General features: G+C 72.0%; 43 protein-coding genes and 1 tRNA gene (1 of these 44 running past the window's edge). 29 read left to right on the forward strand and 15 right to left on the reverse strand.

What is annotated here, in order from left to right:
- The first annotated feature begins 160 nt into the window (after positions 1 to 160).
- Positions 161 to 838 (forward strand): DegT/DnrJ/EryC1/StrS family aminotransferase, encoded by a 678-nt coding sequence (locus IE265_RS20825; RefSeq protein ID WP_190037158.1) that lies wholly within the window; start codon positions 161 to 163, stop codon positions 836 to 838.
- A gap of 81 nt (positions 839 to 919) precedes the next feature.
- A tRNA-Thr gene (locus tag IE265_RS20830) sits at positions 920 to 992 on the forward strand.
- A gap of 64 nt (positions 993 to 1,056) precedes the next feature.
- Here IE265_RS20830 and IE265_RS20835 read toward each other — a convergent pair.
- Positions 1,057 to 3,804: a SpoIIE family protein phosphatase gene (locus IE265_RS20835; protein WP_190037159.1), complete on the reverse strand. Its 2,748-nt coding sequence runs from the start codon at positions 3,802 to 3,804 to the stop codon at positions 1,057 to 1,059.
- A 316-nt stretch (positions 3,805 to 4,120) separates the two neighbouring features.
- Here IE265_RS20835 and IE265_RS20840 point away from each other — a divergent pair, with 316 nt between their 5' ends.
- The 10 genes from IE265_RS20840 (at position 4,121) to IE265_RS38510 (ending at position 20,194) form a co-directional block, all read left to right on the forward strand.
- On the forward strand, positions 4,121 to 9,604 hold the full coding sequence (locus tag IE265_RS20840; protein WP_190037160.1) for a HAMP domain-containing protein: 5,484 nt from the start codon (positions 4,121 to 4,123) through the stop codon (positions 9,602 to 9,604).
- A 343-nt stretch (positions 9,605 to 9,947) separates the two neighbouring features.
- Entirely contained in the window at positions 9,948 to 10,631 is a 684-nt protein-coding gene (locus IE265_RS20845; RefSeq protein ID WP_190037161.1) for a response regulator, read from the forward strand.
- 486 nt (positions 10,632 to 11,117) lie between these two features.
- On the forward strand, positions 11,118 to 13,886 hold the full coding sequence (locus tag IE265_RS20850) for a DNA translocase FtsK (protein WP_190037162.1): 2,769 nt from the start codon (positions 11,118 to 11,120) through the stop codon (positions 13,884 to 13,886).
- 302 nt (positions 13,887 to 14,188) lie between these two features.
- Positions 14,189 to 15,040, forward strand: coding sequence for a helix-turn-helix domain-containing protein (locus IE265_RS20855; RefSeq protein ID WP_190037163.1), 852 nt, complete (start codon positions 14,189 to 14,191; stop codon positions 15,038 to 15,040).
- Between the two features lie 286 nt (positions 15,041 to 15,326).
- Positions 15,327 to 16,808, forward strand: coding sequence for a 30S ribosomal protein S12 methylthiotransferase RimO (gene rimO / locus IE265_RS20860; RefSeq protein ID WP_190037164.1), 1,482 nt, complete (start codon positions 15,327 to 15,329; stop codon positions 16,806 to 16,808).
- Positions 16,805 to 17,713, forward strand: coding sequence for a CDP-diacylglycerol--glycerol-3-phosphate 3-phosphatidyltransferase (gene pgsA, locus IE265_RS20865; protein ID WP_190037165.1), 909 nt, complete (start codon positions 16,805 to 16,807; stop codon positions 17,711 to 17,713). Before rimO ends, pgsA begins: the two co-directional genes overlap by 4 nt.
- On the forward strand, positions 17,710 to 18,255 hold the full coding sequence (locus IE265_RS20870) for a CinA family protein (protein ID WP_190037166.1): 546 nt from the start codon (positions 17,710 to 17,712) through the stop codon (positions 18,253 to 18,255). Before pgsA ends, IE265_RS20870 begins: the two co-directional genes overlap by 4 nt.
- 109 nt (positions 18,256 to 18,364) lie before the next feature.
- The gene (locus IE265_RS20875) at positions 18,365 to 18,739 is read left to right on the forward strand and encodes a helix-turn-helix domain-containing protein (RefSeq protein WP_190037167.1); all 375 of its coding nucleotides are present in this window, start codon (positions 18,365 to 18,367) and stop codon (positions 18,737 to 18,739) included.
- A 475-nt stretch (positions 18,740 to 19,214) separates the two neighbouring features.
- Positions 19,215 to 19,685 (forward strand): Dps family protein, encoded by a 471-nt coding sequence (locus tag IE265_RS20880; RefSeq protein ID WP_190037168.1) that lies wholly within the window; start codon positions 19,215 to 19,217, stop codon positions 19,683 to 19,685.
- A gap of 230 nt (positions 19,686 to 19,915) precedes the next feature.
- Positions 19,916 to 20,194, forward strand: coding sequence for a hypothetical protein (locus IE265_RS38510; RefSeq protein ID WP_229916356.1), 279 nt, complete (start codon positions 19,916 to 19,918; stop codon positions 20,192 to 20,194).
- 287 nt (positions 20,195 to 20,481) lie between these two features.
- Here IE265_RS38510 and IE265_RS20885 read toward each other — a convergent pair whose 3' ends face one another.
- The 3 genes from IE265_RS20885 to IE265_RS20895 all read right to left on the reverse strand — a co-directional run bounded on the left by IE265_RS20885 (position 20,482) and on the right by IE265_RS20895 (position 27,431).
- Positions 20,482 to 21,246, reverse strand: coding sequence for an SDR family NAD(P)-dependent oxidoreductase (locus tag IE265_RS20885; RefSeq protein ID WP_190037169.1), 765 nt, complete (start codon positions 21,244 to 21,246; stop codon positions 20,482 to 20,484).
- Positions 21,247 to 21,334: 88 nt separating this feature from the next.
- Complete coding sequence (locus tag IE265_RS20890) at positions 21,335 to 22,147, reverse strand: Fpg/Nei family DNA glycosylase (RefSeq protein WP_190037170.1); 813 nt, start codon at positions 22,145 to 22,147, stop codon at positions 21,335 to 21,337.
- Between the two features lie 331 nt (positions 22,148 to 22,478).
- Positions 22,479 to 27,431 (reverse strand): ATP-dependent helicase, encoded by a 4,953-nt coding sequence (locus IE265_RS20895; protein ID WP_190037171.1) that lies wholly within the window; start codon positions 27,429 to 27,431, stop codon positions 22,479 to 22,481.
- Positions 27,432 to 27,611: 180 nt separating this feature from the next.
- On the opposite strand from IE265_RS20895, the gene IE265_RS20900 reads away from it, so the two are divergent.
- Genes IE265_RS20900 through IE265_RS20910 form a run of 3 tightly spaced genes read left to right on the forward strand, consistent with a single transcriptional unit; the run spans position 27,612 to position 29,541 of the window.
- A complete protein-coding gene (locus IE265_RS20900; RefSeq protein ID WP_229916358.1) occupies positions 27,612 to 28,604 on the forward strand; it encodes an AraC family transcriptional regulator in 993 nt (330 codons plus the stop codon).
- Complete coding sequence (locus IE265_RS20905; RefSeq protein WP_229916360.1) at positions 28,568 to 29,236, forward strand: AzlC family ABC transporter permease; 669 nt, start codon at positions 28,568 to 28,570, stop codon at positions 29,234 to 29,236. Before IE265_RS20900 ends, IE265_RS20905 begins: the two co-directional genes overlap by 37 nt.
- Entirely contained in the window at positions 29,233 to 29,541 is a 309-nt protein-coding gene (locus tag IE265_RS20910; protein WP_190037173.1) for an AzlD domain-containing protein, read from the forward strand. The genes IE265_RS20905 and IE265_RS20910 overlap by 4 nt, the downstream gene beginning before the upstream one ends.
- A gap of 306 nt (positions 29,542 to 29,847) precedes the next feature.
- Here the strand turns inward: IE265_RS20910 and IE265_RS20915 are convergent, their stop codons facing one another.
- Positions 29,848 to 30,792, reverse strand: a complete 945-nt coding sequence (locus IE265_RS20915) for a hypothetical protein (RefSeq protein ID WP_190037174.1) — start codon at positions 30,790 to 30,792, stop codon at positions 29,848 to 29,850.
- Between the two features lie 80 nt (positions 30,793 to 30,872).
- Here IE265_RS20915 and IE265_RS20920 point away from each other — a divergent pair, with 80 nt between their 5' ends.
- The 4 genes from IE265_RS20920 (at position 30,873) to recX (ending at position 34,794) form a co-directional block, all read left to right on the forward strand.
- Positions 30,873 to 31,067: a DUF3046 domain-containing protein gene (locus IE265_RS20920; RefSeq protein ID WP_190037175.1), complete on the forward strand. Its 195-nt coding sequence runs from the start codon at positions 30,873 to 30,875 to the stop codon at positions 31,065 to 31,067.
- A gap of 60 nt (positions 31,068 to 31,127) precedes the next feature.
- On the forward strand, positions 31,128 to 32,387 hold the full coding sequence (locus tag IE265_RS20925; protein ID WP_190037176.1) for an AI-2E family transporter: 1,260 nt from the start codon (positions 31,128 to 31,130) through the stop codon (positions 32,385 to 32,387).
- A gap of 370 nt (positions 32,388 to 32,757) precedes the next feature.
- The gene (gene recA / locus IE265_RS20930; RefSeq protein WP_190037177.1) at positions 32,758 to 33,879 is read left to right on the forward strand and encodes a recombinase RecA; all 1,122 of its coding nucleotides are present in this window, start codon (positions 32,758 to 32,760) and stop codon (positions 33,877 to 33,879) included.
- 3 nt (positions 33,880 to 33,882) lie between these two features.
- Positions 33,883 to 34,794 carry a recombination regulator RecX gene (gene recX / locus IE265_RS20935; RefSeq protein ID WP_190037178.1) on the forward strand — a complete coding sequence of 304 codons (912 nt, stop codon included), beginning with the start codon at positions 33,883 to 33,885 and terminating at the stop codon, positions 34,792 to 34,794.
- 806 nt (positions 34,795 to 35,600) lie between these two features.
- Here the strand turns inward: recX and IE265_RS20940 are convergent.
- From IE265_RS20940 to IE265_RS20970, 8 genes are all read right to left on the reverse strand, one after another.
- Positions 35,601 to 36,002: a rhodanese-like domain-containing protein gene (locus IE265_RS20940; RefSeq protein ID WP_190037297.1), complete on the reverse strand. Its 402-nt coding sequence runs from the start codon at positions 36,000 to 36,002 to the stop codon at positions 35,601 to 35,603.
- Positions 35,993 to 36,520, reverse strand: coding sequence for a cupin domain-containing protein (locus IE265_RS20945; protein WP_190037179.1), 528 nt, complete (start codon positions 36,518 to 36,520; stop codon positions 35,993 to 35,995). The genes IE265_RS20940 and IE265_RS20945 overlap by 10 nt, the downstream gene beginning before the upstream one ends.
- 77 nt (positions 36,521 to 36,597) lie before the next feature.
- On the reverse strand, positions 36,598 to 36,645 hold the full coding sequence (locus IE265_RS39345; protein ID WP_309506048.1) for a hypothetical protein: 48 nt from the start codon (positions 36,643 to 36,645) through the stop codon (positions 36,598 to 36,600).
- Positions 36,646 to 36,751: 106 nt separating this feature from the next.
- Positions 36,752 to 38,347, reverse strand: a complete 1,596-nt coding sequence (locus IE265_RS20950) for an FAD-dependent monooxygenase (RefSeq protein WP_190037180.1) — start codon at positions 38,345 to 38,347, stop codon at positions 36,752 to 36,754.
- Positions 38,348 to 38,590: 243 nt separating this feature from the next.
- The gene (locus IE265_RS20955) at positions 38,591 to 39,499 is read right to left on the reverse strand and encodes an amino acid ABC transporter permease (RefSeq protein WP_190037181.1); all 909 of its coding nucleotides are present in this window, start codon (positions 39,497 to 39,499) and stop codon (positions 38,591 to 38,593) included.
- Positions 39,496 to 40,164 (reverse strand): amino acid ABC transporter permease, encoded by a 669-nt coding sequence (locus tag IE265_RS20960; RefSeq protein ID WP_190037182.1) that lies wholly within the window; start codon positions 40,162 to 40,164, stop codon positions 39,496 to 39,498. The genes IE265_RS20955 and IE265_RS20960 overlap by 4 nt, the downstream gene beginning before the upstream one ends.
- A gap of 93 nt (positions 40,165 to 40,257) precedes the next feature.
- Positions 40,258 to 41,115 carry a glutamate ABC transporter substrate-binding protein gene (locus tag IE265_RS20965; protein ID WP_190037183.1) on the reverse strand — a complete coding sequence of 286 codons (858 nt, stop codon included), beginning with the start codon at positions 41,113 to 41,115 and terminating at the stop codon, positions 40,258 to 40,260.
- 82 nt (positions 41,116 to 41,197) lie between these two features.
- On the reverse strand, positions 41,198 to 41,974 hold the full coding sequence (locus IE265_RS20970; RefSeq protein ID WP_190037184.1) for an amino acid ABC transporter ATP-binding protein: 777 nt from the start codon (positions 41,972 to 41,974) through the stop codon (positions 41,198 to 41,200).
- A gap of 282 nt (positions 41,975 to 42,256) precedes the next feature.
- On the opposite strand from IE265_RS20970, the gene IE265_RS20975 reads away from it, so the two are divergent.
- Both IE265_RS20975 and IE265_RS20980 read left to right on the forward strand, forming a co-directional pair.
- Complete coding sequence (locus IE265_RS20975) at positions 42,257 to 42,943, forward strand: response regulator transcription factor (protein WP_190037185.1); 687 nt, start codon at positions 42,257 to 42,259, stop codon at positions 42,941 to 42,943.
- Positions 42,944 to 42,952: 9 nt separating this feature from the next.
- Positions 42,953 to 44,359, forward strand: a complete 1,407-nt coding sequence (locus IE265_RS20980) for a sensor histidine kinase (RefSeq protein WP_190037186.1) — start codon at positions 42,953 to 42,955, stop codon at positions 44,357 to 44,359.
- A 150-nt stretch (positions 44,360 to 44,509) separates the two neighbouring features.
- On the opposite strand, the gene IE265_RS20985 is transcribed toward IE265_RS20980, so the two are convergent.
- Positions 44,510 to 45,508: a TAXI family TRAP transporter solute-binding subunit gene (locus IE265_RS20985; protein WP_190037187.1), complete on the reverse strand. Its 999-nt coding sequence runs from the start codon at positions 45,506 to 45,508 to the stop codon at positions 44,510 to 44,512.
- Positions 45,509 to 46,164: 656 nt separating this feature from the next.
- Here IE265_RS20985 and miaB point away from each other — a divergent pair.
- Together miaB and IE265_RS20995 are read left to right on the forward strand one after the other, a co-directional pair.
- Positions 46,165 to 47,685, forward strand: coding sequence for a tRNA (N6-isopentenyl adenosine(37)-C2)-methylthiotransferase MiaB (gene miaB, locus IE265_RS20990; RefSeq protein ID WP_190037188.1), 1,521 nt, complete (start codon positions 46,165 to 46,167; stop codon positions 47,683 to 47,685).
- A 201-nt stretch (positions 47,686 to 47,886) separates the two neighbouring features.
- Positions 47,887 to 48,636 (forward strand): class III extradiol dioxygenase subunit B-like domain-containing protein, encoded by a 750-nt coding sequence (locus tag IE265_RS20995; protein ID WP_190037189.1) that lies wholly within the window; start codon positions 47,887 to 47,889, stop codon positions 48,634 to 48,636.
- A gap of 248 nt (positions 48,637 to 48,884) precedes the next feature.
- Here IE265_RS20995 and IE265_RS21000 read toward each other — a convergent pair whose 3' ends face one another.
- A complete protein-coding gene (locus IE265_RS21000) occupies positions 48,885 to 49,400 on the reverse strand; it encodes a hypothetical protein (protein ID WP_229916361.1) in 516 nt (171 codons plus the stop codon).
- 182 nt (positions 49,401 to 49,582) lie between these two features.
- On the opposite strand from IE265_RS21000, the gene miaA reads away from it, so the two are divergent.
- The 6 genes from miaA to hflX all read left to right on the forward strand — a co-directional run.
- A complete protein-coding gene (gene miaA / locus IE265_RS21005) occupies positions 49,583 to 50,521 on the forward strand; it encodes a tRNA (adenosine(37)-N6)-dimethylallyltransferase MiaA (protein WP_190037191.1) in 939 nt (312 codons plus the stop codon).
- 107 nt (positions 50,522 to 50,628) lie between these two features.
- Positions 50,629 to 51,150 (forward strand): hypothetical protein, encoded by a 522-nt coding sequence (locus tag IE265_RS21010; protein WP_190037298.1) that lies wholly within the window; start codon positions 50,629 to 50,631, stop codon positions 51,148 to 51,150.
- A gap of 91 nt (positions 51,151 to 51,241) precedes the next feature.
- Positions 51,242 to 52,111 (forward strand): diaminopimelate epimerase, encoded by an 870-nt coding sequence (gene dapF, locus IE265_RS21015; RefSeq protein WP_190037192.1) that lies wholly within the window; start codon positions 51,242 to 51,244, stop codon positions 52,109 to 52,111.
- Positions 52,112 to 52,280: 169 nt separating this feature from the next.
- Complete coding sequence (locus IE265_RS21020; protein WP_190037193.1) at positions 52,281 to 54,413, forward strand: RelA/SpoT family protein; 2,133 nt, start codon at positions 52,281 to 52,283, stop codon at positions 54,411 to 54,413.
- A 219-nt stretch (positions 54,414 to 54,632) separates the two neighbouring features.
- The gene (locus IE265_RS21025) at positions 54,633 to 56,183 is read left to right on the forward strand and encodes a M1 family metallopeptidase (protein ID WP_190037194.1); all 1,551 of its coding nucleotides are present in this window, start codon (positions 54,633 to 54,635) and stop codon (positions 56,181 to 56,183) included.
- A gap of 172 nt (positions 56,184 to 56,355) precedes the next feature.
- Positions 56,356 to 57,671, forward strand: the 5' portion of a protein-coding gene (gene hflX, locus IE265_RS21030) for a GTPase HflX (RefSeq protein ID WP_190037195.1). Its footprint extends 178 nt past the window's final position; only the first 1,316 of its 1,494 coding nucleotides appear in the window; its start codon is at positions 56,356 to 56,358; the stop codon falls past the right edge of the window.

Genomic DNA, 57,671 nt, shown 5'->3' on the forward strand with positions numbered 1-57,671 from the left:
CTCACAGCGCCGATGGTACTGCAGGGGGGACCCTGTGGGAGAGTAGGACGCCGCCGAACTAATCTTGATAAAGAGCTGGTCCCCGAACTTCGGTTCGGGGACCAGCTCTTTTTTGTTGTGCGTCACTTCGCGTTCACGTTGCACGGCGAGCATCCGCAGTATGCGTACTGCTGCAATGCTCAGGGCCGCCGGTGTGGGTGCCGGTGACGAGGTAGTCGTGCCGGCGTTCGGCAATGCCGAGGTCGCCGAAGCCGTCGTCCAGGCGGGTGCGACACCGGTGTTCGCGGACATAGACGGTTCGACCTACTGCCTCGACGCCGCAGAGGTGAACGCGGTCGTCGGACCGCGTACGGCCGCTGTCGTCGTCGTGCACCGCTTCGGCCGGCCGGCCGACATGACGGGGCTGTGGGAGGTCGGACAACGGCACGGGCTCCTCGTGCTGGAACAGGGCGAGTCGGAGACCCCGAACGGGGAGCTCGACGAGCGCAGGGCGCAAGCCGCGTTCCTCGACAGGCGGTTGAGGGGGGTGCGGACGCCGGAGAGCGGTGCCGGGCACACGTACCAGCAGTACGTCGTGCGGGTGCCGGGGAACGGGCGGCCGGACCGGGACGCGTTCGCGCGGGCCGTGCGCAGCAGGGGAGTCGACTGCCGGGTGCCGGTGAAGACCCCGGTGCACCGGATACCGCTGTTCCGGCGGGACGTCTGCCTGCCGGAGACGGAGCGGGCCGCGGACGAGACGCTGGCGCTGCCGGTCGGCGGCTTGTCGAGCAAGCGCGAGATGCAGCGGATGGTGTCCGCCTGCAATGCGCTGGGAGGGCTTCTGCAGCCCGCCTTCTAGGGCGTCGAACGCGGTTGGGAGCACGCTGCTGTTCGGGGTATGATCTATTCCGTTGCCGCGGGGGAGACCTCGACGCAACAGGCCCCTATAGCTCAGTCGGTAGAGCGTCTCCATGGTAAGGAGAAGGTCAACGGTTCGATTCCGTTTGGGGGCTCAGACTCGAAAGGCCTCCGCCCATTGGGCGGAGGCCTTTCGCATGTCCGGGGCCGGGTCCCGGCTCAGTCCTTGTGGAGGCCGGGGACGCGCATCGCGAGGATCGCCATGTCGTCGGACGGGGCGTCGGAGGCGAATCGTTCGACCGCGCGCATGATGCGGGCGGCCACCGCTCCGGCCGTCAGGCCCGTGCAGGTGGTGAGGACGTCCGCGAGGCCGTCGTCGCCCAGCATGCGGGTGCCCTCGCGGCGTTCGGTGACGCCGTCGGTCACGCACAGCAGGACGTCTCCCGGGTCCAGGGTGACCGTCTGCTCGTAAAGCTCCAGGTCCTCCATGACGCCGAGCAGCGGCTGGGGTTCGGCGGCCGGTTCGACGGTGCCGTCCTGGCGGAGCCGCAGGGGCAGCGGGTGGCCCGCGCAGACGACCTTGAGGAGCGCGGAGCCGTCCTCCTGCGGCCACAACTCCCCGTACAGGAGGGTCAGGAAGCGGCTGCGGGCGCCCTCGTCGAGGATGGCGGAGTTGAGGCGCTCCAGGACCGCGGGGCCGCCGAAGCCCTCGCGGGCGAGCAGGCGCAGCGCGTGGCGGGCGAGGCCGGTGACCGCGGCCGCCTCGGGGCCCGTGCCGCAGACGTCCCCGATCGCGAAGCCGTAGGCGCCGTCGCGGATGGGGAAGAGGTCGTAGAAGTCGCCCCCGACCTCGTTGCCCTCGCCGGCCGCGCGGTAGATGACCTCGACCTCCACGCCCTCGACGAGGGGGAGTTCCGGGGGCAGGAGGCTGCGCTGGAGGGACTGGCTGATGGCCGTGCGCTCCGAGTACAGGCGTGCGTTGTCGAGGGCGAGGGCGGCCCTGCGGCTCAAGTCCTCGGCCAGTTCCAGGATTTCCTGTCGGAAGTGCTCGTCGGACGGCTTGCCGAGCGTCAGCATGCCGATGACGCGGTTGCGTGCCACGAGGGGGAGTACGACCGTCTCGCCGCCGACGGCCGCGGCCGTCGCGAGGGTCGTGCCGATGCCGGAGTCGGAGTTCGGGGGTTCGCCGAGGCCCAGGCTGCGCATGGAGGTGCGCAGGGCGGCCTGGTGGGCGGCCTCCGCCGGGGCGGCCCACACACGGGCGCCCGGGGTCGGCACGGGGTCGGGCGGGGCGATCTTAGACAGGAGGGCCTTGAGGCCGTCGATGCGGTCCTCGTCCTCGTGCAGGACGTACGAGAGGTACGGGTCCGAGGCCTGGTCGGCGATCGTGTAGACCGCGCACCAGGTGGCCAGGGTGGGGACGGTCATCTGGGCCATGAGGGCGAGTGTCTGGTCGCGGTCCAGGGTGCCGGCGAGGAGGTCGGAGGCCTCCACGAGGAAGGAGAGGGAGCCTCGGCGCAGGCGTTCCAGCTCGCCCAGGCGGGCCGATTCGACGGCCAGGGCGATGCGGTCGGCGGCGAACTGGAGGCGCAGGGCCTCCTCGTTGGTGTACCTCCCGGGCGCTTCCGCCGCGACGCCGAGGGAGCCGGTGAGGCGGCCCTCGACCTTGAGGGGCACGGTGACGACCGAGCGCATCCCGGTGCCGCCCAGCAGGGGCACGGCCCCGGGGACGACCATGAGGTCCTCGTGGACGGCCGGCATACGGGCGGAGCCGTACCGTCCGGGGCCCGCCTCCACGGGGACGCGGGCGAAGCGCTGGCGGGCGGAGGGCAGGCCCGTGGAGGCGCGCACCTCCAACTCGGTCTCGTCGTCGGTCGCGAGGAGGAGGAAGGCGGAGTCGCCGTCGAGCATGTCGCGGGCGCGCTCCACGGTTCGCTGGAGGAGGCCGTCGAGGTCGTCGGGGGCCGGGGAGCCGATGAAGACCTCGAACGGGTCCGAGGCCTGGCCCTCGGAGCTGGTGGTGGTGTCGGTGGCCGAGGCGCGCAACGGGGTCTGGAGGACGGCGCGTTCGTGGTCGCGGACGAGCAGGCAGACCGTCGAGGGTTCGCCGCCGGTGTCGCGTACGCGCAGGTGTGAGGCGTAGACGGGGGTGACGCGGCCGTTGGCGCCGCGGAAGCCGTAGCTGCCCTCCCAGCGCGAGAGGCGGAGGGCCTCGACGATTCCGGTGCTCGTGCCGGGGGTGTGCGGCCAGGCGGCGAGATCGGTGAACGGTTTGCCGACGACCTTCTCGGCCGGGTGGCCGAAGAGCTCCTCGGCGTCCTCGCTCCAGGCGTTGATCGCGCCGGAGCGGTCGATCTGGACGACGGCGACGCGGACGCGGCCGTCGGCGAGGGGGAGCAGGTGGGTCGGGAGGGAGGGGCCCGCCGCCCGGGTGCCGACGGGGCGGTCCGGCAGTTCGAGCTGGAACCAGACCTGCTTGTGGGTCGGTGTGTACTCGACGCCCCAGCGGTCGGCCAGGGCCGCGCAGAGCTGGAGGCCGCGGCCGCCCTCCCGGTCGGGGCTGCCCATGTTGACGGCCGTCCCCTGGAGTGGGATCTCTCGTTCTGGGTAGCGGTCGGCCACCTCGATCCGTACACCGTCGTCGCTGCGCAGGCACAGGACGTCCGCGGACGTGCCGGCGTGTACCACGGCGTTGGTGACCAGTTCGCTGGTGAGGACCACGGCGTCGTCGACGATGTCGGCGAAGCCCCAGCCCTGGAGGGTGTCACGGACGAAGGAACGAGCGGTCGCGACGGACCGCCCGACGGGGTCGAAGCTGGCGGCCGCGCGCGCGGTGATCACAGAACTCCTTGTCCGGTTGTCGGCGGGCTGGGCTCCGTGGTCGGCCCGCTCCTGCCGGGGCAGGGGCTCGCTTCCCGTGGGCCTGGGATCCTGGGGTTGTCCCCCAGGATGCAGTCCGGTGGTCATGGTGCGGTGCCCTCCGATGCCTGCCCGCTCGTGATCGTGCCACCGCCCAGGCCGGAAGGACCGGCGCTGCTGGACAGCCGCATGCAAGGTTACTTACCTTCGCCGTCCACGCGGATGCCGGTCGCGCGTTTCCGCCCGCAGCGTGTGTGTGCGGACGATGTGCGAAGCTGCCGAACTGTTATGGCCTGGTTCAGGCAGGGTGAAACACTGGGCAGGCTTCAAGGGACGGTCCGGGCAGGCGAGTGCCTTCCGGTCGTCGAGCAGCAGTACCCGAGTACGCCGAGCAGTAATGGTCGACCCTTGCGGGAGGGACACAGTGGAGTCTGGCGCAGCGACGCGGGGCACGAAGACGCGCGCGAAAGGCGGACAGTCCCTGGGCAGTGAGCGCAAACCGCGCAATGGCACCACCGAGGTGGACACGGCGGCCCTGAACCGGCTGCTGACCGCCCTGGTGTCGATGCGGGACGGCAACTTCCGCAAGCGGCTCACGGTCACCGGTGACGGGGTCATGGCGGAGATCTCGGCCGTCTTCAACGAGGTGGCCGACCGGAACCTGCATCTGACGGGTGAGCTGTCGCGTGTGCGGCGCGTGGTCGGACGTGAGGGAAAGCTCACGGAACGCCTGGAGGCGGGTGCCTGCGAGGGTTCCTGGGCCTCGGCGATCGACGCGTCGAACGCGCTCGTGGACGACCTCGTACGGCCCGTGTCCGAGGTCGGCCGGGTGCTCTCCGCGGTGGCGGAGGGCGACCTGTCGCCCCGGATGGAGTTGCGGGCGCAGGCGGCCGACGGCAACGGCCATCCGCTGCGCGGCGAGTTCCTGAAGGTCGGCCGGACGGTCAACAACCTGGTCGACCAGTTGTCCACGTTCACCGACGAGGTCACGCGCGTGGCCAGCGAGGTGGGCACCGAGGGCAAGCTCGGCGGGCAGGCGCGGGTGCGCGGCATGTCCGGTTCGTGGAAGGACCTCACGGACTCGGTCAACACCATGGCCTACCGGCTGACGGCGCAGGTGCGGGACATCGCGCTCGTGACGACGGCGGTGGCCAAGGGTGATCTGTCCCGGAAGGTCACGGTTCACGTGGCCGGCGAGATGCTTGAGCTGAAGAACACCGTCAACACGATGGTGGACCAGCTCTCGTCCTTCTCGTCCGAGGTCACGCGAGTCGCCCGCGAGGTGGGCACGGAGGGCGAACTCGGCGGCCAGGCGCAGGTGCCTGGTGTGGCGGGCGTGTGGAAGGACCTCACCGATTCGGTGAACCTGATGGCCGGCAACCTGACGGCCCAGGTGCGGGGGATCGCACAGGTGACGACGGCGGTGGCCAACGGCGACCTGTCGCAGAAGGTGACCGTGTCGGCACGCGGCGAGGTCGCGCAGCTCGCCGAGACGATCAACCAGATGACGGAGACCCTGCGGACGTTCGCGGACGAGGTCACCCGGGTCGCCAACGAGGTCGGCGGCGAGGGGCGGCTCGGCGGGCAGGCGAACGTGCCGGGTGCGGCGGGTACGTGGAAGGACCTCACCGATTCGGTGAACACGGTCTTCCGGAACCTCACCACGCAGGTGCGGGACATCGCCGCGGTGACGACGGCGGTGGCCAACGGCGACCTGTCGCAGAAGGTCAGCGTCGAGGTCGCCGGCGAGATGCTGGAGCTGAAGAACACCGTCAACACGATGGTCGACCAGCTCTCCAGCTTCGGCGCCGAGGTGACCCGGGTGGCGCGGGAGATCGGCGTCGAGGGCGAGCTGGGCGGTCAGGCGCAGGTGCCGGGCGCGGCCGGTACGTGGAAGGACCTCACGGACTCCGTCAACACGGCGTTCCGCAACCTCACCGGACAGGTGCGCAACATCGCGCAGGTGACGACCGCGGTGGCCAACGGCGACCTGTCGCAGAAGGTCACCGTGGACGTCTCCGGCGAGATGCTCCAGCTGAAGAACACCGTGAACACGATGGTGGACCAGCTGTCGTCGTTCGCCGACCAGGTGACGCGGATGGCGCGCGACGTGGGCACCGAGGGCCGGCTCGGCGGCCAAGCCCGCGTGGACGGCGTGTCCGGCACCTGGAAGGACCTCACCGACTCCGTCAACTTCATGGCGGGCAACCTCACTTCCCAGGTGCGGCAGATCGCGCAGGTGACGACGGCGGTGGCCCGGGGCGACCTGTCGCAGAAGATCGAGGTCGACGCGCGGGGCGAGATCCTGGAGCTGAAGAACACCATCAACACGATGGTCGACCAGCTCAGCGCCTTCGCCGAGCAGGTGACGCGGGTGGCCCGCGACGTGGGTACCGAGGGCCGGCTGGGCGGGCAGGCACAGGTGCCGGGCGTCGCCGGCGTGTGGCGCGACCTGACGGACTCCGTGAACGGCATGGCGGGCAACCTCACCGCCCAGGTGCGCAACATCGCGCAGGTCGCGACGGCGGTGGCCCGCGGTGACCTGTCGCAGAAGATCGACGTGGACGCGCGGGGCGAGATCCTGGAGCTGAAGAACACCCTCAACACGATGGTGGACCAGCTCTCCAACTTCGCCGAGCAGGTGACGCGGGTGGCCCGCGAGGTGGGCACCGAGGGCATCCTCGGCGGGCAGGCCGAGGTCCAGGGTGTCTCCGGCACCTGGAAGGACCTCACGCAGTCCGTGAACTTCATGGCGAACAACCTGACCATCCAGGTGCGCAACATCGCCGAGGTCACGACCGCCGTCACGATGGGCGACCTGTCGAAGAAGATCACCGTCGACGCCAAGGGGGAGATCCTCGAACTGGTCACGACCGTCAACACGATGGTCGACCAGCTGTCGTCGTTCGCCGAGCAGGTCACCAGGGTGGCCCGCGAGGTGGGTACCGAGGGCCAACTGGGCGGCCAGGCGCGGGTGCCCGGCGTCACGGGCATCTGGAAGGACCTCAGCGACAACGTCAACCTGATGGCCTACAACCTGACCATGCAGGTGCGGAACATCTCGCAGGTCGCGGCGGCCGTCGCCAACGGCGACCTGACGCGGACGGTGACGATCGAGGCCCGCGGCGAGGTCGCGCAGCTCGCCGACACCTTCAACACGATGGTGAAGACGCTGAGTTCGTTCGCCGACCAGGTCACCAAGGTGGCCCGCGAGGTGGGCACGGACGGCATCCTCGGCGGCCAGGCGCGGGTGCCGGGCGTGTCGGGTACGTGGAAGGACCTCACCGAGTCGGTGAACGGCATGGCGTCGAACCTGACCGGCCAGGTCCGCAACATCGCGATGGTCACCACGGCCATCGCGAAGGGCGACCTGACCAAGAAGATCGACATCGACGCGCGCGGCGAGATCCTGGAGCTCAAGACCACCATCAACACGATGGTCGACCAGCTCTCCTCGTTCGCCGAGGAGGTCACCAGGGTGGCCCGCGAGGTGGGCACCGAGGGGCAGTTGGGCGGCCAGGCGCGGGTGCGTGACGTCGACGGCACCTGGCGCGACCTCACCGAGTCGGTGAACGAGATGGCCGGGAACCTGACCCGGCAGGTGCGTGCCATCGCGCGCGTGGCGACCGCGGTGACGCGCGGCGACCTCAACCTGAAGATCGACGTGGACGCCTCGGGCGAGATCCAGGAGCTTCAGGACTACATCAACAAGATGATCGCCAACCTCCGCGACACCACCATCGCCAACAAGGAGCAGGACTGGCTGAAGGGCAACCTCGCCCGGATCTCCGGTCTGATGCAGGGCCGCAGGGACCTGGCGGACGTGGCCTCGCTGATCATGAGCGAGCTGACCCCGGTGGTGTCGGCGCAGCACGGCGCGTTCTTCCTGGCGATGCCGCTGGACGACGGCAAGGACGTGGGCGCCGCCCACGACGACTCGTACGAACTGCGGATGCTGGGGTCCTACGGGTACTCGATGGGCTCCATGCCGACGTCGTTCCGGCCCGGCGAGACGCTCATCGGGACCGCGGCGAAGGAGAAGCGCACGATCCTGGTGGAGAACGTGCCGCCGGGGTACCTGAAGATCGCCTCGGGGCTGGGCGAGGCGCCTCCGGCGCACGTCATCGTGCTGCCGGTGCTCTTCGAGGCGACCGTGCTCGGAGTGATCGAGCTGGCCTCGTTCCAGCCGTTCACGCACATCCAGAAGGACTTCCTCAGCCAGATCGCCGAGATGATCGCGACGAGCGTCAACACGATCGCGGTCAACACGAAGACCGAGGTGCTGCTCAAGCAGTCCCAGGAGCTGACCGAGCAGCTCCGGGAGCGCTCGGCCGAGCTGGAGAACCGGCAGAAGGCCCTCCAGGCGTCCAACGCCGAGCTGGAGGAGAAGGCCGAACTGCTGGCCCAGCAGAACCGCGACATCGAGGTGAAGAACACCGAGATCGAGGAGGCGCGGCAGGTCCTGGAGGAGCGGGCCGAGCAACTCGCCGTCTCCATGCGGTACAAGAGCGAGTTCCTCGCCAACATGTCGCACGAGCTGCGGACACCGCTCAACTCGCTGCTCATCCTGGCCAAGCTGCTCGCCGACAACGCCGACTCCAACCTGACGCCGAAGCAGGTCGAGTTCGCGGAGACGATCCACGGGGCGGGTTCCGACCTCCTCCAGCTCATCAACGACATCCTCGACCTGTCGAAGGTCGAGGCGGGCAAGATGGACGTGTCGCCGACCCGGATCGCGCTGGTGCAGCTCGTCGACTACGTCGAGGCCACCTTCCGTCCGCTGACCGCGGAGAAGGGCCTCGACTTCTCCGTACGGGTGTCCCCGGAGCTGCCGGCCACGCTGCACACGGACGAGCAGCGGCTCCTCCAGGTGCTGCGCAATCTGCTGTCCAACGCGGTGAAGTTCACCGATTCCGGAGCGGTCGAACTGGTCATCAGGCCCGCGGGCGCGGAAGTTCCGGTCGCCATCAGGGAACAGCTCCTGGAGGCGGGGTCGCTGCGGGACGCGGACGCCGACCTGATCGCGTTCTCCGTGACCGACACGGGCATCGGGATCGCCGCGAGCAAGATGCGGGTGATCTTCGAGGCGTTCAAGCAGGCCGACGGCACCACGAGCCGCAAGTACGGCGGTACGGGACTGGGGCTGTCCATCTCGCGGGAGATCGCGCGGCTGCTGGGCGGCGAGATCCACGCGCAGAGCGAGCCGGGACGCGGATCGACGTTCACGCTGTACTTGCCGCTGCACCCCAGCGAACTGCCGCCGCAGGGCTATCCGCAGCTCGCCCCCTCCATGGAGAACGGCGAACTCGTCGGGGCCGGGGAGGACGGGGGCCATGTGGAGACCCCCGCCGAGGTCAAGTCCTACCAGGAGACGCAGAACGGGGCCGCGGCGCTCTTCAGGCGGCGCCGCCGGGCCCTGCCCGCGGGTGAGCAGCGGGGGGCGGGCACGGGGCAGCACACGCAGCCTCAGGAGTCCTGGGTCACGCGCGCCGAGGAGCGGGCGGCCGTGCAGTCGCGCGCGGTCTTCCACTTCGAGGGCGAGAAGGTGCTGATCGTCGACGACGACATCCGCAACGTGTTCGCTCTGACCAGCGTCCTGGAGCAGCACGGCCTGTCGGTCCTGTACGCCGAGAACGGCCGGGAGGGCATCGAGGTCCTGGAGCAGCACGACGACGTGACCGTCGTGCTGATGGACATCATGATGCCCGAGATGGACGGGTACGCGACCACGACGGCGATTCGCCGGATGCCCCAGTTCGCGGGCCTGCCGATCATCGCCCTCACGGCCAAGGCCATGAAGGGCGACCGGGAGAAGGCCATCGAATCGGGTGCCTCCGACTACGTCACCAAGCCGGTCGATCCCGACCACCTGCTCACGGTGATGGAGCAGTGGATGCGCGGGCAGTGACCGCTCGGCCGCGGTGCCGCGATCGGCGGACCGGGCGCGCGGGGCGCGCCCGGCCGGCCGGACCGCCGCGTCGCGTGAGCGGAATGTGCCGGGCAATGCTGACTGACTGTGCCCGGGGCCGTGTAGAGAGCCGGGATTCGGGGAACCTTCTGGTCTCCCGCTGCGTTTCTGCTACGTGCACAGTGACATCGCGGTGACAGGGTGTGGCGACAGGCGGGGTGCGGCTACCATGACCGGCACAAGGACGGGCGGCGCAAGGGAGTCGTCCCCTGGGATGGCGCCGGGTGCCACCCAAGGTCCTGTGGACAGGGGAGGCCCCATGCCGGGGCGAGGAGGGCGGGCCATGGTGCAGAAGGCCAAGATCCTCCTGGTCGATGACCGGCCGGAGAATCTGCTGGCGCTGGAGGCCATCCTCTCCGCGCTCGATCAGACACTGGTCCGGGCATCGTCCGGGGAGGAAGCGCTCAAAGCACTGCTCACGGACGACTTCGCGGTCATTCTGCTGGATGTCCAGATGCCGGGCATGGACGGTTTCGAGACCGCGGCGCACATCAAGCGGCGGGAACGGACCCGGGACATCCCGATCATCTTCCTCACGGCGATCAACCACGGCCCGCACCACACCTTCCGCGGATACGCGGCGGGTGCGGTCGACTACATCTCGAAGCCGTTCGATCCGTGGGTGCTGCGCGCGAAGGTCTCGGTGTTCGTCGAGCTGTACATGAAGAACTGCCAACTGCGGGAGCAGGCGGCCCTGCTGCGCCTCCAGTTGGAGGGCAACGGCGGCAAGGCGGTCGGCGAGGTGAAGGAGCCCGCGGGGCTGCTCGCCGAACTCTCCGCACGGCTCGCGGCTGTCGAGGAGCAGGCGGAGGCGCTCTCCAAGCAGCTCGACGACGACTCCGCGGACGCGGCGGCGGTCGCGACGGCGGCCCATCTCGAACGCAAACTCACGGGCTTGCGGCGGGCGCTGGACGCGCTGGAGCCGGGCACGGGGAGTGGGGCGGCTTCGCTGCCCTCGCAGAACTGACACGACTGTTCAGGGCCGGGCGCCGTGCGCCCGCCCACTACGCCGGTCGCTCCGGTACCCACCGCGTGGCGGTGGCCCCTCGCGGGGCCGACCATGACGTGGGCCGCGCGACCGGCGTTTGCGCGTGCGGTTGCGGCTTGCGGCTTGGGGTTGAGGCTTCTGGCTCCGAGGCCTGATGGCTCGGTGCTCGGTGCCAGTGCTCCGGTGGGGCGCTTTCCGTGAGGGTTCGTGGAGGCGCTTCCCTTGGAGGGCGTGACCGGAGCGCCGGAACGGGGGCGTCCGGGTGCAACTCCGGTGCCGGACGCGGGGATCGGGGCCCGTCGGCCGACTCCGAGGTCGAGCGGGGGCGGGACCGGGGACGCCCGGTGGCCCGTACGGCTTCCGTGCGTGACGTGCCGTCAGCCTGGCGCCCCGCACGGGCGACACGAACGGGTGAAGCAGTAGGCACACGTGTCCGCAGTGGTCTCCACCGGTAACCTCACACCCATGGCCTCACGTCAGTCCGCAGCCAAGAAGTCGCCCGCGAAGAAGGCGGCCGCTCCGACGAAGGCTCCGGCGAAGAAGGCCCCCGCGAAGAAAGCCGCCGCGAAAAGGGTGCCTGCGAAGAAGGCCGCAGCCAGGAAAGCCGCGCCCCCGAAGCCGGCGCCCAGCCCCACCGGGGGCGTGTACCGGCTCGTCCGTGCCCTGTGGCTCGGCATCGCGCACGCCGTCGGCGCGGTGTTCCGCGGCATAGGGCAGGGCGCCAAGGGGCTCGACCCGGCGCACCGCAAGGACGGCCTCGCCCTGCTGCTCCTCGGTCTCGCGCTGATCGTCGCCGCCGGGACCTGGTCCAACCTCCAGGGTCCGGTGGGCGATCTCGTCGAGATGCTCGTGACCGGCGCCTTCGGACGCATCGACCTGCTCGTGCCGATCCTCTTCGCGGTCGTCGCGGTCCGGCTCATCCGGCACCCCGAGCAGCCCGACGCCAACGGGCGCATCGTCATCGGCCTGTCCGCGCTCGTCGTCGGAGTGCTCGGGCAGGTCCACATCGCCTGCGGCTCGCCCGCCCGCGTCGACGGCATGCAGGCCATAAGGGACGCAGGCGGGCTCATCGGCTGGAGCGCGGCCACCCCGCTGTCGTACACGATGGGCGACGTGCTCGCCGTGCCGCTGCTGGTGCTGCTCACCGTCTTCGGGCTGCTGGTCGTCACCGCCACGCCCGTCAACGCCATCCCGCAGCGGCTGCGCCAACTCGGTGCCAGGCTCGGCCTCGTACAGCCGCCGGTGACCGACGAGCCCTTCGGCGAGGACGACGAGCGCTACGACGAGCAGTGGCGCGGAGGGCTGCCCGCGGGCGCTCGCAGGCGCGGTCCCACGCCGCAGGACTACGACCCGGACGGCGCGGAGCAGGAGGCGCTCTCCGAGCGCCGCAGCCGCCGCAGGCGGCCCGCCGTGCAGCAGCCCTCCCTGGACCGGCCCATGGACGCGGTGGACGTGGCCGCGGCCGCCGCGGCGGCGCTCGACGGCGCCGTCATGCACGGGATGCCGCCGTCGCCCCTGGTGGCCGACCTGACGCAGGGCGTGGGTGCAGACAGAGCGGACAGAGGGGACAGGGCAGACAGGGGCGACCGGCAGGACACCGGGCGCCGCGAGGACACCACGCCGGTGCCCGCCGCGCGCGCGAAGGCGGTCAAGCCCAAGCAGGAGATGCTGAAGGCGGGCGTCGCCGACCTCACCAAGCCGGCTCCGGAGACGCCGCGCGACCTGCCGCCGCGTGCCGAGCAGCTGCAGCTCTCGGGCGACATCACGTACTCCCTGCCCTCGCTCGACCTCCTGGAGCGCGGCGGCCCCGGCAAGGCGCGCAGCGCCGCGAACGACGCCGTCGTCGACTCGCTGACCACCGTCTTCACGGAGTTCAAGGTCGACGCCGCCGTCACCGGCTTCACCCGCGGTCCGACGGTCACGCGGTACGAGGTCGAACTGGGCCCCGCCGTGAAGGTGGAGCGCATCACCGCCCTCACCAAGAACATCGCGTACGCCGTGGCGAGTCCCGACGTGCGGATCATCAGCCCGATCCCCGGCAAGTCCGCGGTCGGCATCGAGATCCCCAACACCGACCGGGAGATGGTCAACCTCGGTGACGTGCTCCGCCTCGCGGCCGCCGCCGAGGACGAGCACCCGATGCTGGTGGCGCTCGGCAAGGACGTCGAGGGCGGCTACGTGATGGCCAACCTCGCGAAGATGCCGCACGTGCTCGTGGCCGGAGCGACCGGCTCGGGCAAGTCCTCGTGCATCAACTGCCTGATCACGTCCGTCATGGTGCGCGCGACCCCCGAGGACGTACGCATGGTCCTCGTCGACCCCAAGCGCGTCGAACTCACCGCGTACGAAGGCATTCCGCACCTGATCACACCGATCATCACCAACCCGAAGCGGGCCGCCGAGGCGCTCCAGTGGGTCGTGCGCGAGATGGACCTGCGCTACGACGACCTCGCGGCGTTCGGCTACCGGCACATCGACGACTTCAACGACGCCATCCGCAAGGGGAAGGTCAAGCTGCCGGAGGGCAGCGAGCGGGAGCTCTCCCCGTACCCGTACCTGCTGGTGATCGTGGACGAGCTGGCCGACCTGATGATGGTCGCCCCGCGGGACGTCGAGGACGCGATCGTGCGCATCACGCAGCTCGCGCGTGCCGCCGGCATCCACCTGGTGCTCGCCACCCAGCGGCCCTCGGTGGACGTCGTGACCGGTCTGATCAAGGCGAACGTCCCCTCCCGGCTCGCCTTCGCGACCTCCTCCCTCGCCGACAGCCGGGTCATCCTCGACCAGCCCGGCGCCGAGAAGCTGATCGGCAAGGGCGACGGACTGTTCCTGCCGATGGGGGCGAACAAGCCGACCCGTATGCAGGGCGCCTTCGTCACCGAGGACGAGGTCGCCGCCGTCGTGCAGCACTGCAAGGACCAGATGGCGCCCGTCTTCCGTGAGGACGTCACCGTGGGCACCAAGCAGAAGAAGGAGATCGACGAGGACATCGGCGACGACCTGGACCTGCTGTGCCAGGCGGCCGAACTCGTCGTCTCCACGCAGTTCGGGTCGACCTCGATGCTCCAGCGCAAGCTGCGCGTCGGCTTCGCCAAGGCGGGCCGGCTGATGGATCTGATGGAGTCCCGGAACATCGTCGGACCGAGCGAAGGTTCGAAGGCACGTGATGTTCTTGTGAAGGCTGACGAGCTGGACGGAGTGCTTGCGGTGATCCGGGGGGAGGCTCAACCGTAAGGAGACGAAGCGGTCCGGTTCCGCCACCGGTGGGTCAGGGCCACACGGGTGAACGGGCGCGGGTGACCGGGCCCGAAGCACCCGGGTGATCCGAACGTGACTCAGCCGTAAGGAAACGGTGAGCAACCGTTTCCCTTCGTCGCACGTCAAGTTGAGGGAGGGTGAGAGCCCGCCTTCCGCCACCGGGATGCCGGGCCATTCCGATGGCGTACAAAGTCATACCGCCCGGTTGCCCCACCCTTTCGTACCCCCCCTAGACTGAACCTCCAGCACAGGTGGCTACACGCTCGAAAGGCCCCCCCGTGTCCATCGGCAACTCCCCTGACGACAACTCCCCTCAGGACGAGCGTCCCTTCGAATTCGAGAAGGACGATCGTCCCTCGATCGGCCGTGCCCTCCAGCAGGCTCGTATCGCGGCGGGGCTGACCGTCGACGACGTCAGTAACGCCACCCGGGTCCGCATCGCCATCGTGCACGCGATCGAACAGGACGACTTCGGACCCTGCGGCGGTGACGTGTACGCGCGCGGTCACCTCAAAACCCTGGCGCGCGCCGTCCAGCTCGATCCGACCGAACTGCTCGCCCGCTACGACGACGAGCACGGCGGGCGGCCCGCGCCGACGGCGGCGGCACCCATGTTCGAGGCGGAGCGGATCCGTCCGGAGCGCCGCGGCCCCAACTGGACCGCGGCCATGGTCGCCGCGATCGTCGCCGTGGTCGGCTTCGTCGGCTTCACGATGTTCGGCGACGACGACGAGGACGGCCGGTCGACGCAGGTGGCCGAGGGTTCCACGCCGACCACCAGCAAGCCGGCCAAGACCACCCCCTCCCCGTCCAAGTCCGCCGACCCCAAGTCCGACCCGTCGGACAGCGCCATCGCGGCCGCGCCGCAGGACAAGGTGACCGTCCGCGTGACGGCTCCCGACGGGCGCAGCTGGATCTCGGCCAAGGACCACAACGGCCGGCTGCTCTTCGACGGCTTCCTGAAGCAGGGCGACTCCAAGACCTTCCAGGACAAGGAGAAGATCGACCTCGTCCTCGGTGACGCGGGCGCGCTCCAGCTCTACGTGAACGGCAAGAAGATCGAGGACGAGTTCGCACCCGGCCAGGTCGAGCGACTCACGTACACGAAGGGCGACCCCGAGGTCGGCTGAGTCCGCCTCCGGCCCCGGTCCCGTACCGCAGGGCCCGCTCCCGTACTCCGGGGGGCGGGCCCTGCGGCGTTCTCGGCGGCGGTCCGCCACGGCGGCGGCCGCCGGACCGCCGTGGCGACGGGAGCCCGTCGGCGCGTGATTTCGCGTGTTCGTGTCTCCCGACACACACCGATTCCGGTGGATTCACGGGTTCGGCCGGGGTTTCCGGGCCGGCGGCACCGAGCCGACCATGATCGGCCAACCCCGTCGACGTGGGCCGTCAGTGGGACGAAGTAGTCTTGAGTCCATGCCTGAACGCCGTACCGTCGCACTTGTCACTCTTGGCTGCGCCCGTAACGAGGTGGACTCGGAGGAGCTCGCAGGCCGTTTGGAGGCGGACGGCTGGCACCTCGTGGAGGACGCCGAGAACGCGGACGTCGCCGTCGTCAACACCTGCGGCTTCGTCGAGGCCGCCAAGAAGGACTCCGTCGACGCCCTGCTGGAGGCCAACGACCTCAAGGGCCACGGCAGAACCCAGGCGGTCGTGGCCGTCGGCTGCATGGCCGAGCGGTACGGCAAGGAGCTGGCCGAGGCCCTCCCCGAGGCGGACGGCGTGCTCGGCTTCGACGACTACGCCGACATCTCCGACCGGCTCCAGACCATCCTGAACGGCGGCATCCACGCCGCCCACACCCCGCGCGACCGCCGCAAGCTGCTGCCGATCAGCCCGGCGGAGCGGCAGAGCGCCGGCGCGGAGGTCGCCCTTCCCGGGCACGGCCCCGCCGACCTTCCCGAGGGCGTCGCCCCCGAGTCGGGCCCCCGTGCGCCGCTGCGCCGCCGGCTCGACGGCTCCCCGGTCGCCTCGGTCAAGCTGGCCTCGGGCTGCGACCGGCGGTGCTCCTTCTGCGCCATCCCCTCCTTCCGCGGCTCCTTCATCTCGCGCCGCCCGAGCGACGTACTGGGCGAGACGCGCTGGCTGGCCGAGCAGGGCGTGAAGGAGGTCATGCTGGTCTCCGAGAACAACACCTCGTACGGCAAGGACCTCGGCGACATCCGCCTCCTGGAGACGCTGCTGCCCGAACTGGCCGAGGTGGACGGCATCGAGCGGGTGCGGGTCAGCTACCTCCAGCCCGCCGAGATGCGCCCCGGACTCATCGACGTGCTGACCTCCACGCCGAAGGTCGCGCCCTACTTCGACCTGTCGTTCCAGCACTCCGCCCCGGGCGTGCTGCGCGCGATGCGGCGCTTCGGGAGCACCGACCAGTTCCTGGAGCTGCTCGACAGGATCCGCTCCAAGGCGCCGCAGGCCGGTGTCCGGTCCAACTTCATCGTGGGCTTCCCCGGCGAGACCGCCGAGGACCTGGCCGAGCTGGAGCGCTTCCTCACCGCGGCGCGCCTCGACGCCATCGGAGTCTTCGGCTACTCCGACGAGGACGGCACCGAGGCCGCGACGTACGAGGACAAGCTGGCCGAGGACGTCGTCGCCGAGCGTCTCGCGCGGGTGTCCCGGCTCGCGGAGGAACTGGTCTCGCAGCGTGCCGAGGAGCGCGTCGGCGAGACGCTGAACGTACTCGTCGAGTCCCTCGGTTCCGCCGACGAGGACGAGCCCGCGTACGGCCGCGCCGAACACCAGGCGCCCGAGACCGACGGACAGGTGCTGTTCACGAGCGGCGCGGGTCTGGTCGTCGGCCGTATGGTCGAGGCGAAGGTGGTCGGTACGGAAGGTGTCGACCTGGTGGCCGAGCCGCTCCCGGGCTCGACGGTGTGTCCTGAGGAGGCGGCCAGATGACCGGAGTCCCGGCATCAGCGGCGGGCGGCCCCGGCGCGCACGGTACGGCCGGCGCCTCCGCCACGGGAACGACCGGTACGGACGCGCCCCCCGCGGGCACGTCGGCCACGGGAACCACCGGCACGGACACGGCCGCAGCGGGCTCCGCCCGCACGGAGACTCCCGGTCTCACCGGGCCCGGCCCCTCCGGGATCACGGACCCGGAGGCCCTGCGGGCCACCGCACCCGAGGGTTTCGGCGTCACCGGCACGGATGCCTCCGGGGTGCAGGGCTCCAAGCAGCCGCGTGGCGGGAAGCTCGGCGCCGCGGCCGTCAACCAGGCCAGCCTCTGGAACGTCGCCAATCTGCTCACGATGCTGCGGCTCGTGCTCGTGCCCGGCTTCGTGGCACTGATGCTGGCGGACGGCGGATACGACCCCGTGTTGCGCGCCTGGGCCTGGGCCGCCTTCGCGGTCGCCATGATCACGGACGTCTTCGACGGGCATCTGGCGCGTACGTACAACCTCGTCACCGACTTCGGGAAGATCGCCGACCCGATCGCCGACAAGGCGATCATGGGTGCCGCGCTGATCTGCCTCTCCTACCTCGGTGACCTGCCGTGGTGGGTGACCGGCGTGATCCTCGGCCGCGAGCTGGGCGTCACCGTCATCCGCTTCGTGGTGATCCGCTACGGGGTGATCCCCGCCAGCCGCGGCGGCAAGCTCAAGACGCTCGCCCAGGGCATGGCCGTGGGGATGTACATCCTCGCGCTGGTCGGGCCGCTGGCCACCCTCAGGTGGTGGGTGATGGCCGTCGCCGTGATCCTGACCGTCGTCACCGGACTCGACTACGTACGGCAGGCCGTCGTGCTGAGGCGCCAGGGACTGGCCGAGCGGAAGGCCGCCGCCCGGGAGGCGCGCGCGTGACCCATCCGGCCGCCGAGGTGCTGCGACTACTCACGGTGAGGGGCGAGACGCTCGCCGTCGCCGAGTCGCTGACCGGTGGCCTGGTGGCCGCCGAACTCGCGGCGGTGCCCGGGGCCTCCAAGGCCTTCCGCGGCTCGGTGACCGCTTACGCCACCGACCTCAAGCGCGACGTCCTCCACGTCGACGCCGCACTGCTGGAGCGTCGCGGAGCGGTGGATCCGCAGGTTGCGGCCCAGATGGCGGCCGGTGTGCGCCGGGCGCTCGGCGCGGACTGGGGGATCGCGACGACCGGCGTGGCCGGGCCCGACCCTCAGGACGGACAGCCGGTGGGCACGGTTTTCGTCGCCGTGGACGGACCCTTCGGCGCGGCCGGAGAGGCGTCCGGCGGCGGGAAAGTGGCGGCGCTGCGGTTGAACGGCTCCCGTACGGAAATCCGTATGGAGAGTGTACGGAGCGTGGTCGCACTGCTTCTGGAGCAGCTTGTGGGCGAACGCACTGGGAATGAGCGGGCACAGGATACGGAACAGAACGGGGGGTTTTGATGTTTGCAGCCCTGAGTGAACACGACATCGCTCCCCGCACGGCCGCAGCGCTAGGCGGTACGGTGGGGCGAGAAGGATGCGGCTACGCGGTCCGAGGAGGGAGCCACCGATGATTCTGCTCCGTCGCCTGCTTGGTGACGTGCTGCGTCGGCAGCGCCAGCGCCAGGGCCGTACTCTGCGCGAAGTCTCCTCCTCCGCCCGAGTCTCACTCGGCTATCTTTCCGAGGTGGAGCGGGGGCAGAAGGAGGCATCCTCCGAACTGCTCTCCGCGATCTGCGACGCGTTGGACGTACGGATGTCCGAGCTCATGCGGGAAGTGAGCGACGAGCTCGCCCTCGCCGAACTGGCCCAGTCGGCAACAGTTACCGAGCCTGTACGCACGCCGGTACGCCCCATGCTCAATTCCGTATCGGTGACCGGTGTGCCGCCGGAACGGGTGACCATCAAGGCGCCTGCGGAGGCGGTCGACGTCGTCGCCGCCTGAGGCGTGAGGTGCGGCCCTCGCGGGCCGTTCCGTGAAAAGTGTGGGAGAGCCCCGGCCGGGGCCCCTCCGGAGAGATCCGGAGGAGTGCGGTCGGGGCTCTCGCATGTGCGGGTGGGGTGCCCGCGCGTGCGTGCGCCGCTGGGCCCGGTGGGGTGGGCGTCACGGGCGAGTGGGCGGGGAGGAGAGAGTGCCGCTCCGGTGCGAGACGGGCCGGGAGCCCGGGTGCGGTGGCTCGGCGGTCGCGGGACGGCGGTCGGGGCGTCGTGGTGGGGGTGCGGGGGCGGGTCACGGCGGGTCGCGGGGCCCCGGGTCCGGGGTTGCGGGTGGGGCGGGCGCGTGGCATCCGCCGCGGCCGCGGCGGGCGTGTACGCGGTGTGCACGAGCGTTTGCCGGTCCGGCCCGGTGCGGCCATGGTGGAGGAGGCGGGGCGAAGGCCGGGGGGCGTTGTCAACGCGGTGCCAACCGGAGGAACCCGATGTACGTCGTGAAGAGCCCGTTGTCCGATGCCGATCTGAAGACCGTCTCCGAGGCGCTTCAGGGCGCGCTGGTCGACCTCGTGGACCTGTCGCTCGTGGCGAAGCAGATCCACTGGAACGTCGTCGGGCCACGCTTCCGGTCCGTCCACCTCCAGCTCGACGAGGTCGTCGACACCGCGCGGCTGCACTCCGACACCGTGGCCGAACGCGCCTCCACGCTCGGCGTTCCGCCGGACGGCCGATCCGCGACCGTCGCCGGCACCAGCGGCATCGGACCCGTACCCGACGGATGGGTCAAGGACACCGACGCGGTGGGTGCCCTGGTGGACGCGCTCGGCGCGGTGATCGGGCGCATGCGGGAGCGCGTCCAGGCGACGGGCGACCCGGACCCGGTGAGCCAGGACATCTTCATCGGCATCACCGCGGACCTGGAGAAGCACCACTGGATGTTCCAGGCGGAGAACGGGTGATCGCCGGGCCCGGGCGGAGAACGGGTGACCGAGCCGGCCGGGCGGAGAACGGTGAGCGCGTGCTCCGGGCGGGGACGGGTGACCGCGCTGCGCACCGCCGGACCGTCCCACGGTTCGGGTGCGAGGTGGTGAAACGGGAGGGGTCGGCGCGCCGGGCGCGCCCCGTGCGTGCCGGTGCGCCCTGTTGCGGGTCGGACACGGCGATCTAGCGTCGGGCCGGAGGCGGTGCCATGGCAGGGCGATGGGGGCGAACAGGGCGGTGGACGCTGGCTGTGGGGCTCGGAACGCTGTGGTGGTGGGCGGTGCTACGCCTCGCCTTCGCCCCCGGCTCCGGAGTGCTGGAGGGTGCCGTCGCGGCGGGCGGCTGGGGACTGAGCCTGCTTCCGGTGCACTGCGTGTCGAAGGCCCGGGCCGCGGGGGCGACCGGGTCGGACCAGTGGATGCGACGGTTCAGGGAGGCCTGGCGGCGCAGGAGGGGGCCGCGTCTGGGGCCCACGTCCGGGGCATGAGGGGTTCGCTCGAGGTGCCCGGCGTGACCTGCGAGGTGAGGTGAGGGTCGTGACCTGCGAGGTGCGGTGAGGGGCGACGGGGTGTGCGGTGCCGCGCGGGCGGCTTCGCGCGGGCGTGGTTCCGGTTCGCGGGCCCGTCCTTCGGGGGGCGTCGGTCCCGCACGAGGGGCGTCGGTCCCGTCGCGTCGGCGTGCTTCGCGCGGGCGTGGTTCCGGTCGGGCGGGCGTGCTTCGCACGGGGCGTGGTTCCGGTGAGCGGGTCTCCGCCGGGCGCGGCGGAGGCGGCCGTCACCAGGGCATCGCCACACCCCCGTTCGGGCGAAGGATCTGACCCGTGGTGAACGACGAAGCGTCGCAGGCCAGGTACAGCACGGCGTGCGCGATGTCCTCCGGCTCACCCACTCGGCCCAGCGGTGACATCCGGGACATGAAGGCCTCGGTCTGCGCCTGTGCCGCGCTGTCGCCCCGGTCGGTCATCGGCGTACGGATCCAGCCGGGTGCGACCGCGTTGACCCGGATGCCGTGCGGGCCCATCTCCGTCGCCAGCGTCCTCGTCAACTGGACGACCGCCGCCTTCGCCGCCCCGTAGCAGAGCAGTCCCGGCCCGCCGGTGTCGACGGCGCCCGAGGCCATCGTCACGATGCTGCCGCGCGTGCCGGACGCGATCATCGAGCGTGCCGCGGCCTGGCAGGCGTGCAGCACTCCCTTGAAGTTGACGCCGAGTACGCGGTCGAGGTCCTCGTCGCGCGTCTCCAGGACCGTGCTGCGGTGCATGATGCCGGCGACGGCCGCCATCACGTCCAGGCGCTCGCAGCTCGCGACCGCCTCGCCCAGCCGGAGGCTGTCGGTGACGTCCACGGTGTGCGTACGGGCCGTACCGCCCTGGTCCTTGACCAGGGCCGCCGTTCCGTCGAGACCGTCTGCGTCGAGGTCGGCGCAGTGGACCGCTGCCCCCGCCCGCGCGAGCAGTACGGCACAGGCGCGGCCGATCCCGCTCGCGGCGCCGGTGACGAATGCGGTGCGTCCGGACAGGTCGTACGCCTCGACAGCCATGAGGGGACGGTACGAGGGTTTCTGACGGATCGTCAATTGGCGTGCGTCGCCCGGGAGCCGGATGCACGCGGCCTGATGGCGGCCGTTCTCAACGGTGGCTGCCCGGAGCGGGGGCCGGGCCCGACTGGCAGACCGGGCACCAGTACGTGGGCCGCTCGCGTGAGCCGTCGCCCTGGTTCGCCGCGCGGATCGAGGTGCCGCAGCGCAGACAGGGGCGCGGGGCCCGTCCGTACACGAACATGCTCGGGTCGCGGCGGCCCGTGGTGTTGCGGGCCGGCCGTTCTCGGTTGGCCTCGAGGAGCTTCTTCGCGAGGACGGGCAGTTGGGCGGCGTGCTCGGCGGGCAGCGCCCCGACGGGGAGCCAGGGGGTCGCGCGGAGCAGGAAGCACAGCTCGTTCTTGTAGATGTTGCCGATACCGGCGAGGTTGCGCTGGTCGAGCAGGGCCTCGCCGAGAGGGCGTTCCGGTTCGCGCCGCAGGTTCGCCAGAGCGGTGGCGGGGTCCCAGTCGGGGCCGAGGAGGTCCGGTCCCAGATGGCCCACGGCCCGGTCCTCGTCCTCGGTGCGGAGCAGTTCGAGAACGGGGAGCCGGTAGCCGACGGCCGTCCGCTCCGCCGTGCCCAGGATCACCCGGATCTGGTGGCTCGGGCCGCCCCTCCAGCGCTCACCGGGCGCGTACACCTTCCAGGACCCGTCCATCCGCAGGTGGGAGTGGAGTGTCAGGCCGCCCTCCACATGGGTGAGCAGGTGCTTCCCACGCGGGGTCACGTCCAGGACCGCACGCCCGGTGAGGTCGGCCGTGGCGTACCGGGGCACCCGGAGGTCGGACCGGGTGAGCACCTGACCGGCGAGGGCCGTGTGCAGGCGTCGGGCTGCCTGCCAGACGGTGTCTCCTTCGGGCATGGGATCCAGGGTGGCACGGAGGCGGTCGGGGTGTCGTGCTGCGGGGGACTGGGACTGGGACTGGGACGGGGACTGGGACTGGGACGGGGACGGGGACGGGAATGGGGGTCGGCGCCGGTGGCCCGGTCAGCAGGGTGGGTCGAGTAGCGGGAGTGCGGGGCCGGAGGGCCGGCCTGGAGGTGGGGGCGAGGGGCGGAGGACAGGGGACGGGGGATATGCCTCGGTGGGTCGGTGGTCGAGTGGCGGGAGTGGCGGGAGTGTGGGGCCCGGTGGTCCGGGTGGACCGTGGGGGCGCGGGTGGGCCGAAGGGAGCCGGGGCGGTGGCGCGGCGTCACGCGCGCAGGCGCAGGCCTCTGGGGGTCGCGTGGAAGCCGGTCGTCTCCAGGAGTGTGCCGAAGGGGGAGGTCAGGGCCGGGACCCCGTTGACCCGCTCGACCGTCACCGTGCCGAGGGTGCCCGCGCGCGCCGCTCCGGACAGCGCCTCGGCGGCGGCGTGCAGCCGGGGGTCGTGCAGGGGCGACTCGTCGGGGGCGGAGGGCCAGGCCAGCAGAGTCTTGCCGCCGCGCTCCATGTACAGGGTCAGCTCGCCGTCCACCAGCACGACCAGTGAACCGGCCTTGCGGCCCGGCTTGTGGCCCGCACCCGTCGGGGGTTCGGGCCAGGGCAGGGCCGCCCCGTACGCGTTCGCCGGGTCCGCGGCGGCCAGGACCGTGGCGCGGTCGGCGCGGTCGGCGCGCCCACGCGGAGCGGGACCGCCCGGGAAGGACTGCGGAGCCGCGCGGCGGTCGCCGGCGAACGGGGCAGCGTGGTCGCGTGCGCCGACCGCGCCGGGTCCGGTCGGGGAGGGCTGCCCGGGACCGCCGCGCAGGGAGTAGGGATCACTGTCCTGCGGCAGGGCGTCCAGGTCGGGCGGCCACGAGTCGTCCCCGAAGGCGTACGGATGCTCCGCGGGGCCCTCCCGCTGTTCCGTCGTGTGCGCGCCCGGCCGGTCGGGGCGGCCGGCACCGGGCGCCGCGGCCCAGGGCACCGTCAGGGGTTCTCCCCGCTCGCGGGCGTTCGCCGCCGCGCGCAGCCGGTCCACCGCGCCGTCCATCGCGAACTGCGCGGCACCGAGCCCCTCCACGACGTAGCCGCGCCGGGCCTGGCCGCTCTCCTCGAAGGCGGCCAGGATGCGGTAGACGGCGGAGAAGCCGCCCTCGACGCCCTCCGCCGCGACGGCGCCCCGGGTGACCACGCCGTGCCGGTCGAGCAGGGTCCGGGCCAGGGCGTGGGCGCGGACCGTGGCGTCGGGCTCGCGGTCGGGGAGCAGCGACCAGCGGCCGGCGACGGTCGGCGGACCGGTCCGTGAGGCGGGGCGGGCGGCGGCGGTGAGGCCTCCGTACCGGCCGCGGGGCACCGTGCGCTTCGCCCGATGCGCGGTCGAGCCCGCCGTACGGCCGGAACCCAGGAGTGAGCGCATCGGACCGAGCGTGTCGTTCGTCAGGCGGCCCGACCAGGCCAGGTCCCAGACGGCGTCGGCGAGTTGCGGATCCGTGGCGTCGGGATGCGTGGTGGCGCGCACCTGGTCGGCGATCTGGCGGAAGAACAGTCCGTACCCCCCGGACAGGGTGTCCAGGACCGACCGGTGGAGCTCGGTCGTCTCCAGGGGGTGCGGCGGGGGCAGGAGGAGGGGCGCGGCGTCCGCGAGGTACAGGGACACCCAGCCGTCCTTGCCCGGCAGCGCGCCGGCTCCGGCCCAGACCACCTCCCCGGCGGCGGTCAGTTCGTCGAGCATCGCGGGAGCGAAGTTCGCGACACGGGACGGCAGGACCAGCTTCTCCAGCGCGGACGCGGGGACCGACGCCCCCTGCAACTGCTCGACGGCGCGCACGAGTCCGTCGACGCCACGCAGGCCGTGGCCGCCCCCCAGGTGCTGCCACTGCGGCAGGAACTGGGCGAGGGCGGCGGGCGGCACCGGCTCCAACTCGTGGCGCAGGGCGGCGAGCGACCGGCGCCGCAGCCTGCGCAGTACCGTCGCGTCGCACCACTCCTGGCCGATGCCCGCCGGATGGAACTCGCCCTGCACGACCCGGCCGCCCGCCGCGAGCCGCTGGAGGGCTCCCTCGGTGACCGCGGCACCCAGGCCGAAGCGTGCCGCGGCGGCGGCCGACGTGAACGGGCCGTGCGTGCGCGCGTATCGCGCGAGGAGATCGCCCAGCGGGTCCTTGACCGGTTCCGTGAACGCTTCGGGAACCCCTACCGGCAGGGCGGTGCCGAGGGCGTCGCGCAGCCGGCCCGCGTCCTCGATCGCGGCCCAGTGCTCGGCCCCCGCGACACGGACCCGGATGGCACGCCGGGCCGAGGCCAGCTCGCGGGCCCACTCCGGGTCCGCCCCGCGCTCGGCCAGTTCGGCCTCTGTGAGCGGCCCGAGCATCCGCAGCAGGTCGGCGACGCTCTCCGGGTCCTTGGCCCTGCGGTCCTCCGTCAGCCACTGGAGCTCGGTCTCCAGCTCCGTCAGCACATCGGCGTCCAGCAGCTCGCGGAGCTCCGCCTGGCCGAGCAGCTCGGCCAGCAGACGCGAGTCCAGCGACAGGGCGGCGGCGCGCCGCTCGGCGAGCGGAGAGTCGCCCTCGTACAGGAACTGCGCGACGTAGCCGAACAGCAGGGACCGGGCGAACGGCGACGGCTCGGGGGTCGTGACCTCGACGAGCCGCACCTTGCGGGACTCCAGGTCGCCCATCAACTCGGTGAGCCCGGGCACGTCGAAGACGTCCTGGAGGCATTCGCGGACCGCTTCCAGGACGATCGGGAACGAACCGAACTCGCTTGCCACCTGCAGCAGTTGGGCCGCACGCTGGCGCTGCTGCCACAGGGGTGTGCGCTTGCCGGGGCTGCGGCGCGGCAGGAGCAGGGCGCGGGCCGCGCACTCACGGAAACGGGACGCGAACAGGGCGGAGCCGCCGACCTGGTCCGTGACGATCTGGTTGACCTCGCCCTTGTCGAACGCGACGTCCGCCGCGCCCACCGGGGCCTTCTCGGCGTCGTACTCCGTACCGCGCTTCGCGGGTTCCTGGTCGAGCAGGTCCATGCTCATCAGGTCCGCGTCCGGCAGCCGCAGCACGATGCCGTCGTCGGCGTGCATGACCTGTGCGTCCATGCCGTAGCGCTCGGAGAGGCGGGCGCCGAGCGCGAGCGCCCAGGGGGCGTGGACCTGCGCTCCGAACGGCGAGTGCACGACCACGCGCCAGTCGCCCAGCTCGTCCCGGAAGCGCTCGACGACGATGGTGCGGTCGTCGGGGATGTGCCCGCAGGCCTCCCGCTGCTCGGCCAGGTAGGACAGGACGTTCTCGGCGGCCCAGGCGTCCAGGCCCGCGGCGAGCAGCCGGAGCCGCGCGTCGTCCTTGGGCAGCGAACCGACCTCCCGCAGGAACGCGCCCACAGCGCGGCCCAGTTCGAGCGGCCGGCCGAGCTGGTCGCCCTTCCAGAACGGCAGCCTGCCCGGTACCCCGGGAGCGGGCGAGACCAGGACGCGGTCGCGCGTGATGTCCTCGATGCGCCACGAGCTGGTGCCCAGGGTGAAGACGTCGCCGACACGCGACTCGTAGACCATCTCCTCGTCGAGCTCGCCGACCCGGCCGCCGCCCTTCTTCGGGTCGGAGCCCGCGAGGAACACGCCGAACAGGCCGCGGTCCGGGATCGTGCCGCCGGAGGTGACCGCGAGCCGCTGGGCGCCGGGGCGGCCCGTGACGGTGCCGGCGACGCGGTCCCACACCACGCGCGGGCGCAGCTCCGCGAAGGCGTCGGAGGGGTAGCGGCCCGCGAGCATGTCGAGCACCGCAGTGAACGCGGACTCCGGGAGCGAGGCGAAGGGCGCCGCCCGGCGGACCACGGTGAGCAGGTCGTCGACCTGCCAGGTGTCGAGCGCGGTCATGGCGACGAGCTGCTGGGCCAGCACGTCCAGCGGGTTGGCCGGGATGCGCAGCGACTCGATGGAGCCGGTGCGCATCCGCTCGGTGACGACGGCGGCCTGCACGAGGTCACCGCGGTACTTGGGGAAGACCACGCCCGTGGACACCGCGCCGACCTGGTGCCCCGCGCGGCCCACGCGCTGGAGTCCGGAGGCCACGGAGGGCGGGGACTCGACCTGGACGACGAGGTCCACCGCGCCCATGTCGATGCCGAGTTCGAGGCTGGAGGTGGCGACCACCGCGGGCAGCCTGCCCGCCTTGAGGTCCTCCTCGACGAGGGCGCGCTGCTCCTTGGAGACCGAGCCGTGGTGGGCGCGGGCGATGACCGGCGGGGCGCCCTGGGCGGCGCCCGAGCCGCCCATCAGCTCCGCGGGCGAGTGGTGCTCACCCAGGGGCTCGCCCGTCGCGCGCTCGTACGCGATCTCGTTGAGCCGGTTGCACAGGCGCTCGGCGAGCCGGCGGGAGTTCGCGAAGACGATCGTCGAGCGGTGGGACTGGACGAGGTCGGCGATCCGCTCCTCGACGTGCGGCCAGATCGACGGGCGCTCCGCCGCGGTGTCGGAGTCCGCGACGGGTGAGCCGCCCAGCTCGCCCAGGTCCTCCACCGGCACGACCACCGAGAGGTCGAACTCCTTGCCCGACGGCGGCTGGACGATCTCCACCCGGCGTTGGGGGGAGAGGTAGCGGGCGACCTCGTCGACCGGGCGGACCGTGGCGGACAGGCCGATCCGGCGGGCCGGCCTGGGCAGCAGGCTGTCCAGCCGCTCCAGGGTGAGGGCCAGATGGGCGCCGCGCTTGGTGCCGGCGACCGCGTGGACCTCGTCGAGGATCACCGTGTCGACCCCCGTCAGTGCCTCGCGTGTGGCCGACGTGAGCATCAGGAAGAGGGACTCGGGGGTGGTGATCAGGATGTCCGGCGGCCGGGTGGCCAGGGCCCGTCGCTCGGCCGGCGGGGTGTCCCCGGAGCGGATGCCGACCTTCACCTCGGGCTCCGGCAGACCCAGACGGACCGCTTCCTGCCGGATGCCGGTCAGCGGGCTGCGCAGATTTCGCTCCACGTCGACCGCGAGGGCCTTCAGCGGGGACACGTACAGAACCCGGCAGCGCTTCTTCGGGTCGGCCGGCGGAGGGGTCGAGGCCAGCTGGTCCAGGGCCGCGAGGAACGCCGCCAGGGTCTTGCCGGAGCCCGTCGGCGCGACCACCAGCACGTCCGAGCCCTCACCGATCGCCTGCCAGGCCCCGGCCTGGGCCGACGTGGGCGCGGAGAAGGCCCCCGTGAACCAGGCACGGGTCGCGGGCGAGAAGCCGCTCAGGGCTCGGTGTACGGAGCTGACCATGCGTCCATCCTGCACCCGGACACTGACAATGGGGCTGACCTGCGGCGATGTGGTGATGCAGTGGCGTGGTGGGGCCGACCCGGGGCCGGTGGGCCCCCGTGCCCGGTGGCACGGCGGTCCGGCGCGGCTCCCCGCCGGACCGCGAAGCGCCCTTCCGCCGCGATGGCGGAGAATGAGGGCATGGCGGGCACGGGACAGGAGCGGGCGCGGCACTGGCAGTACGCGGAGCTGCCCGGTGTCGACCTGCTGCGTGCGCGCTATGTCCGCAAGACCTTCGTCCGCCACACGCACGAGAACTTCGTCATCGCCGCGATCTCCGACGGCGTCGAGGTCTTCCACCACGGCGGAGCGGACCAGTACGCGGGACCCGGGTCCCTGGCGCTGGTCAACCCCGACACCCCGCACACGGGACGGGCCGGGGTCCCCGAGGGCTGGCGGTACGGGGCGGTCTACCCGTCGCCCGAACTGGTGGCCGAGATCGCCGCGGAGAGCACCGGCATCCGCGGCGCCCCCGGGTTCACCGACCCGGTCCTCGACGACCCGTACGCCGTGAATCTGGTCCATCAGGTGCTGCGCGCCGCGGACGAGGGGAACGCGCTGGCCGCCGACACGCTGTTGCGGGTCGCCGTGACCCGGTTGCTCAGGCTGAACGGCGGCGTCCTGCCCCGGCGGGCACCCAGGACCGCCGGTGCCCGCCTCGCGGCACGCGCGCGTGCCGTGCTGGAGGAGCGCATGGCCGAGCCGCCCACTCTGGAGCGGCTGGCCGCGGAACTGGGCACCAGCCCCTTCGCGCTCCTGCGGGCCTTCAGGGACGCCTACGGAATGCCTCCCCACACCTGGCTCACGGACGCACGGGTCCGGCAGGCGCGCAGGCTCCTCGACGCGGGCAGCGCACCCGCCGAGGCCGCCCTCGCCGTGGGCTTCACCGACCAGCCCCACCTCAACCGGCACTTCACCCGGATCGTGGGCGTGCCCCCGGGGGCGTACCAGCGGGAGCGCAAGAACGTACAAGACCCGGGTGGGGACCTTCGCCTAACGTCCGGGGCGTGGCAGAACAGACAGCTCCCCCAGACTCCCGCGGCCAGGCCGACGGAAAGCCCGACTCCGCCGTCGTACGAGACGCCCTCGGAGTCGGGGTGGCCGTCGGACTGTCCGGCTTCGCCTTCGGGGTGACCTCGGCGGGCAGCGGGCTCACCGTGCTCCAGACCTGCGCCCTCAGCCTCCTGGTGTTCACCGGCGCCTCGCAGTTCGCCCTCGTGGGGGCACTGGCGGGCGGGGGCAACCCGTTCACGGCGGCAGCGGGAGCGTTCTTCCTGGGGGTGCGCAACGCGTTCTACGGGCTGCGGCTGTCGCAGTTGCTGGCCCTCCCGCGCGCGGTGCGGCCGTTCGCCGCCCAGTGGGTCATCGACGAGACCACCGCTGTGGCACTGGCCCAGCCGACGCGCCGCAGCGTGCGGATCGGCTTCACGGTCACGGGCCTGACGCTGTACGTGCTGTGGAACCTCACCACACTGCTCGGCGCGCTCGGCGCCGAGGCCATCGGCGACACCGACGCGTGGGGCCTGGACGCGGCCGGCCCCGCCGTCTTCCTGGCGCTGCTCGCGCCGATGCTCAGGAGCACCACGGAGAGGGCCGTCGCCGGGATCGCCGTCGTCCTCGGGCTCGGCCTGCTTCCCGTGCTGCCCGCGGGGGTCCCCGTCCTGGTGGCCGCACTCGCCGCCCCGGCCGTCCTGTGGGCGGAAGGCCGCCGCAGGGGGCGTACGGACGCGGGGGCCCAGGACGACATGCCGGAGGAGGACCGATGAACATCTGGATCGCGATCGGGTTGACGGCCGTCGGCTGCTACGCCGTGAAGCTCGTCGGGCTGCTCATTCCCGCGGGCGCCCTGGAACGGCCGCTCGTGCAGCGGCTCGCCGCCCTGCTGCCCGTCGCCCTGCTTGCGGCGCTCACGGCCCAGCAGGCTTTCGCCGACGGACGTGAGCTGGTCCTGGACGCGAGGGCGGCCGGACTCGCCGCGGCCGCCGTGGCGCTGCTGCTCCGCGCCCCGTTCCTGGTCGTCGTGGCGGCGGCCGTGCTGGTCACCGCGGGGGTACGGGCGCTGACGGGCTGAGCGCGGGACCGGCGCGCGCACGCGTGCCGGTCCTCCCGGCATCGGCCGGCCCGGCGGGAAGGGTGCGCCCCGCGCGTGGTCGGTCCCGCCGTACGGAATGCACGCGCTTTTCCGCGCCGGACACGGTTCGCCGTCCGGAAGGTGCGGTCCGACCGGCAATTCGCACGCCTGCACGGCAGCCCTGCACGACAGCCCTGCACGACAGAAGGGCGGGCGGTGCGCCCGAGGAGCCGCCCGTACGTCCGAGAGGCCGTCGTCGGCGCACAGCGCGTACGCGCGGGGGTGTGCCGCCCGTGACTCCGCCGGTCAGTCGACGGACAGCCCGTACGCGCGCAGGGTGCGCAGCGCCTCGATCGTCACGACGGGACGCGCTTCGAGCGCGGCGCTGGGCGCCCACTGCCGCCACAGGACGGGCCAGCCGCCGTCCTCCTGCTGCAGGCCCACCAGGAACTCCAGGGAGCGCGTCATCTCCGCGTCGGTGAACCACGCGCGCGCGAGCGAGTCCGGCGTCTTGGCGTAGTCGTGCGGGAAGTGGTGCTCCCGCGGCGCGTAGCCCGGTGCCACGGGGTACGCCTCGAGGTGGTCGGGGTCCAGCGCCGCGAGGCGCTGCTCGCGCACCAGGCGGCCGAGCCGGTCGGCGGCGGCCTCCGCGCGCGGGCGGTCCGGCGCGGAGTCCAGGAAGGCCACCGCGGCCTGAATCTCGTAGGGGTGGGACTTCTCCAGGGACTCCACCGCCTGCCAGCAGAAGTCCGTGGCTCTGAACAGCCATGCGTGCCACACCCCGTTGCGGTGCAGCAGCCCCACCACCGGACCGGTGGCCAGCAGTTCGCTCGGCGGGTCGTCGACGATCGGCACGAAGGGCGCCGCCGGGTAGCCGCGCTGGCTGGGATGGACCGCCGGAAGCGCGCCGTCCGGTGTCGACACGGAGGTCAGGTAGCGGCACACGCGCTCGACCCGCTGTCCTCCGCACCGGCCGATCGAGGCCAGGACCCGCAGCGCGTGCGCGGTGTGCAGGGGCTGGCTGACCGGGCCGCGCAGGTCGGGTTCCAGCGCGTGGCCGTAGCCGTCGTCCTCGTTGCGGTAGGCGGACAGCGCGGTCTCCACCGCGTCCGCGCCGCCGCCCAGGAAGTGGTACGCGAAACGCCGCTGTTCGAGCACGCGCGCGGTGAGCCAGACGAACTGCTCGGCGCGGGCCAGAGGACTGGGCGCCTCGGGCGTCGGGGGGAGTGGGGATGCTCCTGATTCGGCCATGGGTCAGACCGTAGGACGGAAAGCGTTCTCGTCGAGGGGTCCCGGCGAGGGCCCACTCTCAGGGGCGGGATACTGGGGTCATGCGGTTGACGGTCTTCTGGGAGCGGATGGCGGAGCACTTCGGCGCGGGGTACGCCGAGACCTTCGCGCGCGACCACGTGATGTCGGAACTCGGCGGGCGGACGGTGCGGCAGGCGCTGGACGCGGGCTGGGAGGCGAAGGACGTGTGGCGGGCGGTGTGCTCCGCGGTGAACGTTCAGGACGAAAACCGCTGACCGGACAGGCGGATCCGTCGGTGGGGGCCGATTGTCGGTGTCGTGGGCGAGACTTGCTCCGTGGCATCGACAGATGAGAGCACGCAGGTCGGACAGCACGCGTCCCCGTTCGGCCCGATACCCCCGGGGACCCGACCCGGAGGCACCGACGAGGGGGGTTCACGCATGCCCCCGTGGCTGCCGCGCGCCATGGTGCTCGCCCTCGCGCTCATCGCCTGCTTCCAGCTCGGCAGTTGGGCCTTCCACCAGCTGACCGGACTGCTGATCAATGTCCTGATCGCGTTCTTCCTGGCGCTCGCCATCGAGCCCGCGGTGAGCTGGATGGCCTCGTACGGCCTGCGCAGAGGGCTGGCGACGGCGCTCGTGTTCCTCCTCGTGATGATCGTGGGCGCGGGTTTCGTGACGCTCCTCGGCTCGATGCTCGCGGGTCAGATCATCGACATCGTCGAGGACTTCCCGAAGTACGTCGACTCGGTCATCAGCTGGATCAACACGACCTTCCACACGGAGCTCAGCCGGGTGGACATCCAGGACAGCCTGCTGCGCTCGGACTGGCTCCGGAAGTACGTGCAGAACAGCGCGACCGGGGTCCTGGACGTGTCCGCGCAGGTGCTGGGCGGGCTCTTCCAGCTCCTGACGATCACGCTGTTCGCGTTCTACTTCGCCGCCGACGGCCCCAGACTGCGGCGCGCCCTGTGCTCCGTCCTGCCGCCCGCGCGGCAGGCCGAGGTGCTGCGCGCGTGGGAGATCGCCGTCAACAAGACAGGTGGCTACCTGTACTCGCGCGGACTGATGGCACTGATCTCGGGCGTCGCGCACTACGTGCTGCTGGAAGCCCTGGGGGTGCCCTACGCGCCCGTGCTGGCCGTCTGGGTCGGCCTGGTCTCCCAGTTCATCCCCACCATCGGCACGTACCTCGCGGGCGCACTGCCGATGCTGATCGCCTTCACGGTGAACCCCTGGTACGCGCTGTGGGTGCTGATCTTCGTCGTGATCTACCAGCAGTTCGAGAACTACGTGCTGCAGCCCAAGCTGACCTCCAAGACCGTGGACATCCACCCCGCGGTCGCCTTCGGGTCGGTCGTCGCGGGCACCGCCCTGCTCGGTGCCGTGGGCGCGCTGATCGCCATCCCCGCCATCGCGACGCTCCAGGCGTTCCTCGGGGCCTACGTGAAGCGCTACGACGTCACGGACGACCCCCGGGTTCACGGGCGCCGCGAGCGCAGTCCGAGCAGTCTCCTCGCGCGGATACGAGGCGTGCTGCGGGGTTCCCGGGACTCCGCCGCGGTGGAGGACGAGGAAACCCGCGACTCCTCGTGACGCACGCGTTCCGCCGGGTGTAGGACCCTGGAAGGGCCGGCCGTCGCCGAGGGCGGCCGCTCCACGGCGCCGGAGGGCGCCTTTCGGCGCGCACGGCACCGGCCGTACGACCACGGAAGCGCCCCGCAGGGGGCGGGCCGGGGCCGGCCGCGACACGCACTCCTCCGAGAGCGTGGTGCGCTTGACACAAAAATCGAACATCTATTCTTATTGAGGTTCTGGCGAGGCTCAGAACGGGATGTCGGCGGGGATTTCATCCAGAAGTGCCCGAGTTATCCACAGGCCGGACGGGCGTCGGGGCGGATTGTCAGTGGCAGGCGTTAGCGTCTTTGACGTGAAGCGATCGACTCAAGCAAATCGGGTGGAACCCATGGCAGGAACCGACCGCGAGAAGGCGCTCGACGCCGCGCTCGCACAAATTGAACGACAATTCGGCAAGGGCGCGGTGATGCGCCTCGGCGAGCGCCCGAACGAGCCCATCGAGGTCATCCCCACCGGGTCGACCGCACTCGACGTCGCGCTCGGTGTCGGCGGCCTTCCGCGCGGCCGCGTGGTGGAGGTGTACGGCCCCGAGTCCTCCGGAAAGACGACCCTGACCCTGCACGCGGTGGCGAACGCGCAGAGGGCCGGCGGCCAGGTGGCCTTCGTGGACGCCGAGCACGCCCTCGACCCCGAGTACGCGAAGAAGCTCGGCGTCGACATCGACAACCTGATCCTCTCCCAGCCCGACAACGGCGAGCAGGCTCTGGAGATCGTGGACATGCTGGTCCGCTCCGGCGCCCTCGACCTCATCGTCATCGACTCCGTCGCCGCCCTGGTGCCGCGCGCGGAGATCGAGGGCGAGATGGGTGACTCGCACGTGGGCCTCCAGGCCCGTCTGATGAGCCAGGCACTGCGGAAGATCACCAGCGCGCTCAACCAGTCCAAGACGACCGCGATCTTCATCAACCAGCTCCGCGAGAAGATCGGCGTGATGTTCGGCTCCCCCGAGACCACGACCGGTGGCCGGGCGCTGAAGTTCTACGCCTCGGTCCGTCTCGACATCCGCCGCATCGAGACGCTGAAGGACGGCACCGACGCGGTCGGCAACCGCACCCGCGTCAAGGTCGTCAAGAACAAGGTCGCGCCCCCCTTCAAGCAGGCCGAGTTCGACATCCTCTACGGGCAGGGCATCAGCCGTGAGGGCGGTCTGATCGACATGGGCGTGGAGCACGGCTTCGTCCGCAAGGCCGGTGCCTGGTACACGTACGAGGGCGACCAGCTCGGCCAGGGCAAGGAGAACGCGCGCAACTTCCTGAAGGACAATCCCGACCTCGCCAACGAGATCGAGAAGAAGATCCTGGAGAAGCTCGGCGTCGGCGTCAGGCCGGAGGAGCCCAAGACCGCCGAGGCGGGCGCGGACACGGCGGGTACCGCCGACGACGCCGCGAAGACCGTTCCCGCTCCTGCGGCCAAGGCCACCAAGTCCAAGGCCGCGGCGGTCAAGAGCTAGTCCGTGACACGACGAACCGACTGGGCCGAGTACGTCCACCCCGTCGCCTCGGCAGGCCAGGGGCGCGGGGGTGACATCGGCTCCGCGGGAGACAGCGACGCGGCGTACGGCGATCCGGAGGGTGCCGGCCGGCCCGACGGTGACCCGTGGGCCGGTGACGGTCCGGAGCAGGGTGAGGAGCCGCCCCGCGGCGGCTCACGACGTGGTGGTGGCCGGAGCGGCGGCCGGTCGTACGGGGACGACGGACCACCGGGTGACGGGTCGCGCGGTGACGGCGCGCGACGCGGTGGCGGTCGCGCCGGACGGGGCCGCGGCAGAAGGCGTGGCTTCGGCGACGCGTCCGGCGATCCGTCCGCCGACCCGCAGGACGGAGGCCCCCCTTCCTCGTCGAGGGCCGAGAAGGGGGACTCTCCGGGGGACCCGGCTGAGCGGGCGAGGGCGATCTGCCTGCGCCTGCTCACCGGGACCCCGCGCACGCGCAAGCAGCTCGCGGACGCGTTGCGCAAGCGTGAGATCCCGGACGACGTGGCGGACGAGGTGCTGTCCCGCTTCGAAGAGGTGGGGCTGATCAACGACGGCGCCTTCGCCGACGCGTGGGTGGAGTCGCGGCACCACGGCCGGGGCCTCGCCCGCCGGGCGCTGGTGCAGGAACTGCGGACCAAGGGTGTGGACTCCGCACTGATCGACGAGGCGGTCGGGCAGCTCGACTCCGAACAGGAGGAGGCGACCGCGCGGGAGCTGGTCGCCCGCAGACTCCGCTCGACGCGCGGCCTCGACCGCGACAAGCGGATACGGCGGCTCGCGGGCATGCTCGCCCGCAAGGGCTACCCGCAGGGAGTGGCCCTCCGGGTCGTACGGCAGGCGCTGGAGGAAGAGGGCGAGGACACGGAGTTCCTCGGCGAGGAGGAGTTCTGAGCCTGCCTCGCAGCGGGGCCGCGGGCAGGGCGCGACGATCGCGGGAGCGGTGACCGAGCCTGGACCGGGGGCAGCGCTCGGGAGTTCTGCTCGGTGCGAGTGCGAGTGCGAGTGCGAGTGCGGGTTCGGACCGCCGCTGCCGCTGCCGCTGCCAGTGCCCGGTTTCGGGTGCCGGTCGGTTGCTCCGGACCGGATACCCGTCCAGGCCCGAGCCCGTCTCTTGGCCACAGTGGGCGGGACCCGAGCCGCGTCGGCCGCCGAACCGACGGGATCGGTGCCGCTTCGACCGCCGAGCGGGGCGCGAGCGGAGTCACTTCGGCCGCCGGACAGGCAGGGTCGGAGCGCCGGAGCAGGCAGGACCGGAGGCCACTCCGGCCGCCGGTGTTTCCGTGGTCGACGGCCCGGACCGCCGCGCGGTCGGTCACTGGGCAGTCGGCCGACACGCGCGGACCGCGCCGCCGTCGATCACCGGGCAGTACCCGGCCGCGGGCGACCGACAGGCGACAGGAGGTCGACCCGAGCGGGAAGTCCCCGCCGGGGCCGATCGGAAAGCTGCCCGCCGGCCGAGAGCGACTACGGTCCCGCTGGCCGAGCGCGATCACCGCCGCGCCCGCAAGGAGCGATCGCAGACGCCTGCCCCGCCCCACCCCACCCCGCCCCGGGACGGACGAGGACCCATGGCCACGGCTTCGGTCCGGACCGTCAGGGCGCCACCGCCGCCGGGGAGTCGCCGGCAGGGCGCCACCGTCGTCGGGGAGTCGCCGTCAGGGCGCCACCGGCAGGACGCCACGGTCAGGGAGTGACCGTCAGGTAGTCACCGGCAGGCCGGCCGCGCGCCAGGCCTGGAAGCCGCCGATCAGATCGGTCGCCCGGTGCAGCCCCAGGCGGTGCAGGGACTCCGCCGCGAGGCTCGACGCGTACCCCTCGTTGCAGACGATCACGACACGCAGGTCGTGGCCTGTCGCCTCCGGGACGCGATGGCTGCCCCGGGGAACGAGCCGCCACTCCAGTTCGTTGCGCTCGACGACGAGCGCGCCGGGGATCAGCCCGTCGCGCTCACGCAGGGCCGCGTACCGGATGTCGACGAGCAGCGCGTCGCCCGCCCGCGCCTCGTCGTGGGCCGCCCCGGCCTCCACGCGGTCGAACCGCGCGCGAACCTCTTCGAGCAACTCGTCGATCCCCGGCGGGTGTTCGGCCGTCACTGCCAGTCCTCCGGACGCTCGACCTGCTCCAGGCGCAGGATCTGGCCGCTGCGGCTGTAGCGGCGGATCTGCGGCAGGGGCGGGTAGTAGGCGTGGACGGAGACCGCGTGCTCGTCGGCGGACTCGTTGAGCACCTCGTGCACGTGGTGGCGGCCGAAGGAGCGGCCCTTCCCGGCCGACAGCCGTCGTTCCCGGTCGATGCCCTCGGTGAGTTCGAGCGTCTTCCAGCCGTCGGTGGGGAGCCGGGCGGTGAGCGAGTTCTCCTTCAGCTCGCCCGAAGCGGTGAGGAAGGCGCCGACCGACTCGGCGTGGTCGTGCCACCCCGTGCCGGTGCCGGGCGGCCAGCCGATGAGCCAGGCCTCGCTGCCGCCCGGCCCTTCGAGGCGCACCCACGTACGGCCCTCGGGGTCGAGCGGGAGGGAGGCGATGAGATCGGCGTCGGCGGCAGTGCGACGCACGAAGTCGAGCAACTCGGCCTGGGTGGGCGCGTGCGGCGGAGCGGAGACAGCGGGAGACACAGACACGGGTACCGTCCTGATCAGCGTTCGCGTGGGGGCGCGCGGCAGCACACTGGCGCTGCGCGCGGGAAGGGGATGCGAATTCAGCAGGACGGGCGACACACGCAGCCCGCATAGCGGACCAGGTCCATATGGACCCTCCGCCACAGGCGCACACAGGTGTCGGTCACGATCCGGAGTACACCACGACGGTCCGGACCGGTCAACCGAGTGTCACCGTATGGACGGAGGGGCCCTTCAGGACGTATGCGCGCCGGCTTCGGCCGTGGCCCTGGGGCCGCCGAGAGCGGCCTCTGCGGCCTCGTAGAGGTCGGCCGGGCGCACACCGCCCAACGCCGTGACGAGATGGCCGTCCGGACGGATCAGGAGCACCGTGTGCGGGGCCGCCCCCGGGTAGTCCTCGGCGACCAGGAGTTCGGCGTGCTGCGGCAGCGCGGTCACCGCGGCGGCCAGCCTCGGCATGATCCCGGCCGTCACCCAGTGCTTGCGCTCCCAGACACCCGTCCCCGGCGCGATCAGCAGCACCAGGAGGGCCCCTCGGCCCATCCGGTCCCGCAGCCGTACGAAGGAGCCGTCCTCGGCCGTCACCCGTACGTCGACGACCTGCGCGCCGACCGCCGTGCCGATGTCGACCGACGACTCGGCGCGCGGGGACGCGAGCGGCGAGTCGGCGTACGCCCCCGGCGCGCCCAGTGGGCCGCGCCCCAGGTGACCGTCCGTGAGCAGGGCGTCGTGGCCGCGGGCGGAGCCGGGCACGGCGGACCGCAGCCCGCCCGCGCGCAGCACGGGCAGCGACTGGTCGGCCGCGCGCAGCCGTGCCGCGACGACCGCGCGCCGCTCGACCTGGTAGCTGTCCAGGAGCCCCTCGTGGGAGCCGTGGTGCCAGGCGAGGGCCAGCTTCCACGCCAGGTTGTCGGCGTCCCGCAGTCCCTCGTCGAGACCCTGCGTACCGAGCGCGCCGAGCAGATGGGCGGCGTCTCCGGCCAGGAAGACCCGGCCGACCCGCCATCTGCGCGCCAGCCGGTGGTGGACCGTGTGGACACCGGTGTCGAGCAGCTCGTACGACGGTGTCGTCCCGCCGTTCCACCCCCCGAGGGTCTCGCGCGCCCGGGCCACCAGCAGGTCGGGCGTGACCAGGTCCTTGCCGGGCGGCAGCAGCCAGTCCACGCGCCACATGTCGTCGGCGAGAGGGCGTGCGGTCACTTCGCCCGCCGAGGGGCCCGAGGTCCGCCACGGGGGCATGCGGTGCAGCAACGCCTCGCCGGGCCAGGGGAGTTCGGTCCGCAGCGTGGCGACGGCGTGCCGTTCCACGGCGGTCCGGCCGGGGAACCGGATGTCCTGGAGTTTGCGCACCGTGGAGCGCGGTCCGTCGCAGCCGACCAGATGGCTGCCGCGCCACCACGTGCCCCTGGGGCCGCGGGTGTGCGCGGTGACACCGGAGTCGTCCTGCTCGATCGAGTCGAGGCGGCTCTCCACGGCGACCTTGATCAGGCGCTCGGAGGCGATCGCCTCGCGCAGGGCGCCCGTCAGCACGTGCTGGGGGAGGTGAACCGGCGCGGCCTCGTCCGGCCCGAACGTGATGTGGCGCATCACCTGCTTGCGCCGCATCGACCGCCATCCGGCCCAACGGAATCCCGCCGCCGCGACGGGCAGGCCCGTCAGCCGGTCGGCCAGGGCGGCGGTGTCCTCGCGCAGGACGGCCGTCCGGGCGAGCCGCTGCTCGTCCTTGCCGGGTCCTTCGTCCAGGACGACGCAGGGGACCTCCTGGCGGGCCAGAGCAAGGGCGAGCGTCAGTCCGACGGGCCCCGCTCCGGCGATGATCACCGGGTCCACGGCGCGGCGCCCCCTGCCCGGAGCGGTGTCCTGAGCGTCTTACCGGGACTGGCAGGTGGAGCGGGGTGCACGATCACAGAACGTATGCAACCCATTGCCGCTGCTTGCGTCAAGTGACGGAGGGGCGGGGCCCGGCAGGCGGTGTCCCCTGGGGCCTCGGGAGATCACTCCGCTCCCGCGACGCGGCGGGGGCAGTGGCCGATCGCCACTGCCCCCGTACCCGCAGAACCGCTTGACGACTCGTCAGGTCTTCCCGCCGTGCCCGGTGGCGGCCGTGCCGCCCACCTCACCGGCGTTCAGGTCGTCCACGGCGTCGGCCGCGAGGACCGCTCCCGTGCCGCGCTTGCTGCGCCGCAGCCGCTGCTCCAGCCAGCTCGCGAAGCTGGTCAGGATGAAGTTCAGCACGATGTAGACGACCGCGACCACGATGAAGCTCGGCACGACGTTGGCGTAGTTGGCCGCGAGCGTGCTGCGAGAGTTGAGCAGTTCGGTGAAGTTCAGCAGCACGCCGCCGAGCGCGGTGTCCTTCACGATGACGACGAGCTGGCTGACGATGGCCGGCAGCATGACGGTGACGGCCTGGGGCAGCAGGATGCTGCTCATCGTCTGGCCCTTGCGCAGGCCGATCGCGTACGCCGCCTCGGACTGGCCCCTGGGCAGCGAGAGGATGCCCGCACGGACGACCTCGGCGAGGACGGACGCGTTGTAGAGCACCAGGCCCGTCACGACCGCGTACAGCGGGCGCTGCTCGCTGCTGACGTCCGTGTAGCGCACGTAGATCTCGTTGGCGAACAGCATCAGCAGCAGTACCGGGATCGCCCGGAAGAACTCGACCACGGTGCCGGACACGCCCCGCACCCAGCGGTGGTCGGACAGCCGCGCGATGCCGAAGACCGCGCCCAGCGGCAGGGCGATCACCATCGCGATCGCCGCGGCCTTCAGGGTGTTGGCGAGGCCCGGCAGCAGATACGTCGTCCAGGCCTGCGTCGTCGTGAAGGGCTCCCAGAGGTCCCACTTCAGCTGGCCCTTCTCGTCCATGGTGGTCCAGACCCACCAGAGGAACAGGGCGAGAAGGACGAAGAAGACCACCGAGAGGATCACGTTGCGCCGCTTGGCGCGGGGGCCCGGTGTGTCGTACAGAACGGAGGTCACCGCTTCACCGCCAGTCGCTTGCTCAGCCAGCCGAGGACGAGACCGGTGGGCAGGGTGAGTACCACGAACCCGAGCGCGAAGACGGCGCCGATGGCCAGGGTCTGCGCTTCGTTCTCGATCATTGTCTTCATCAGGGTGGCGGCCTCGGCCACGCCGATCGCGGCCGCCACGGTGGTGTTCTTGGTCAGCGCGATCAGCACGTTGGCCAGAGGTCCGATCACCGAGCGGAACGCCTGCGGGAGCACGATCAGCCGCAGCACCTGGTTGAAGTTCAGGCCGATGGCGCGTGCCGCCTCCGCCTGCCCCACGGGCACGGTGTTGATGCCGGACCGGATCGCCTCGCAGACGAAGGCAGCGGTGTAGGCGATGAAGCCGAACACGGCCAGCCGGAAGCCCTGGACCTTGAAGTCGTCGGGCGCGCCCATCGTCATACCGAAGATGTCGGCGAGGCCGAGCGAGGTGAAGACGATGATGACGGTCAGGGGGATGTTTCGGACGATGTTCACGTAGGCGGTGCCGAACCCGCGCATCAACGGGACCGGACTGACCCGCATTCCAGCCAGCAGGGTGCCCCAGACGAGGGAGCCGACAGCGGAGAGGGCGGTGAGTTTCACCGTCATCCAGAACGCCCCGAGGACGTCGTAGCCTTCAAGAAAGTCGAACACGATCTCCCGCGCTTCCGGGTCTGTGGCGTAGGTGAAGGGCGTGGCGCGCCGCCGCGATCGTGGTGAGCGGCGGCGCGCCCGCGGGTTCCCGCGTTACTTGACGATGTTGCCGATCTGCGGGGCGGGCTCGTTCTTGTACTCCGCCGGACCGAAGTTGTCGTCGACGGCCTTCTGCCAGGCCTTGTCGGCGACCATCTTCTCGAGGGCCTTGTTGACCTTGTCCGCGGTCGCCGTGTCGCCCTTCTTGATGCCGATGCCGTAGTTCTCGTTGCTGAGCTTGAGCCCGGCGAGCTTGAACTGGCCCTTGTACTTGTCCTGCGCGGCGAAGCCCGCGAGGATCGAGTCGTCGGTGGTCACGGCGTCGACGGCACCGCTCTGCAGGCCGGCGATGCACTCCGAGTAGCCGCCGTACTCACGGAGCTGGGCCTTCGGGGCGATCTCGGCCTTGACGTTCTGCGCCGAGGTGGAGCCGGTCACGGAACACAGCTTCTTGCCGTTGAGGTCCGTGGCCTTGGTGATGTCGGAGTCCGACTTGACCAGCAGGTCCTGGTGGGCGAGCAGGTAGGGGCCGGCGAAGTCGACCTTCTCCTTGCGCTCGTCGTTGATCGAGTACGTGGCCGCGATGAGCTTGACGTCGCCGCGGGCGAGCGCGTTCTCGCGGTCGGCGCTCTTGGTCTCGACCCACTCGATCTGGTCGGCGTCGTAACCGAGCTCCTTGGCCACGTAGGTGGCCACGTCCACGTCGAAGCCGGAGAACGAGCCGTCCGGCTCCTTCAGGCCCAGACCGGGCTGGTCGTACTTGATACCGATCTTGATCTTGTCGCCGCCGCCGGAGCCGGACCCCGATCCGGTGTCGCTGTCGCTGTCCTTGTCACCGCCGCCGCAGGCGGTCGCGGTCAGGGCGAGCACGAGCGCGGCGGCCGCCGCGGCAGAGGCCTTGCGAAGCTTCATGGTGAACATCCTTTGCTGGTGAAGAGGTGTGGAGCGTCGGGTGCGGATGACGTGGACTCTCGGCGGGCTCGGTCGCGGCCCGTCAGTGGTGAAGGATCTTCGACAGGAAGTCCTTGGCCCGGTCGCTGCGGGGGTTGCTGAAGAACTGGTCCGGCACAGCCTCTTCGACGATGCGGCCGTCCGCCATGAACACCACCCGGTTGGCGGCCGAGCGCGCGAAGCCCATCTCGTGGGTGACGACGATCATCGTCATTCCGTCGCGCGCGAGCTGCTGCATGACTTCGAGGACCTCGTTGATCATCTCCGGGTCGAGAGCCGACGTCGGCTCGTCGAAGAGCATGACCTTGGGGTCCATCGCGAGAGCCCGGGCGATCGCCACACGCTGCTGCTGGCCGCCGGAGAGCTGGGCGGGGTACTTGTCCGCCTGCGAGGCGACACCCACACGGTCCAGCAGCCCGCGGGCCTTCTCCTCGGCCGCCTTCTTGTCCGTCCTGCGGACCTTGAGCTGGCCCAGCATCACGTTCTCGAGCACGGTCTTGTGGGCGAACAGGTTGAACGACTGGAAGACCATGCCGACGTCCGCGCGCAGCCGTGCGAGCTCCTTGCCCTCGTGGGGCAGCGGCTTTCCGTCGATCGAGATCTCGCCCGAGTCGATCGTCTCCAGGCGGTTGATCGTGCGGCACAGGGTGGACTTTCCGGACCCGGAGGGCCCGATGACCACGACGACCTCACCACGGGTGATGGTCAGATCGATGTCCTGGAGCACGTGCAACGCGCCGAAGTGCTTGTTGACGTTCTTCAGCACGACCAGATCGTCAGCCGTGGGAACGGCGTCCTTGGTCACCGAAACTTCGGTCATCGGCCTCTTGCTCCGTCCTCCTCGGTTGCGGAGGACAGTAGTGATGCCGCACGACCAGCGTCATTACATCTGAGGGGAAATTGAGCATAACGATCCGGCAGCGGCCGGACACTCTTCGTGAACGGCGCCCCGCGCGCATACCGGCTGAGTAACGGAAGCGCGACGCGCGTCGAACATGCTTGACGCCGCGCGCGTCCATCGGCCTGACTGCCATGGTGCACGCGCGCGTGCAGCCAGTCCAACCACCGCGAACGTACGACCGATGAACCGAAGGGGGCCGGAATGCGACTGCTTCTCGTCGAGGACGACAACCACGTCGCCGCCGCCCTCTCCGCGGTTCTCGCACGGCACGGCTTCCAGGTGGTGCACGCCCGCAGCGGCGAGGAGGCCCTCCAGGCGCTCGTCCCCGAGGGGGCCGGCTTCGGCGTGGTGCTCCTCGACCTCGGCCTGCCCGACCAGGACGGCTACGAGGTCTGCGGCAAGATCCGCAAGCGCACCAGCACCCCCGTGATCATGGTGACCGCGCGGGCCGACGTACGGTCCCGCATCCACGGCCTCAACATGGGGGCCGACGACTACGTCGTGAAGCCGTACGACACCGGGGAGCTCCTCGCGCGCATCCACGCCGTCAGCCGGCGTACCGTCCCCGACGACGCGACGGCCGCCACCGAGACGGTGCTGCACCTCGGTTCCGTCCGTATCGAACTGCCCACCCGGCAGGTCAGCGTCGACGGATCGGCCGTCCAGCTCACCCGCAAGGAGTTCGACCTGCTCGCGCTGCTGGCCCAGCGCCCCGGAGTGGTCTTCCGCCGGGAACAGATCATCAGCGAGGTCTGGCGAACCAGTTGGGAGGGGACCGGACGCACCCTTGAGGTGCACGTCGCGTCCCTGCGCTCCAAGCTGCGGATGCCCGCGCTGATCGAGACCGTGCGCGGCGTCGGATACCGGCTCGTCGCGCCCGGCGTCTAGCGGGCCGGAGTGCGCGCACGCCTGCTCCCGCTGCTCATCGTCCTGATGGCGGCCGTGCTGCTGGCCCTCGGCGTTCCGCTCGCCGTGAGCCTCGCCGCCGCCCAGCAGCAGAAGGTGGTCGTCGACCGCATCGACGACACGGCCCGCTTCGCGTCCCTCGCCCAGTTCGTCACCGACCTGCCCAAGGGCTCGCGCGTCGCGGTCACGGACGAGCGGCTCGACACCCTGAGCCAGGAACTGACCAAGTACCACGGCCTCTACGGCATCAGGGCCGGTGTCTTCTACCGCGACGAAGAAGTCATGGCCAACGCCCCGGTGAACTGGTACGTCCCCAAGAAGGGCGAGGTCCGCGACGCGTTCGACGAGGCGCTCCAGAGCCGCCGGAGCCACGACCCGAGGCAGGTCTGGCCGTGGCAGCGGGACCGGCTCGTCGTCGCGTCCCCCGTCATCCGGGACGGCGACGTGGTCGCGGTGGTCGTCACCGACTCGCCCACCGGCCAGATGCGTTCGAAGATCCTCCAGGGCTGGCTGCTCATCGGCGCCGGCGAGATCGCCGCGATGCTCCTGGCCCTGGGCGCCGCGCTGCGGCTGACCGGCTGGGTGCTGCGGCCGGTACGGGTCCTCGACGCGACCACGCACGACATCGCCACCGGCAGGCTGAAGTCCAGGGTCGCGGTCGCCGGCGGCCCCCCGGAACTCAGGCGGCTGGCCCGCTCGTTCAACGAGATGGCCGACAACGTCGAGGACGTCCTGGAGCAGCAGCGCGCCTTCGTCGCCGACGCCTCCCACCAACTCCGCAACCCCCTGTCGGCCCTGCTGCTGAGGATCGAACTGCTCGCCCTGGAACTGCCCGAGGGCAACGAGGAGATCGCCTCGGTCCGCACCGAGGGCAAGCGCCTCGCCCAGGTCCTGGACGACCTCCTGGACCTCGCGCTGGCGGAGCACGCCGAGGCCGACCTCCAGCTCACGGACATCGGGGAGCTGACTGCCGAGCGCGTGGCGTCCTGGTCCCCGGTCGCCGAGAACAAGGGTGTGCGGCTCGTCGGGAACTGCCCCGCCACGACGGCCTGGGCCGATCCCGTCGCCCTGTCCAGCGCGCTGGACGCGGTGATCGACAACGCGCTGAAGTTCACTCCGGAGGGCGAGTCCGTCGAGGTCGGCGTGGCGTCGAACGGGGAGACGTCGACCATCGTCGTCACCGATCGCGGTCCCGGGCTGAGCGAGGAGGAGCTGAGCCGTGTCGGCGACCGCTTCTGGCGCAGCCCCGGCCACCAGAACATCAAGGGCTCGGGCCTCGGCCTGTCCATCTCGCGGGCCCTGCTCGCGGCGGGCGGCGGGTCCATCGCGTACGAGCGCCACGAGCCGCACGGGCTGAAGGTCACGGTGACGGTGCCGCGGACCGTGCCGGGCGTCTGAGCGGGCCGCGCGTCGTCCGGGGCAGCGCGTCGTCCGGGGCCGCATGCCCTCCGGGGCGGCCCGGAGGGGGCGTATGTCCGCCGCGGAACACTCAGGCGGAGCCCGCGGGCCCGGAGCCTCAGGCGGAGCCCGCGGGCCTCGTACGGGCCGTCAGGGCTTGACCGACCTGTAGTAGCGCCCGGCGCCCTCGTGCAGGTCCAGCGGGTCCGTGTAGATGGCAGTCCGCAGGTCCACTCGCTGGGCCGCGTGCACCTTCTCCCCGATGCGGTCGCGGCTGTTGATCACCGCGCGGGTGACGCCCTCGGTGAGCGCGGGGTCCGTCCCGGCGTGCGTCACGAGCAGGTTCGCGACGGCCACCGTCTGTACGGGGTCCCCGGCCTGGGCCTTGTGGTACGCGTCCGGCGGCACCACGGCGGACCGGTAGTATCCGGCCTCCCCGCGCTGCTCGTGCAGCTTCTTGACGAGTTCCGGGCCTATCGGCACGAGCCTGATGTCGAAGCGGTGGGAGAGGTCGGTCACGGCACTCGTCGGGAGTCCGCCGGACCAGAAGAAGGCGTCGATCCTGCCCGTCTCCAGCAGCTCCGGCATGGTCGCTATGCCCGCCGAGACCGGCCGGATGTCCTTCTGCGGGTCCAGCTCGGCCGCCTTGAGCACGTGGTTCGCGACGAGCCGCACGCCGGAGCCCGGCTGCCCCACCGCCACCCGCTTGCCCCGGAGCTGCTCGATGGACTCCACGGAGGAGGTGCGGGGGACGACCACGTGCACGTAGTCGTCGTAGAGCCGTGCGCAGCCGCGCAGCAGAGCGGCGCCCTCGCCGTGGTCCAGCACGTACCGCTCCACGGCGTCGGCCGCCGCGATGGTGAAGTCGGCCTCCCCGGTGGCCACCCGCTGCACGTTCTGCTGGGAGCCCTCGCTCGTCTCCAGCGTGACGTCCAGCCCCGGCATGTCCTTCGCGAGGGCCTTCTGCAGCAGTTCCCCGTAGAGCTGGTACACGCCGTTCTGCGTTCCCGTGCTGATGGAGATCGTCCCGCCGGGGGACTTCTCGCCCAGGGGCAGCAGCCACCACAGCAGCAGCCCGAAGGCCACGAAGGCGGCGGCCGAACCCTGGAGGGCCCGGCGCCTGCTGATACGGGGGCGCGGCTGGAGCATGCGCGCGATCCTGCCAGCTCGCCCGCCGTGCTGGCCAGGGCGGGGCTCACACCGTGCGCACGGACCCGTCGTGGGGGCGGCGTCGGCCTCGGCGGGCGCGGCACGCCCGCCGACGCCCGAGCGGCCCATGCTCACCGCCCCGGCGCAACGGTTCCGCCGACGGCCGTGCCACCCGTGTGCGTCCGCCGCGGCCGGAGCCCCGGGTGCCGGGCCGCACGCCCGCGACGGGCGGCTGCCCGGGGCGTGCGTGCGGCCCGGGGCGGGCCCGGCCGCCGCCGCCCGACGCCCGTGCTGTCGGGCAGGGCGTCCGCGCGAGCGGCTTCCGTCCCGGCCCGCGACGGTCCGTGGCGGGCTGCTCGTCCGCCGTCCGCATCCGGTGGCTGCCGGTGTCGGCCCGGTCGGCGTCGACCGGCCGCGGGCCGTGCCGGGCCGGTCGTCCGCGACCGTGCCCACCCGCACCGGGGCAGTTCGCCCCGGCCGTGCCCGCCGCGCCCGCCCGCCGTACCGGCCTGGCCGTCGCCCGCCGGTGCGCCCCGTGGCCGGCCGGTACCGCCCGGCGTGCGGGATCGGCTCGTTCCGGCCGGTGCCCGGGGTCTCGCGGGGGCGGGGGCACCGGGGCGGCCGGACGTACTCCGGGCACCGCCTACCCTTATCGCATGAGCAGCAGCGACCGGAGCCGGACAGTGGACCTCACGAGAACGTATGAAGTGCGCACCTACGGGTGCCAGATGAACGTCCACGACTCCGAGCGGCTGTCCGGGCTGCTGGAGGACGCCGGATACGTCCGCGCGCCCGAGGGTTCCGACGGTGACGCCGACGTCGTCGTCTTCAACACCTGCGCGGTCCGGGAGAACGCCGACAACCGCCTCTACGGCAACCTCGGCCGGCTCGCGCCCATGAAGACGAAGCGCCCCGGGATGCAGATCGCGGTCGGCGGCTGCCTCGCCCAGAAGGACCGCGACACCATCGTGAAGCGGGCGCCCTGGGTGGACGTCGTCTTCGGTACGCACAACATCGGCAAGCTGCCGGTCCTCCTGGAGCGCGCCCGCGTGCTGGAGGAGGCGCAGGTCGAGATCGCCGAGTCCCTGGAGGCGTTCCCCTCGACGCTGCCGACCCGCCGCGAGAGCGCGTACGCGGCCTGGGTGTCCATCTCCGTCGGCTGCAACAACACCTGCACCTTCTGCATCGTCCCGGCGCTGCGCGGCAAGGAGAAGGACCGCAGGACCGGCGACATCCTCGCCGAGATCGAGGCGCTGGTCGGCGAGGGCGTCTCCGAGATCACCCTGCTCGGCCAGAACGTCAACGCCTACGGCTCAGACATCGGCGACCGCGAGGCCTTCAGCAAGCTCCTGCGGGCCTGCGGGCGGATCGAGGGCCTCGAACGCGTCCGCTTCACCTCGCCGCACCCGCGCGACTTCACGGACGACGTGATCGCCGCGATGGCCGAGACCCCGAACGTGATGCCCCAGCTGCACATGCCGATGCAGTCCGGCTCCGACACCGTCCTGAAGGCGATGCGGCGCTCGTACCGGCAGGAGCGCTACCTCGGGATCATCGAGAAGGTACGGGCCGCGATCCCGCACGCGGCGATCACCACCGACATCATCGTGGGCTTCCCCGGCGAGACCGAGGAGGACTTCGAGCAGACGCTGCACGCGGTCCGCGAGGCGCGCTTCGCGCAGGCGTTCACGTTCCAGTACTCCAAGCGCCCCGGCACGCCGGCGGCCACCATGGAGGGGCAGATCCCCAAGGAGGTCGTGCAGGCGCGCTACGAGCGCCTCGTCGCCCTCCAGGAGGAGATCTCCTGGGACGAGAACAAGAAGCAGGTCGGCCGCACGCTCGAACTGATGGTCGCCGAGGGCGAGGGCCGCAAGGACGGGGCCACGCACCGCCTGTCCGGCCGCGCGCCCGACAACCGCCTCGTGCACTTCACCAAGCCGGACACCGAGGTCCGCCCCGGCGACGTCGTCACCGTCGAGATCACGTACGCGGCCCCTCACCACCTCCTCGCCGAGGGCGAGGTCCTGGAGGTTCGCCGGACCGGGGCGGGCGACGCCTGGGACCGGCGCAACGCCGCCGCCGCGGCCAAGCCCGCGGGCGTCATGCTGGGCCTGCCCGGCATCGGCGCGCCCGAGCCGCTGCCGGTCGCCGCGGCCGGCGGGTGCGCCCGCGACTGACCGCGCCCGGGCGGGACGCCGCCCCTGACGCCGTATGCCGCGGCGCCCCCGCCCGCCGTACGCCGCGGCGCGTCCGAAGCCGTACGACGCGGATTCCGCGGCCGGGCACGGGGGGCGGGGCGTTGGGCCCGCGGCCGGTCCCGCCGACGTGCTCACCGAGGTGTGACGCCCGGCGGCCCCTGTGGGGCTACGCTGCCGATCATGCTTGTCGCCGCCGCTGTGAGCCCCTGCCCGCCCCTGCTCGTGCCCGAGGTCGCCGCGGGTGCCGCGCCCGAGCTGGACGCCGCGCGCGCCGCGTGCACGGACGCGCTGGGGGTGCTCGCCGCCGCCCGCCCCGACCGGCTGGTGGTGGTGGGACCCGCGGAGGAGGGCGCGCGCGGGCCCTATCCGGAGGGGGCTCGCGGGTCGTTCCGCGCCTTCGGCGTCGATCTCGACGTCCGGCTGGGCGGCAACGGGCCCCGGCCGCGATGGCGTTCGGCCTGGTCCGAGCCCGTGGGGAGCGCGGACCGCGAACTGCCCGCCTCGCTGGCCGTCGCGGCCTGGCTGCTGAACCGCACGGACTGGTCCGACGCCCCCGTCGAAGGGCTCGGGCTGGAGGAGACCCTGGAGACCGAGCGGTGCGTCGAGGCCGGGGCGGGCATCGCCGCGCGGTCCGACCGGGTGGCCCTGCTGGTGATGGGCGACGGCAGCGCCTGCCGCACGCTCAAGGCGCCCGGCTACCTCGACGAGCGGGCGGCGGGCTTCGACGCCGAGGTCGCGCGGGCGCTCGGAGCGGCCGACGTGGCCGCCCTCAAGGCGCTGGACGCGGGACTGGCGCAGGAACTCAAGGCGGCCGGACGTGCGCCCTGGCAGGTGCTCGCGGGCGCGGCGGACGGCGCGGGCCTGTCGGGGGCCCTGCTGTACGAGGACGCGCCGTACGGCGTGGGGTACCTGGTGGCGGCCTGGTCGTAGGACCCGGGCGCCGCGCACTCGCGCGCCCGCCCGCGTCGCGCCCGGGAGCACCGCGGACGGCCCGGAACATCGAGTGGTCCGTGGCCGTCCGCCGATGTGCCGCCGACCCGCCGTCGTACGGAGCCGGGGTGCCGGGGTTGCCGGGCTGCGGGGGATGCCGGAGTGCCGGTCGCACCGGGCGTGCCTTCGGCGACGGCCTGGTGCCGTGTCGTCCCGTGTGCCGGCGCCGGCCCTCGCGCGCGGAGGCGCTACTTGCGGGCGCTCTCGCCGGCCTCGCTGTCGGCCGCCTCCTCCGCGGACTGCTGCTTGGGGATCTCGACGGCCTCCGAGGCGAGCGCGCCGGACTGCGGGGGCGCCGAAGCCTCCCGGGGCTGCGAAGGCTCCTCGGGCTCCGCTGACGCCGAAGACCCTGCGGGCTCCGCGGGCTTCGGGGAGGCGGACGGCCGCGACGGCTTCGGTGACTCCGCCGCGACCGCCGACCCCGCCGACCCCGCCGACTCCGCCGTCTCGGCCGCCCCGGACTCCTCGGTGGCCGGCGACCCCGAACCGGGGGCCTCCGGGCGGGGCGCGGCCTCCGGTCCGGCCTTCGCCGCCTCCGTCCCCCCGGCCGGCTTCCCGGTGCTCCCTGCCGCGTCCGCGGAGGCGGCCGCCGCGGTCCCGTCCGTCGGGGCGTCGGCCTGTGTCCCGGAGGTTGACGCCCTGTTCACGTCCGTGGACTTGGACTTGGATCCGTCTTTCCGAAGAAGTCGTGCGAAAACGCCCATTTCAGCTCCATGGCCTGCTCATGCGGGTGAAACTCCGTGTCACCCGGTGCGTCCCATTGCGGCGCCCGGGGCGCCGGTCCTCGAAACCGACGGCCGGAACCTCGCAACAGGCAACGACCCGGGCCGTGGGGCGTCACGTCGCTCGTTCGTGAAGTGGCCCCGAGGTTTGCGAGACTGGGGCGGTGAGTAGCGCAGCTCCCGTTCCGCGGGTCATCGCCGTCGTCGGTCCCACCGCGGCTGGAAAGTCCGATCTCGGCGTCCATCTGGCCCAGCGCCTGGACGGTGAGGTCATCAACGCCGACTCGATGCAGCTGTACCGGGGGATGGACATCGGCACCGCCAAGCTGACCCCGCAGGAGAGGGCCGGTGTCCCGCACCACCTCCTGGACGTCTGGGACGTCACGGTGACCGCGAGTGTCGCGGAGTACCAGCGCCTCGCGCGCGAACGCATCGACGCGCTGCTCGCCGAGGGGCGCTGGCCGGTCCTCGTCGGCGGCTCCGGCCTCTACGTGCGCGGTGCCGTCGACAACCTGGAGTTCCCCGGCACCGACCCCGAGGTGCGGGCCCGCCTGGAGGAGGAGCTGACCCTGCGCGGATCGGGCGCCCTGCACGCGCGGCTGGCCGTGGCCGACCCCGAGGCGGCCCACGCGATCCTGCCCAGCAACGGCCGCCGCATCGTGCGCGCCCTGGAGGTCATCGAGATCACCGGCAAGCCGTTCACCGCCAACCTCCCCGGCCACGACTCCGTGTACGACACCGTCCAGATCGGCGTCGACGTCGCGCGCCCCGAGCTGGACGAGCGCATCGCCAGGCGCGTCGACCGCATGTGGGAGGCGGGACTCGTCGAGGAAGTGCGCGCACTGGAGGCGCACGGGCTGCGCGAGGGGCGTACGGCGTCGCGCGCCCTCGGCTACCAGCAGGTGCTCGCGGCGCTCGCCGGGGAGTGCACGCAGGACGAGGCGCGTGCGGAGACCGTGCGTGCCACCAAGCGCTTCGCGCGCCGTCAGGATTCCTGGTTCAGACGCGACCCGCGGGTGCATTGGCTCAGTGGGGCCGCGACCGATCTCGCGGAACTTCCGCAGCTCGCGCTGGCGTTGCTCGAACGACCGGTCACAGCCTGATCACGTCCTGGCATCGGGACGCTCCGGCCGTCATCGCGGCCTTCGGGGGCGTGCCATCATCGAGCTTCGATCGACCAAGTGGAGTCCGAGTGGGAGGGCGCGTGGCGATGGAGGCCGGCCCTCGTGACACCGCACAAGGCGCGGAGCGGGACACCGCCGCCGGCGGGACGCACGACACCGCGCAGGACCAGCAGGACCCCGACGGGGACCGGCTGAGCCCCGACGGACCCGACGAGATCGCCGGGGGCGTGACCGCCGACGGACCCGACCCCGAGGAGATGTTCCCGGGGCCCGAGTTCGAGGTCGAGCTCCGGCCGCAGCGCCGGATGCGCATCTGGCAGCTCGCACCCATCGTCGGCCTCGCCGCGCTCGGCTCCCTGATGTTCGCCTTCCCGCTCGCCTTCGACTTCGGCGACAGTGGCGCCATGATCGCCATGCTCGGCCTGCTGATCTGCTCGTGCGCCGGCGGCTGGGGCATGATGGCCGCCCGCCGCGTGGGGTACACCTGGCCGGGCCTGCCGCAGCGCGGCTCGGGCCGCCGCCCCGACTGGCGCGTCGCCATCGGCTACGCCGTGCTGCTGGCCGCCGTCGTGGCGCTCGCGGTGTGGCGCGTGGCCCGCCTGCGCTGAGCACTCCCGCCCCGGCCCCCGGACCGGCCCGCGCGGGTCCGCCCGCCGGACCGTTCGGAGGGGCTCCGCCACGACCCCTTACGATCGAGGAATGAGCACGCGGATCGCCTTCCTCAAGGGGCACGGGACCGAGAACGACTTCGTGATCGTCCCCGACCCCGAGAACACCATCGACCTCCCCCCGGCCGCGGTCGCCGCCCTGTGCGACCGCCGCGCGGGCATCGGCGGCGACGGCCTCCTGCACGTCGTACGGTCCGCCGCGCACCCCGAGGCCCGCGCCATGGCCGGTGAAGCGGAATGGTTCATGGACTACCGCAACGGGGACGGCTCGGTCGCGGAGATGTGCGGCAACGGAGTGCGCGTGTTCGCCCGCTACCTCCAGCACGCCGGACACGTCACCGAGGGGGACATCGCCGTCGCGACGCGCGGCGGGGTGAAGACCGCGCACATCGCCAAGGACGGCGACGTCACCGTGGGCATGGGCAGGGCGATCCTTCCCGAGGCGCAGGCCACCGTGAGCGTCGACGGCCGCACCTGGCCCGCGCGCAACGTGAACATGGGCAACCCGCACGCCGTCGCCTTCGTGGAGGACCTCGACCACGCCGGACATCTGTTCACCCCGCCGCCGTTCAGCCCCGCGGCCGTGTACCCGGACGGCGTGAACGTGGAGTTCGTCGTCGACCGTGGTCTTCGTCACGTCGCTGTGCGTGTCCACGAGCGGGGTTCCGGCGAGACGCGATCGTGCGGCACGGGGGCGTGCGCCGTCGCCGTGGCCGCCGCACGCAGGGACGGAGTCGATCCCGCGGTGACCGGTACGCCGGTGACATACACCGTCGACGTGCCCGGCGGGCGGCTGGTCATCACCGAGCGGCCGGACGGCGGGATCGAGATGACCGGGCCCGCGGTCATCGTCGCTGAGGGTGAGATCGACCCCGGATGGCTCGACTCCGCGACCCTCTGACCCTTCCCTCGAATGGGTGATCCGTTTCACGCTGGGCGAGAGGCGGTCGGCCGGGCGTGGTGGGGTCGGTAGCATCAAGCACCGGCACGGACGGGGGAACGACGCGATCCCCAGAGCCGAGTACGCCATGGGGCACCCCGTCCGCCGGTCCACGCAGCCGGAGGTGCCCATGAGTGCGGAGGCCACGAACCCCGCGACGCCCGGCCCCATGACGCCCGGAGCTCAGCGCAGGCGGGGCCGCCCCCGGATCGATCTGCGACGGCTCGGCCGGGCCGCTCTACTGGGTCCCGCAGCCCGCGACCGGCTGCCCGACGCGATCGGCCACGTGGCCGAGGCCCATCGCGCCCATCACCCCGACGCCGACCTGGACCCGCTGCGCCGCGCGTACGTGCTCGCCGAGTCCTCGCACCGCGGCCAGATGCGCAAGAGCGGCGAGCCGTACATCACGCACCCGCTCGCCGTGACGCTGATCCTCGCCGAACTCGGCGCGGAGACGACCACGTTGACCGCCTCCCTGCTCCACGACACGGTCGAGGACACGGAAGTGACGCTCGATCAGGTACGCGCGGAGTTCGGCGAGGAGGTCCGCTACCTCGTCGACGGCGTGACCAAGCTGGAGAAGGTCGACTACGGGGCCGCCGCCGAGCCCGAGACGTTCCGCAAGATGCTGGTGGCCACGGGCAGCGACGTGCGCGTCATGTCGATCAAACTCGCCGACCGGCTGCACAACATGCGCACGCTCGGCGTGATGCGCCCGGAGAAGCAGGAACGGATCGCCAAGGTCACCAAGGACGTCCTGATCCCGCTGGCCGAACGCCTCGGAGTCCAGGCGCTGAAGACCGAGTTGGAGGACCTGGTCTTCGCGATCCTGCATCCGGGGGAGTACCGCCACACCAGGGAACTGATCGTCAACAACGCCTCGCGCACGGACGATCCGCTCGCCGAGGTCCGGGACGAGGTCCGCGGAGTCCTGCGAGAGGCCGGCATCCAGGCCGAAGTCCTCATCAGGCCGCGGCACTTCGTCTCCGTGCACCGCGTCTCCCGCAAGCGCGGCGACCTGCGCGGAGCCGACTTCGGCCGGCTCCTGGTCCTGGTGAACGAGGACGCCGACTGCTACGGCGTCCTCGGCGAACTGCACACCTGCCTCACCCCGGTCGTCTCGGAGTTCAAGGACTTCATCGCCGTCCCCAAGTTCAACCTGTACCAGTCGCTGCACACCGCGGTCGCCCGCCCCGACGGGCAGGTCGTCGAAGTCCTCGTACGCACGCACCAGATGCACAAGGTCGCCGAGGCCGGTGTCATCGCCCTCGGCAACCCCTACGCCGCTCCCGCGGAGGAGCAGGCGGACACCGACGGCCCGCGCCCCGCGGACGGCGAGCGCGCCGACCCCACCCGGCCCGGCTGGCTCTCCCGGCTGCTGGACTGGCAGGAGGCCGCCCCGGACCCCGACACGTTCTGGTCCACACTCCGCGAAGACCTCGCCCAGGACCGGGAGATCACCGTCTTCCGCCCCGACGGCGGCACGCTGGGACTGCCCGCGGGCGCCAGTTGCGTCGACGCCGCGTACGCCCAGTACGGCGAGGACGCGCACGCCTGCATCGGCGCCCGCGTCAACGGCCGCCTGGCGAGGCTGAGTACGGTCCTGAGCGACGGCGACACCGTGCAACTGCTCATGGGACAGGACCCGTCCTCGGAGCCCTCCAGGGAGTGGCTGGAGCACGCGCACACGCCGGTCGCACGGATCGCCATCACCCGGTGGCTCGCCGCCCATCCGGTGCCCGCCGCACCGCCCGAGGCCCCCGCCGCGGCCGTCCGGCCGTCCGTGGACGGCCCCGCCGCCCGCCCCGCGGCCGCGGACGTCGTGGTGGACCGGCCGGGGGCGACCGTACGCCTGGCGGGCTGCTGTACACCCGTACCGCCCGACGCGATCACCGCGTTCTCGGTACGCGGGGGAGTGGTGACCGTGCACCGCGTCGAATGCGCCGGCGTCACCCGCATGAAGGGCGCGGGGCGTGCGGAGGTCGACGTGCGGTGGGGCGACACCACCGAGTGCCGCGTCACCCTCGTCGCCGAGTCCTTCGGGCGGCCCCATCTGCTCGCCGACCTCACCGAGGCCATCGCCCTGGAGGGTGTCGCCATCGTCTCGGCGACCGTCGAACCGCCCAGCCAGCAGCGCGTACGCCACACGTACACCCTCCAACTCCCCGACGCCGCGCACCTTCCCGCACTGATGCGGGCCATGCGCAACGTGCCGGGCGTCTTCGACGTCGGCCGGGCCCAGCACCAGGCCGGCATGCCGTAGCCGGGCGCGGGCCGCCCGTTCCCCCGACACCGGCATCGCCCCGCGGCCGCACGCGCGCCCTCCCGATCCGACTTGCCGTCACATCGCCCGCACCCGTCGCGCTGGTCGCGCTGGTTCCGTCGTTCCCGCTCGTCCGTCCTGTGCCTGCCGGGGGCCCGTTCGGGTGGACCCGGTGCGAGTCGGCACCGCGGGACGGGCGGACGCTGATAGCCGTGGTCCATGCTGCGCACCCCCAGGACCACCCCCCGTACCGGGACGCCCCGCCCCCGCACCCGCCGACGGCTGCGGACGGCGTTCCTCGCATCCGGCGCCTGCGCCTGCCTGATCGCCGCGAGCGCGCCCGCGCCCGCCCCGCTGGGCATCGGCGACCGCCTCTTCCCGTACCTCGGCAACCCCGGATACGACGTCAAGTCGTACGACCTGGCCTTCACCTACCCCGGGCGGAACACCGAGCCGCTCCCGGCGGTCACCACCATCGAGGCGCGTACGACGGCCTGGCTGGAGCGGATCAATCTCGACCACTCGCACGGAAGGGTGCGCTCGGTCGAGGTCGACGGAGTGCCCGCCGACTTCAGGAGCGCGGGCGAGGACCTGGTCGTCACACCCGAGAGGCGCCTGCCGCCCGGGGTCCGGACGCGGATCACCGTGCGCCACGACAGCGACCCGGTGTCCGGCAAGGACCAGGAGAGCGGCTGGGTGCGCACCGACGACGGCCTCGCCATGGCCAACCAGGCCGACGCCGGACACCGGGTCTTCCCCGGCAACGACCACCCCTCCGACAAGGCGATGTTCACCTTCCGGATCACCACGCCCAAGGGCTACACGGCCGTCGCCAACGGACTGCCCGCCGGTGTGACGCGCCGGGCCTCGGACACCACCTGGGTGTACCGGACCGAGCACCCCATGGCCACCGAACTGGCCCAGGTGTCCATCGGGCGCTCCACCGTCCTGCACCGCGCCGGCCCGGACGGCCTGCCCGTGCGGGACGTGGTGCCCACCAAGGACCGCGAGAAGCTCGAACCGTGGCTCAGGAGGACGCCCGCCCAGATCGAGTGGATGCAGGAGAAGGTCGGCGACTACCCCTTCGAGACGTACGGCGTGCTGATCGCCGCAGCCCGCACCGGGTTCGAGCTGGAGACCCAGACGCTCTCCCTCTTCGAGCGGGAGATCTTCACCCGGCCCGAGTACCCGAAGTGGTACGTCGAGTCGATCATGGTGCACGAGCTGGCCCACCAGTGGTTCGGCGACAGCGTCTCGCCGCGCACCTGGTCCGACCTGTGGCTCAACGAGGGGCACGCGACCTGGTACGAGGCCCTCTACTCCGAGGAGAAGGCCGGCCGGCCCATGGAGACGCGGATGCGCGCGGCCTACCGGGCCTCCGACACCTGGCGCGCGTCCGGCGGTCCGCCCGCCGCCCCGAAGGGGGCCGAGCCGGGCGAGAAGCTCAGCATCTTCCGCCCGAACGTCTACGACGGCAGCGCCCTCGTCCTGTACGCCCTGCGCGAGGAGATCGGCCGCCGGGCCTTCGAGCGGCTGGAGCGCGCCTGGGTGAACACCCACCGTGACGGCGTCGCGGACACCCGGGACTTCCGGCGCCTCGCCTCCGGCATCGCGGGCCGCGATCTCGACGCCTTCTTCGAGGGCTGGCTGTACGCCGAGAAGACCCCGCCGATGCCCGGGCACCCCGACTGGCGCAGCGAGACACCCGCGCGGAAGGCCCCGGCCGGGCCGCTCCGGGCCCCGCACCACGCGGGTGGCGGCTCCCGATAAGTCGGGTGACGAGACGGGCCGTCCCGTGCGACCATCGTCGCGTCGGCGCCGACGGGGGCCGGCGGCGGCCCCCCGGGACGCGGCCGGGAATCTCCCGGCGGCCCCGGACGTTGTTCACAGTGATGGACGGGAGTCCGTCACCCCACAGGTATCCACTCGACGTAAGGACCCAATGACCTCCTCTTCTTCCCCTTCCCAGGACGCGCAGAGCCCCGCGCAGAACTACCCCGAAGGTCTTCGGGCCGATGCCCTGATGGAAGAGGACGTCGCCTGGAGCCACGAGATCGACGGAGAGCGGGACGGCGATCAGTTCGACCGCTCCGAGCGCGCGGCCCTGCGCCGCGTCGCGGGCCTCTCCACCGAGCTCGAGGACGTCACCGAGGTCGAGTACCGGCAGCTCCGCCTGGAGCGCGTCGTGCTCGTCGGAGTGTGGACGTCGGGGACGGCGACCGACGCGGACAACTCGCTGGCCGAGCTGGCGGCCCTCGCGGAGACCGCCGGAGCACTCGTGCTCGACGGCGTGATCCAGCGCCGCGACAAGCCCGACGCGGCCACCTACATCGGTTCCGGCAAGGCCAACGAGCTGCGGGACATCGTGTTGGAGACGGGCGCGGACACCGTCATCTGCGACGGTGAGCTCTCGCCCGGCCAGCTCATCCACCTCGAGGACGTCGTCAAGGTCAAGGTCATCGACCGCACGGCCCTGATCCTCGACATCTTCGCCCAGCACGCCAAGTCCCGGGAGGGCAAGGCGCAGGTGGCCCTCGCGCAGATGCAGTACATGCTGCCGAGGCTCCGCGGCTGGGGCCAGTCGCTGTCCCGTCAGATGGGCGGCGGCAAGGGCGGCGGCCTCGCCACCCGTGGTCCCGGTGAGACCAAGATCGAGACCGACCGGCGCCGCATCCGCGAGAAGATGGCGAAGATGCGCCGGGAGATCGCGGACATGAAGACCGGCCGCGAGATCAAGCGCCAGGAGCGCCGCCGCAACAAGGTGCCCTCCGTCGCCATCGCCGGGTACACGAACGCGGGCAAGTCCTCCCTGCTCAACCGCCTCACCGGGGCGGGAGTGCTGGTGGAGAACTCGCTGTTCGCGACCCTCGACCCGACCGTGCGCCGGGCCGAGACCCCGAGCGGGCGCCTGTACACGCTGGTGGACACCGTCGGCTTCGTACGGCACCTGCCGCACCACCTCGTCGAGGCGTTCCGCTCCACCATGGAGGAGGTCGGCGACTCCGACCTGATCCTGCACGTGGTGGACGGTTCGCACCCCGCGCCGGAGGAGCAGCTGGCCGCCGTGCGCGAGGTCGTCCGCGACGTGGGCGCCACCAAGGTGCCCGAGATCGTGGTGATCAACAAGGCGGACGCGGCCGACCCGCTCGTCCTCCAGCGCCTGATGCGCAACGAGAAGCACTCCATCGCCGTCTCGGCCCGGACGGGCCAGGGCATCGACGAGCTGCTCGCGCTCATCGACGTGGAACTGCCGCGCCC

It is taken from the genome of Streptomyces fructofermentans (assembly GCF_014651055.1).
GTDB classification, from domain to species: Bacteria; Actinomycetota; Actinomycetes; order Streptomycetales; family Streptomycetaceae; genus Streptomyces; species Streptomyces fructofermentans.

What these genes read in the sequence shown, in the direction of transcription:
- IE265_RS20825 (WP_190037158.1), top strand. Translation starts at nt 161, where the DNA reads ATGCGTACTGCTGCAATGCTCAGGGCCGCCGGTGTGGGTGCCGGTGAC.
- IE265_RS20835 (WP_190037159.1), bottom strand. Translation starts at nt 3,804, where the DNA reads ATGACCACCGGACTGCATCCTGGGGGACAACCCCAGGATCCCAGGCCC.
- IE265_RS20845 (WP_190037161.1), top strand. Translation starts at nt 9,948, where the DNA reads ATGGTGCAGAAGGCCAAGATCCTCCTGGTCGATGACCGGCCGGAGAAT.
- IE265_RS20850 (WP_190037162.1), top strand. Translation starts at nt 11,118, where the DNA reads ATGGCCTCACGTCAGTCCGCAGCCAAGAAGTCGCCCGCGAAGAAGGCG.
- rimO (WP_190037164.1), top strand. Translation starts at nt 15,327, where the DNA reads ATGCCTGAACGCCGTACCGTCGCACTTGTCACTCTTGGCTGCGCCCGT.
- pgsA (WP_190037165.1), top strand. Translation starts at nt 16,805, where the DNA reads ATGACCGGAGTCCCGGCATCAGCGGCGGGCGGCCCCGGCGCGCACGGT.
- IE265_RS20875 (WP_190037167.1), top strand. Translation starts at nt 18,365, where the DNA reads ATGATTCTGCTCCGTCGCCTGCTTGGTGACGTGCTGCGTCGGCAGCGC.
- IE265_RS20880 (WP_190037168.1), top strand. Translation starts at nt 19,215, where the DNA reads ATGTACGTCGTGAAGAGCCCGTTGTCCGATGCCGATCTGAAGACCGTC.
- IE265_RS38510 (WP_229916356.1), top strand. Translation starts at nt 19,916, where the DNA reads ATGGCAGGGCGATGGGGGCGAACAGGGCGGTGGACGCTGGCTGTGGGG.
- IE265_RS20885 (WP_190037169.1), bottom strand. Translation starts at nt 21,246, where the DNA reads ATGGCTGTCGAGGCGTACGACCTGTCCGGACGCACCGCATTCGTCACC.
- IE265_RS20890 (WP_190037170.1), bottom strand. Translation starts at nt 22,147, where the DNA reads ATGCCCGAAGGAGACACCGTCTGGCAGGCAGCCCGACGCCTGCACACG.
- IE265_RS20895 (WP_190037171.1), bottom strand. Translation starts at nt 27,431, where the DNA reads ATGGTCAGCTCCGTACACCGAGCCCTGAGCGGCTTCTCGCCCGCGACC.
- IE265_RS20900 (WP_229916358.1), top strand. Translation starts at nt 27,612, where the DNA reads ATGGCGGGCACGGGACAGGAGCGGGCGCGGCACTGGCAGTACGCGGAG.
- IE265_RS20910 (WP_190037173.1), top strand. Translation starts at nt 29,233, where the DNA reads ATGAACATCTGGATCGCGATCGGGTTGACGGCCGTCGGCTGCTACGCC.
- IE265_RS20915 (WP_190037174.1), bottom strand. Translation starts at nt 30,792, where the DNA reads ATGGCCGAATCAGGAGCATCCCCACTCCCCCCGACGCCCGAGGCGCCC.
- IE265_RS20920 (WP_190037175.1), top strand. Translation starts at nt 30,873, where the DNA reads ATGCGGTTGACGGTCTTCTGGGAGCGGATGGCGGAGCACTTCGGCGCG.
- recA (WP_190037177.1), top strand. Translation starts at nt 32,758, where the DNA reads ATGGCAGGAACCGACCGCGAGAAGGCGCTCGACGCCGCGCTCGCACAA.
- IE265_RS20965 (WP_190037183.1), bottom strand. Translation starts at nt 41,115, where the DNA reads ATGAAGCTTCGCAAGGCCTCTGCCGCGGCGGCCGCCGCGCTCGTGCTC.
- IE265_RS20970 (WP_190037184.1), bottom strand. Translation starts at nt 41,974, where the DNA reads ATGACCGAAGTTTCGGTGACCAAGGACGCCGTTCCCACGGCTGACGAT.
- IE265_RS20975 (WP_190037185.1), top strand. Translation starts at nt 42,257, where the DNA reads ATGCGACTGCTTCTCGTCGAGGACGACAACCACGTCGCCGCCGCCCTC.
- IE265_RS20985 (WP_190037187.1), bottom strand. Translation starts at nt 45,508, where the DNA reads ATGCTCCAGCCGCGCCCCCGTATCAGCAGGCGCCGGGCCCTCCAGGGT.
- miaB (WP_190037188.1), top strand. Translation starts at nt 46,165, where the DNA reads ATGAGCAGCAGCGACCGGAGCCGGACAGTGGACCTCACGAGAACGTAT.
- IE265_RS20995 (WP_190037189.1), top strand. Translation starts at nt 47,887, where the DNA reads ATGCTTGTCGCCGCCGCTGTGAGCCCCTGCCCGCCCCTGCTCGTGCCC.
- IE265_RS21000 (WP_229916361.1), bottom strand. Translation starts at nt 49,400, where the DNA reads ATGGGCGTTTTCGCACGACTTCTTCGGAAAGACGGATCCAAGTCCAAG.
- IE265_RS21010 (WP_190037298.1), top strand. Translation starts at nt 50,629, where the DNA reads ATGGAGGCCGGCCCTCGTGACACCGCACAAGGCGCGGAGCGGGACACC.
- dapF (WP_190037192.1), top strand. Translation starts at nt 51,242, where the DNA reads ATGAGCACGCGGATCGCCTTCCTCAAGGGGCACGGGACCGAGAACGAC.
- IE265_RS21020 (WP_190037193.1), top strand. Translation starts at nt 52,281, where the DNA reads ATGAGTGCGGAGGCCACGAACCCCGCGACGCCCGGCCCCATGACGCCC.
- IE265_RS21025 (WP_190037194.1), top strand. Translation starts at nt 54,633, where the DNA reads ATGCTGCGCACCCCCAGGACCACCCCCCGTACCGGGACGCCCCGCCCC.